At 65.3% G+C, this 56,542-nt stretch carries 55 protein-coding genes and 3 pseudogenes (2 of these 58 running past the window's edge); 27 read left to right on the top strand and 31 right to left on the bottom strand.

Annotation, left to right across the window (positions count from 1 at the left end; translation table 11 throughout):
* A protein-coding gene (locus BG28_RS13305; RefSeq protein WP_051501474.1) for a glycoside hydrolase family 9 protein crosses the window boundary here: on the bottom strand, positions 1-641 show its 5' end (the start). It extends 1,420 nt beyond the left edge of the window; only the first 641 of its 2,061 coding nucleotides appear in the window; the start codon lies at positions 639-641; the stop codon falls past the left edge of the window.
* A gap of 273 nt (positions 642-914) precedes the next feature.
* Here BG28_RS13305 and BG28_RS16530 point away from each other — a divergent pair, with 273 nt between their 5' ends.
* Both BG28_RS16530 and BG28_RS16525 read left to right on the top strand, forming a co-directional pair.
* On the top strand, positions 915-1,496 hold the full coding sequence (locus BG28_RS16530; RefSeq protein ID WP_200869355.1) for an aldo/keto reductase: 582 nt from the start codon (positions 915-917) through the stop codon (positions 1,494-1,496).
* Positions 1,466-1,903: an aldo/keto reductase gene (locus BG28_RS16525; RefSeq protein WP_200869354.1), complete on the top strand. Its 438-nt coding sequence runs from the start codon at positions 1,466-1,468 to the stop codon at positions 1,901-1,903. The genes BG28_RS16530 and BG28_RS16525 overlap by 31 nt, the downstream gene beginning before the upstream one ends.
* 75 nt (positions 1,904-1,978) lie before the next feature.
* On the opposite strand, the gene BG28_RS13295 is transcribed toward BG28_RS16525, so the two are convergent.
* Both BG28_RS13295 and BG28_RS14605 read right to left on the bottom strand, forming a co-directional pair.
* Positions 1,979-2,815: an SDR family NAD(P)-dependent oxidoreductase gene (locus BG28_RS13295; RefSeq protein ID WP_036477771.1), complete on the bottom strand. Its 837-nt coding sequence runs from the start codon at positions 2,813-2,815 to the stop codon at positions 1,979-1,981.
* A gap of 179 nt (positions 2,816-2,994) precedes the next feature.
* Entirely contained in the window at positions 2,995-3,723 is a 729-nt protein-coding gene (locus BG28_RS14605) for a hypothetical protein (protein ID WP_152539298.1), read from the bottom strand.
* 159 nt (positions 3,724-3,882) lie between these two features.
* Here BG28_RS14605 and BG28_RS13285 point away from each other — a divergent pair, with 159 nt between their 5' ends.
* Positions 3,883-4,239: a hypothetical protein gene (locus tag BG28_RS13285; RefSeq protein WP_036477768.1), complete on the top strand. Its 357-nt coding sequence runs from the start codon at positions 3,883-3,885 to the stop codon at positions 4,237-4,239.
* On the opposite strand, the gene BG28_RS13280 is transcribed toward BG28_RS13285, so the two are convergent.
* Positions 4,206-6,497, bottom strand: a complete 2,292-nt coding sequence (locus BG28_RS13280) for an efflux RND transporter permease subunit (protein WP_084479745.1) — start codon at positions 6,495-6,497, stop codon at positions 4,206-4,208. The genes BG28_RS13285 and BG28_RS13280 overlap by 34 nt on opposite strands.
* A gap of 118 nt (positions 6,498-6,615) precedes the next feature.
* Between BG28_RS13280 and BG28_RS13275 the strand changes: the two genes are divergently transcribed.
* The 3 genes from BG28_RS13275 to BG28_RS13265 all read left to right on the top strand — a co-directional run bounded on the left by BG28_RS13275 (position 6,616) and on the right by BG28_RS13265 (position 9,622).
* Positions 6,616-7,194 (top strand): MarR family winged helix-turn-helix transcriptional regulator, encoded by a 579-nt coding sequence (locus BG28_RS13275; protein ID WP_036477765.1) that lies wholly within the window; start codon positions 6,616-6,618, stop codon positions 7,192-7,194.
* A 93-nt stretch (positions 7,195-7,287) separates the two neighbouring features.
* Positions 7,288-7,863, top strand: a complete 576-nt coding sequence (locus tag BG28_RS13270; RefSeq protein ID WP_036477762.1) for a helix-turn-helix transcriptional regulator — start codon at positions 7,288-7,290, stop codon at positions 7,861-7,863.
* A gap of 199 nt (positions 7,864-8,062) precedes the next feature.
* The gene (locus BG28_RS13265) at positions 8,063-9,622 is read left to right on the top strand and encodes an AarF/ABC1/UbiB kinase family protein (RefSeq protein WP_235181121.1); all 1,560 of its coding nucleotides are present in this window, start codon (positions 8,063-8,065) and stop codon (positions 9,620-9,622) included.
* A 33-nt stretch (positions 9,623-9,655) separates the two neighbouring features.
* On the opposite strand, the gene BG28_RS13260 is transcribed toward BG28_RS13265, so the two are convergent.
* The 9 genes and pseudogenes from BG28_RS13260 to BG28_RS13215 form a co-directional block, all read right to left on the bottom strand.
* The gene (locus tag BG28_RS13260) at positions 9,656-11,035 is read right to left on the bottom strand and encodes a YfcC family protein (protein WP_084479744.1); all 1,380 of its coding nucleotides are present in this window, start codon (positions 11,033-11,035) and stop codon (positions 9,656-9,658) included.
* A 1,096-nt stretch (positions 11,036-12,131) separates the two neighbouring features.
* Positions 12,132-12,413, bottom strand: a complete 282-nt coding sequence (locus BG28_RS13250) for a hypothetical protein (RefSeq protein WP_133725879.1) — start codon at positions 12,411-12,413, stop codon at positions 12,132-12,134.
* Positions 12,410-12,906 (bottom strand): annotated as a pseudogene (locus tag BG28_RS16900) (sigma-70 family RNA polymerase sigma factor). The gene BG28_RS13250 and the pseudogene BG28_RS16900 overlap by 4 nt, the downstream one beginning before the upstream one ends.
* A 303-nt stretch (positions 12,907-13,209) precedes the next feature.
* Positions 13,210-14,217, bottom strand: a complete 1,008-nt coding sequence (locus tag BG28_RS13240) for a universal stress protein (RefSeq protein ID WP_051501469.1) — start codon at positions 14,215-14,217, stop codon at positions 13,210-13,212.
* A 148-nt stretch (positions 14,218-14,365) separates the two neighbouring features.
* Positions 14,366-15,520 (bottom strand): polymer-forming cytoskeletal protein, encoded by a 1,155-nt coding sequence (locus BG28_RS13235; protein WP_133725881.1) that lies wholly within the window; start codon positions 15,518-15,520, stop codon positions 14,366-14,368.
* A 211-nt stretch (positions 15,521-15,731) separates the two neighbouring features.
* A complete protein-coding gene (locus BG28_RS13230; protein WP_036477750.1) occupies positions 15,732-16,406 on the bottom strand; it encodes a response regulator transcription factor in 675 nt (224 codons plus the stop codon).
* Positions 16,403-17,959, bottom strand: coding sequence for a GAF domain-containing protein (locus BG28_RS13225; protein ID WP_161634848.1), 1,557 nt, complete (start codon positions 17,957-17,959; stop codon positions 16,403-16,405). Before BG28_RS13225 ends, BG28_RS13230 begins: the two co-directional genes overlap by 4 nt.
* Positions 17,960-18,299: 340 nt before the next feature.
* A complete protein-coding gene (locus BG28_RS13220) occupies positions 18,300-18,965 on the bottom strand; it encodes a response regulator transcription factor (RefSeq protein WP_036477744.1) in 666 nt (221 codons plus the stop codon).
* Positions 18,962-20,569, bottom strand: coding sequence for a GAF domain-containing protein (locus BG28_RS13215; protein ID WP_051501467.1), 1,608 nt, complete (start codon positions 20,567-20,569; stop codon positions 18,962-18,964). Before BG28_RS13215 ends, BG28_RS13220 begins: the two co-directional genes overlap by 4 nt.
* 281 nt (positions 20,570-20,850) lie before the next feature.
* On the opposite strand from BG28_RS13215, the gene BG28_RS14590 reads away from it, so the two are divergent.
* Both BG28_RS14590 and BG28_RS13205 read left to right on the top strand, forming a co-directional pair.
* Positions 20,851-22,020, top strand: coding sequence for a universal stress protein (locus BG28_RS14590; protein ID WP_084479740.1), 1,170 nt, complete (start codon positions 20,851-20,853; stop codon positions 22,018-22,020).
* A 108-nt stretch (positions 22,021-22,128) separates the two neighbouring features.
* Positions 22,129-22,587 carry a pyridoxamine 5'-phosphate oxidase family protein gene (locus tag BG28_RS13205; protein WP_036477741.1) on the top strand — a complete coding sequence of 153 codons (459 nt, stop codon included), beginning with the start codon at positions 22,129-22,131 and terminating at the stop codon, positions 22,585-22,587.
* Between the two features lie 139 nt (positions 22,588-22,726).
* Here the strand turns inward: BG28_RS13205 and BG28_RS13200 are convergent, their stop codons facing one another.
* Together BG28_RS13200 and BG28_RS16895 are read right to left on the bottom strand one after the other, a co-directional pair.
* Positions 22,727-23,887, bottom strand: a complete 1,161-nt coding sequence (locus tag BG28_RS13200; RefSeq protein WP_051501465.1) for a YbdK family carboxylate-amine ligase — start codon at positions 23,885-23,887, stop codon at positions 22,727-22,729.
* A gap of 154 nt (positions 23,888-24,041) precedes the next feature.
* Positions 24,042-24,266, bottom strand: coding sequence for a BON domain-containing protein (locus tag BG28_RS16895; RefSeq protein ID WP_133725883.1), 225 nt, complete (start codon positions 24,264-24,266; stop codon positions 24,042-24,044).
* A 374-nt stretch (positions 24,267-24,640) separates the two neighbouring features.
* Between BG28_RS16895 and BG28_RS15920 the strand changes: the two genes are divergently transcribed.
* Both BG28_RS15920 and BG28_RS15915 read left to right on the top strand, forming a co-directional pair.
* A complete protein-coding gene (locus BG28_RS15920; RefSeq protein WP_200869353.1) occupies positions 24,641-24,979 on the top strand; it encodes a hypothetical protein in 339 nt (112 codons plus the stop codon).
* Positions 24,937-25,305, top strand: coding sequence for an HAD-IA family hydrolase (locus tag BG28_RS15915; protein WP_200869360.1), 369 nt, complete (start codon positions 24,937-24,939; stop codon positions 25,303-25,305). Before BG28_RS15920 ends, BG28_RS15915 begins: the two co-directional genes overlap by 43 nt.
* Positions 25,306-25,390: 85 nt before the next feature.
* On the opposite strand, the gene BG28_RS14585 is transcribed toward BG28_RS15915, so the two are convergent.
* Positions 25,391-25,885, bottom strand: a complete 495-nt coding sequence (locus tag BG28_RS14585) for a MarR family winged helix-turn-helix transcriptional regulator (RefSeq protein WP_051501464.1) — start codon at positions 25,883-25,885, stop codon at positions 25,391-25,393.
* 174 nt (positions 25,886-26,059) lie between these two features.
* On the opposite strand from BG28_RS14585, the gene BG28_RS13185 reads away from it, so the two are divergent.
* Positions 26,060-26,878, top strand: coding sequence for a bacteriorhodopsin-like (locus BG28_RS13185; RefSeq protein ID WP_084479739.1), 819 nt, complete (start codon positions 26,060-26,062; stop codon positions 26,876-26,878).
* 135 nt (positions 26,879-27,013) lie between these two features.
* Here the strand turns inward: BG28_RS13185 and BG28_RS13180 are convergent, their stop codons facing one another.
* The 4 genes and pseudogenes from BG28_RS13180 to BG28_RS16885 all read right to left on the bottom strand — a co-directional run.
* Positions 27,014-28,183, bottom strand: coding sequence for an ABC transporter ATP-binding protein (locus BG28_RS13180; protein ID WP_235181125.1), 1,170 nt, complete (start codon positions 28,181-28,183; stop codon positions 27,014-27,016).
* Positions 28,183-28,608 (bottom strand): hypothetical protein, encoded by a 426-nt coding sequence (locus BG28_RS15910; RefSeq protein ID WP_200869351.1) that lies wholly within the window; start codon positions 28,606-28,608, stop codon positions 28,183-28,185. Before BG28_RS15910 ends, BG28_RS13180 begins: the two co-directional genes overlap by 1 nt.
* A gap of 65 nt (positions 28,609-28,673) precedes the next feature.
* Positions 28,674-29,210, bottom strand: coding sequence for an ATP-binding cassette domain-containing protein (locus BG28_RS16890; protein WP_369797263.1), 537 nt, complete (start codon positions 29,208-29,210; stop codon positions 28,674-28,676).
* A gap of 354 nt (positions 29,211-29,564) precedes the next feature.
* Positions 29,565-30,317: pseudogene (locus BG28_RS16885) on the bottom strand (ABC transporter transmembrane domain-containing protein); the annotation flags it as partial.
* 187 nt (positions 30,318-30,504) lie between these two features.
* On the opposite strand from BG28_RS16885, the gene BG28_RS13170 reads away from it, so the two are divergent.
* The 5 genes from BG28_RS13170 to BG28_RS13150 all read left to right on the top strand — a co-directional run bounded on the left by BG28_RS13170 (position 30,505) and on the right by BG28_RS13150 (position 35,161).
* Positions 30,505-31,596 carry an iron ABC transporter permease gene (locus BG28_RS13170; RefSeq protein WP_255342491.1) on the top strand — a complete coding sequence of 364 codons (1,092 nt, stop codon included), beginning with the start codon at positions 30,505-30,507 and terminating at the stop codon, positions 31,594-31,596.
* Positions 31,593-32,423 (top strand): ABC transporter ATP-binding protein, encoded by an 831-nt coding sequence (locus BG28_RS13165; RefSeq protein ID WP_036477736.1) that lies wholly within the window; start codon positions 31,593-31,595, stop codon positions 32,421-32,423. The genes BG28_RS13170 and BG28_RS13165 overlap by 4 nt, the downstream gene beginning before the upstream one ends.
* On the top strand, positions 32,420-33,469 hold the full coding sequence (locus BG28_RS13160) for an ABC transporter substrate-binding protein (RefSeq protein WP_036477733.1): 1,050 nt from the start codon (positions 32,420-32,422) through the stop codon (positions 33,467-33,469). The genes BG28_RS13165 and BG28_RS13160 overlap by 4 nt, the downstream gene beginning before the upstream one ends.
* 472 nt (positions 33,470-33,941) lie before the next feature.
* Positions 33,942-34,952 carry an iron-containing redox enzyme family protein gene (locus BG28_RS13155; protein WP_200869350.1) on the top strand — a complete coding sequence of 337 codons (1,011 nt, stop codon included), beginning with the start codon at positions 33,942-33,944 and terminating at the stop codon, positions 34,950-34,952.
* A complete protein-coding gene (locus BG28_RS13150; RefSeq protein WP_036477891.1) occupies positions 34,949-35,161 on the top strand; it encodes a CDGSH iron-sulfur domain-containing protein in 213 nt (70 codons plus the stop codon). Before BG28_RS13155 ends, BG28_RS13150 begins: the two co-directional genes overlap by 4 nt.
* 11 nt (positions 35,162-35,172) lie before the next feature.
* Here the strand turns inward: BG28_RS13150 and BG28_RS13145 are convergent, their stop codons facing one another.
* From BG28_RS13145 to BG28_RS16880, 3 genes are all read right to left on the bottom strand, one after another.
* A complete protein-coding gene (locus BG28_RS13145; RefSeq protein WP_235181118.1) occupies positions 35,173-35,787 on the bottom strand; it encodes a class I SAM-dependent methyltransferase in 615 nt (204 codons plus the stop codon).
* Positions 35,788-35,831: 44 nt separating this feature from the next.
* Positions 35,832-37,298, bottom strand: a complete 1,467-nt coding sequence (locus tag BG28_RS13140; RefSeq protein WP_036477729.1) for a YdiU family protein — start codon at positions 37,296-37,298, stop codon at positions 35,832-35,834.
* A gap of 139 nt (positions 37,299-37,437) precedes the next feature.
* Positions 37,438-37,839: an RES domain-containing protein gene (locus BG28_RS16880; protein WP_051501463.1), complete on the bottom strand. Its 402-nt coding sequence runs from the start codon at positions 37,837-37,839 to the stop codon at positions 37,438-37,440.
* A gap of 260 nt (positions 37,840-38,099) precedes the next feature.
* On the opposite strand from BG28_RS16880, the gene BG28_RS13130 reads away from it, so the two are divergent.
* The gene (locus BG28_RS13130; protein WP_036477727.1) at positions 38,100-38,942 is read left to right on the top strand and encodes an SDR family NAD(P)-dependent oxidoreductase; all 843 of its coding nucleotides are present in this window, start codon (positions 38,100-38,102) and stop codon (positions 38,940-38,942) included.
* 289 nt (positions 38,943-39,231) lie between these two features.
* A pseudogene (locus tag BG28_RS13125) lies at positions 39,232-39,690 on the top strand (transposase); the annotation flags it as partial.
* 217 nt (positions 39,691-39,907) lie between these two features.
* Here BG28_RS13125 and BG28_RS13120 read toward each other — a convergent pair.
* Both BG28_RS13120 and BG28_RS13115 read right to left on the bottom strand, forming a co-directional pair.
* A complete protein-coding gene (locus BG28_RS13120; protein WP_036477724.1) occupies positions 39,908-40,210 on the bottom strand; it encodes a hypothetical protein in 303 nt (100 codons plus the stop codon).
* A gap of 14 nt (positions 40,211-40,224) precedes the next feature.
* Entirely contained in the window at positions 40,225-41,157 is a 933-nt protein-coding gene (locus BG28_RS13115) for a sodium-dependent bicarbonate transport family permease (protein WP_036477722.1), read from the bottom strand.
* A 123-nt stretch (positions 41,158-41,280) separates the two neighbouring features.
* On the opposite strand from BG28_RS13115, the gene BG28_RS15120 reads away from it, so the two are divergent.
* On the top strand, positions 41,281-41,562 hold the full coding sequence (locus BG28_RS15120; protein ID WP_084479738.1) for a winged helix-turn-helix domain-containing protein: 282 nt from the start codon (positions 41,281-41,283) through the stop codon (positions 41,560-41,562).
* 491 nt (positions 41,563-42,053) lie between these two features.
* Positions 42,054-44,687 carry an ATP-dependent chaperone ClpB gene (gene clpB, locus BG28_RS13105; RefSeq protein WP_036477717.1) on the top strand — a complete coding sequence of 878 codons (2,634 nt, stop codon included), beginning with the start codon at positions 42,054-42,056 and terminating at the stop codon, positions 44,685-44,687.
* A 55-nt stretch (positions 44,688-44,742) separates the two neighbouring features.
* Here clpB and BG28_RS13100 read toward each other — a convergent pair whose 3' ends face one another.
* The 3 genes from BG28_RS13100 to BG28_RS13090 form a co-directional block, all read right to left on the bottom strand.
* A complete protein-coding gene (locus tag BG28_RS13100) occupies positions 44,743-45,318 on the bottom strand; it encodes a dihydrofolate reductase family protein (protein WP_036477715.1) in 576 nt (191 codons plus the stop codon).
* A 148-nt stretch (positions 45,319-45,466) separates the two neighbouring features.
* Entirely contained in the window at positions 45,467-46,072 is a 606-nt protein-coding gene (locus BG28_RS13095) for a methylated-DNA--[protein]-cysteine S-methyltransferase (RefSeq protein ID WP_235181117.1), read from the bottom strand.
* 79 nt (positions 46,073-46,151) lie between these two features.
* On the bottom strand, positions 46,152-47,372 hold the full coding sequence (locus tag BG28_RS13090) for an NADP-dependent malic enzyme (RefSeq protein WP_051501461.1): 1,221 nt from the start codon (positions 47,370-47,372) through the stop codon (positions 46,152-46,154).
* Positions 47,373-47,735: 363 nt separating this feature from the next.
* Here BG28_RS13090 and BG28_RS13085 point away from each other — a divergent pair, with 363 nt between their 5' ends.
* From BG28_RS13085 to BG28_RS13065, 6 genes are read left to right on the top strand one after another with little or no spacing between them, the layout of a single operon-like run.
* A complete protein-coding gene (locus tag BG28_RS13085) occupies positions 47,736-47,939 on the top strand; it encodes a DUF3073 domain-containing protein (RefSeq protein ID WP_036477710.1) in 204 nt (67 codons plus the stop codon).
* 3 nt (positions 47,940-47,942) lie between these two features.
* Entirely contained in the window at positions 47,943-48,902 is a 960-nt protein-coding gene (locus BG28_RS13080; RefSeq protein WP_036477708.1) for a Sir2 family NAD-dependent protein deacetylase, read from the top strand.
* Positions 48,903-48,935: 33 nt separating this feature from the next.
* Positions 48,936-49,139, top strand: a complete 204-nt coding sequence (locus tag BG28_RS16875; RefSeq protein ID WP_369797260.1) for a hypothetical protein — start codon at positions 48,936-48,938, stop codon at positions 49,137-49,139.
* Positions 49,136-50,473: an MFS transporter gene (locus BG28_RS13075; RefSeq protein ID WP_369797259.1), complete on the top strand. Its 1,338-nt coding sequence runs from the start codon at positions 49,136-49,138 to the stop codon at positions 50,471-50,473. The genes BG28_RS16875 and BG28_RS13075 overlap by 4 nt, the downstream gene beginning before the upstream one ends.
* A 16-nt stretch (positions 50,474-50,489) precedes the next feature.
* Positions 50,490-51,086: a TetR/AcrR family transcriptional regulator gene (locus tag BG28_RS13070; RefSeq protein WP_036477705.1), complete on the top strand. Its 597-nt coding sequence runs from the start codon at positions 50,490-50,492 to the stop codon at positions 51,084-51,086.
* Positions 51,087-51,095: 9 nt separating this feature from the next.
* Positions 51,096-51,707 carry a LysE family translocator gene (locus BG28_RS13065; RefSeq protein ID WP_084479737.1) on the top strand — a complete coding sequence of 204 codons (612 nt, stop codon included), beginning with the start codon at positions 51,096-51,098 and terminating at the stop codon, positions 51,705-51,707.
* Positions 51,708-51,731: 24 nt separating this feature from the next.
* Here the strand turns inward: BG28_RS13065 and BG28_RS13060 are convergent, their stop codons facing one another.
* From BG28_RS13060 to BG28_RS13050, 3 genes are read right to left on the bottom strand one after another with little or no spacing between them, the layout of a single operon-like run.
* Positions 51,732-52,190, bottom strand: coding sequence for an ATP-binding cassette domain-containing protein (locus BG28_RS13060; protein WP_255342493.1), 459 nt, complete (start codon positions 52,188-52,190; stop codon positions 51,732-51,734).
* A gap of 58 nt (positions 52,191-52,248) precedes the next feature.
* Entirely contained in the window at positions 52,249-54,369 is a 2,121-nt protein-coding gene (locus tag BG28_RS13055) for a TRAP transporter permease (RefSeq protein WP_200869348.1), read from the bottom strand.
* The gene (locus tag BG28_RS13050) at positions 54,366-55,370 is read right to left on the bottom strand and encodes a TAXI family TRAP transporter solute-binding subunit (protein WP_036477701.1); all 1,005 of its coding nucleotides are present in this window, start codon (positions 55,368-55,370) and stop codon (positions 54,366-54,368) included. The genes BG28_RS13055 and BG28_RS13050 overlap by 4 nt, the downstream gene beginning before the upstream one ends.
* Before the next feature lie 237 nt (positions 55,371-55,607).
* On the opposite strand from BG28_RS13050, the gene BG28_RS13045 reads away from it, so the two are divergent.
* Positions 55,608-56,542: the 5' portion of a DUF4031 domain-containing protein gene (locus BG28_RS13045; protein WP_036477699.1), read on the top strand. It continues 34 nt past the right edge of the window; the window shows 935 of its 969 coding nt (coding positions 1-935); the start codon lies at positions 55,608-55,610; the stop codon falls past the right edge of the window.

Here is a 56,542-nt window from a genome sequence, read left to right as displayed (position 1 = left end):
ACCTGCAGATCCCCTCGGTTAGGGGCGTCGGCGTCTGGCAGCTCCGCATCGGGTGGGAGGAACTCCGAGAGGTGCCCGGCGGGACGCTCGTACTCCTGCCGATGCAGCACGCCGTCGACCTCGATCGGTTCGATCGCAATCCCGGAGCGCTGGGTGTAATAGACGTTGAGCGCATCATGGCGCAGTGAGCTGTAGAGGTCCTCCGCGATGTCGAAGGGGTAGCTCGGCTCACCCTCGGCGCTCAGCGTGTAACCAGACCCGGAGTCGGTGTGCTCGGTGAAGTCGATGGTGTGCACGGTGAGCCCCGCGGAGGGGTCGAATCCTTCCGGGGAGGAGGTCCCCTCCGCGGCGAGCTCGCCGTCGTCGTCGCGCAGCTGCCAGCTCACGGCCTCGTGCTCCTCGGTCACCAGCGTGGCGCGTTTCGGACCGTCGGGCAGGTAGCCGAGCTGATTGACGCGCACGCGGGGCCCGAGCTCCTGCCCGAAATCCGCGGCTGTGGAGGTGGCTGAATCCTGGCCTGCGGGGCCTTCCCCGGCCTGGGAATTCTCGTCGGCGCAGCCCAACAGGGCGACGGTGACGAGGAACGTCGCTGCCCCCAGGACAGGGCGGGAGCCGTCGCCCGGTGTTGCGCTGGGGTGCATCGGAGATCCTTGGTTCGGCGGGGGACGGCCCGCATCGGTGAACACTCAGCAGCGGCACTGGTCCTGAGGCTCCTGAGAAGCAGTTTTGGGTACCGGCGGTTCAGAAGTCAAAGGGTCCGGGCCGAGACTGACGTGGCGGTCGGCGTCGGGGCGCACCGCAGCTGCCGCGCGCGACCCTGGAACGCAGCACGGGAACCTGCCGAGAAATAAACCTCGCCCCAGGTGGTGTTCCCCGGGACGAGAGCACCCACGATCTTGAGGATTTCTGATCTTATGCGCGACCTTCACCAGCTGTTGAACAACACCATCGGCTTCGGCACGGCACCTCTGGGCAACATGTTCCGTGAGATCCCCGAAGACGAGGCGCTGAACACCGTCGAAGCCGCCTGGGAGGCCGGCATTCGCTACTTCGACACCGCCCCCTTCTACGGCGCCGGTCTCGCCGAGAAGCGTCTCGGCACCGCCCTCGGGCAGAAGCCCCGGGACGAGTTCCTCCTGAGCACCAAGGTCGGGCGCTACATGTCCGATGAGACCGAGGAGAAGGAGGGACTCTTCGCCGACGGCCGCAGCAACAAGGTCATCACGGACTACACCGCCGAGGCCACGCGGAAGTCGCTGGCGCAGTCGATGCAGCGCCTGGGCACCGACCGGCTGGACTTCGTCTTCGTCCACGACATCTCCCGAGACTTCCACGGCGACGAATGGATCGCGAAGTTTGAAGAGGCCCGCACCGGAGCCTTCCGCGTCCTCAGCGAGATGCGCGAGCAAGGCCTGATCAAGGCTGGGGACTCGGCGTCAACACCACCGAGCCGATCGAGCTGGCCATGCAGCTGGACGAGACTCCGCCCGATCTGAGCCTCTCGGCCACCCAGTACACGATCCTGCAGCACGAGAAGGCGTTGGAGCGGATGATGCCGAACGCTGAGGCGCAGGGCGTGGGAATCATCGTCGGCGGGCCCTACAACTCCGGAGCACTCCTGGGTGGGGACTACTTCGACTACGCCGAAGCTCCGCAGTCGGTGAAGGATCAGGTGACGGCACTCTCTGCCGTGGCGGCCCGCCACGAGGTGGACCTCAAGGCGGCCGCGCTGCAGTTCTCCACCGCGCACCCGGCGACCGTCGCGGTGATCCCCGGTTCCAGCCGACCCGGCCGGATCTCGGAGGACCTCGCCGCACTCTCGGCGACGATCCCCGGCGCATTCTGGGACGAGCTGGTCCAGGAGGGTCTGATCTCTGCGAAGGCGCCGCTGCCGCAGGGCTGATCGCGGCGGCGGCACGCGTGATCCGGTAGTCCGAGGGGTCGCGGGAGGCAATGTCACATTGCCTCCCGCGGCCTGCTAGGTCTTCTCTGGAGCGCGCCCGCCGAACCGAGGGTCTCGTCCGTAGTCCTGGAGGCGAAGATCCAACGCCGCCTGGACCTGGTCGGGGGCATCGTCTCCGAGGAGCAGCCGCAGCCGAGCGTCGTCGGGATCCTTCACATGGGCCAGAAGTGCGGCGGCGATCTCGGAGGCGGGGGTGCCGTCGTCGGCATCGCTCACGGGCCACGGCACGGTCGGGCTGCCGAAGAGGGTCTCGCGCAGACCGTCGTAGGCGGCGACCGGGGTGCTGAAGCGCATGCTCGCTCCGGCCCAGTCGGTGGCGATCGCGCCAGGCTCCGCGAGCGTCACCCGGATGCCGAACTGCGCGACCTCGGCGGCCATCGCCTCGCTGAAGCCCTCGAGTCCCCACTTGGCAGCGTTGTAGAGCCCCAATGTGGGCATGGTCCCGACGGCGCCCACGGTCGAGATCTGGATGATGTGGCCGTGGCCTTGTTCACGCATCACCGGGATCGCGGCCTGGGACAGCCACAGCGGTCCCAGCAGATCTGTCTCAAGGATCTCGCGGGCCTCCTCCTCACTGACCTCTTCGATGGCGCCGATCAGCCCGTAGCCGGCGTTGTTCACGACGACGTCGAGGCTCCCGAACCGCGCGACGGCGTCCGTCACGACCTGGTAGGCGGCGGCGCGGTCCCGGACATCAAGTTCCCGCAGCAGGAGCCGATCCGAATCGGGGAGGTCGTGCGCGCCGCGGACGGTGGCGACGACGGCGTGCCCCGCATCCAGGGCAGCCATCGTGATAGCCCGGCCCAGGCCGCGGCCTGCGCCGGTGACGAGCCAGGTCTGTTGGGAGGTCATGGACCCAGGATAGTGAGCAGCTGCGCCGCGACCGACTGTTTCTCCTGCGCAGTTGAGTTTTCCGGCGGCTATGTTCCGACCGGAGAACTCAACCAGCCAGGAGGGGTGGGGGAGCTGGGGTTTAGTGACGGTTCACAACTGTGAGCCTCCCCGTCGGGCACCGCGCAGCGTGGCTGGCCTCAACCCATCGGAACACCCGCGCCAAGGAGCAGCACCCCGGCGGCGAGGAAGCCGAGCGTCGAGCCAGCGATGACTTCGCTCCGGGAGTGGCGGCCCAGATGCACCCGCGACCAGATCACCAGCGCCCAGACCGGAATCGTCGCGAGCAGAACCCACCAGGAGAACGCGCTGGCGATGACCACGGCGGTGAGCGCGGAGATCAGCGCGTGCAGGCTGATCTTGAAGACGGTGTTGATCACCGCGACCACCGCCACCAGGCCGACGGCGATGAAACAGGCCCAGCTGACCCAGGCGCTCTCGGTCACGAGCAGGGTTGCCGCTGCGCCCAACAGGGTGGAGGCCATGACGATGGCGTAGAACAGGTGGCGCTGCGCCCTGTTGACGATGAACTTATCCGTTGCCCGGCCGCGCAGGGTCATCGCAATCGCGACAGCCTGGGGGATCACGGCGAACGCGATCACCGAGATGACCGTGGTCACCACCCAGTTGGGGTCTGTGACCACTGCCAGCGAGACCAGCATCAACGCGATCAGCACCGGTGGAGAGAAGACCTCGGACCCGACCCAGGCCGCACGGCCCAGGATGTTCTGCGCGGCCGAGAGACTCGGGCGCTCGCGGGTGCCGGCACCGTCGCCGGCACCGTCGCCGGCACCGCCGTCGGGTCCCGCGTCCTGCGCACCGAGAGCGGAATCGTGGTCGGCCTCGGGACTCACGCGTGGCACAGTCAACGCCCTCCTGTTGCTCATCCGGTGCTGGTTCGTCAGCTGGTCCCCGAACCGGGTTCAGGGTCGACCGAGAGTCTGACACATCACGGTCGAGTTCACCCAGGTCAGCCGTGGCCCTGTGTGGCTGATCATCCGTACCCAGGAGCACCTTATGATCCGGTTATGGGACGACCCCTCACCGAGCGCGAACGAGACGTGCTGACCTTCATGATCGAGAGGGCAGTTCCCTTCGCAGATGACCGACCCGTGCCTGCCGGCTCACGGGAACGATGGCGCCAGTCGGTCCCCAGCACCACGGCGGGTCGGGGCTGCGCGTGCGGCACGTGCCCCTCGATCGACCTCGAGGATCAGCACGGTCAGACGCCGGACGGCGGAGACAGGATCGTGCTGAGCGCCCACCATCCGAAGGCCTCGCTGCTGCTGTTCATCGACGAGGACCGGCTCAGCTACCTCGAGCTGGCGCCACACGGCGATGAGGTGTGGGATCACTTCCCGCCGGTCGCGGAGCTGAGTCTTTGACTCGATGCTGCGCCGTCGTTCTTCGCCAACTTCGAGGGCCACCAGACCGCGGGCCCGATGTCGCGCACCAGTGCCGGCACGAGCAGCGCTCGCACCAGGAACGTGTCCAGCAGGACGCCGAAGGCCACGATGAAGGCGATCTGCGCCAGGAACAGGATCGGGATCACCGAGAGCGCCGCGAACGTCGCGGCGAGCACGATGCCGGCTGAGGTGATCACGCCTCCCGTGACGGTCAGCCCGCGGATGACGCCGCGTCGCGTCCCATGGGTCAACGACTCCTCTCTGACTCGGGTCATCAGGAAGATGTTGTAATCGATGCCCAGCGCGACCAGGAACACGAAGCCATAGAGCGGCACGGTCGGATCGGCCCCCGGGAACTCGAAGACGCCGTTGAAGACCAGCGCGGAGACGCCCAACGCGGTGGCGAAGGACAGCACGGTCGTGAGCACCAGCAGCACCGGCGCCAGGATCGAGCGCAGCAGCAGCATCAGGATAAGCAGGATGACGACCAGCACGATCGGGATGATCAGGTTTCGGTCGTCGATCGCGGCATCGTTGGTGTCGATCGCCGTGGCGGTCACGCCACCCACCAGCACCTCGGAGTCGGCCTCGGCATAGGTGGCTCGCAGCTCGCGGACGGTGTCCTGCGCGGGTGCAGAATCCGCGGGATCGGTCAGCGTGGCCTGAAGCATGATCGACCCGTCGATCACGAGCGGATCCGAAGCAGGCGTCCCCGGAGGGCCGTAGGCGCTGACCCCGTCGGAGTCGACCGGGGCGGAGCCGGCCTCGTCCTCGGTCATCACGGTGACTCCGTCGACCCCGCTGTTGCCCAGCAGGACATCAGCCGCGGTCTGGAGCGAGTCCTGATCGGTGACCACGTAGGCAGGGCTGCCGGAGCCGCCCGGGAAATGCTCGCCCAGGGCGACCTGGCCATCGCGCGCCTCGGACTCTCCCAGCACCAGCTCCGACTGCGGCACTCCCTGGGCATCCAGCTGCGTGACGCCCACGGCGCCCAGGAACAGCACCAGGGTCGTGGCGATCCAGATGCGGCGGGGCCTGCGCTCCACGAGTCGTCCGGTGCGCGCCCAGATCCCGCGGCTGGGGATCCCGTCCTCGGCGGCGACGACCTCGGGCTCGAACCGGGGGCGGCGAGGCCAGAAGGCGGCACGGCCGAAGACGAAGAGGATCGCCGGGAGGAAGGTGAGGGCGGAGGCCATCGCGAAGAGAATGCCGATCGAGGCGACCGGACCCAAGGTGCTGTTGGACTTCAGGTCGCTGAGCAACAGGCACAGCAGGCCCGCGATGACGGTGCCTCCGGAGGCCAGGATCGGTTCGAAGGATCCGCGCAGCCCCTTCCAGGTCGCGGTCCACTTGTCCTGGTGGGCCCGCAGCGCCTCCCGATAGCGCGCGACGTAGAGCAGCGAGTAATCGGTGGCCGCGCCGATCACCAGGATGAACAGGATGCCCTGGGTCTGCCCGCTGAGCAGCAGGATGTCCGCATACGCCAGCCACCAGATGGTCAGCAGTGAGACACTGAGCGCGAAGACGCTCGTCGCCAACACCGCGATGGGCAGCAGCAGCGACCGGTAGACCACGATCAGGATCAGAAAGACTGCGGCCAGCGAGACGGCGAGAAGGATCCCGTCGATGCCGGCGAATCCGGCGGCGAGGTCTGCGGTGAACCCGGCCGGCCCGGTGACGAAGACCTCGACGTCGGGAAGTTCGGCACGCAGACTCTCCGAGATCTGACCCACGACGTCTCCGAGCTCCTCCTCGGACCCGATCGGCACGAACGCCTGGACGGCCAGTCCGTCCTCGGACAGGATGATCGGGGAGAGGTCCTCCTGCACCCCGGCGATCGCGGGCAGCTCTCCGACGGCCTCGTCGATCGCGGTGACCTGTGAATCGCTGAGCTCCGTGTCAGAGGCGACGACGACGACGGCGGGGATGGTGTCTGAATCATTGAACTCACCCAGCAGCTCCTGCACCGCGGTCGCGTCCGCGGACTCTGGCAGGTAGGTGGTCTGATCATTGGAGGAGACCTCCGCGACCCTTCCGAAGAATGGCCCGCCGATGGCGGTGCCGGTGAGCCAGATGAGGATCAGCGCGGCGGGGAGGAACACCCTCAGCCAGCGCGGAACGCCGCCCCGGTGAGGGCGGCCGCCGCTGCCTCCGCGGACATCATCTCCGCCGCCGTCGCTCGGGATGCCCGCGCCGGGCGTGGGTGAGGTGCGGGTGTCCGTGACGGTGCGCGGCATGTTCTTGTCTCCTGACGAGTGATTTCCTTGGTGGAAGAATATACTGTCCTGAGGGATAAAGTACACCAATGGATAATAAACGCCGCAAGGTCCGGTTGCGCATCGTAAGGTGGTCAGCATGGCAGCAGGAGAGACCGAGCCGGATCCCGTATCAGAGAGCCTGTATGAGGTTGATGCCACGGATCCCCTTCAGCGACTCGTGGATCGATCCGAGGTGCCTTCCGAGGACGTTGCCCAGATCGGTCGGCTCATGCGAGCACTCTCCGACCTGCGGACGGCGGAGCAGCGCCTGTCCGAGGCCTCGCAGCAGTACATGAAGCTCAGCCAGCTGGACATGGGTGCGATCCACTACCTGATCGTGGCGGAGAACCGTGGGGCGACGGTGACGCCCGGGATGCTCGCAGCAAGTCTGGAGATCTCTGCGGCATCGACCACCAAGCTGTTGAACCGACTTGAGCAGGGTGGACATGTCACTCGCGAAGTGCATCCGACTGACCGTCGGGCCTTCGCCGTTCGGGTCACGCCGGAGACGGCGGAGGCCGCGATGGAGACCGTCGGGCGGCAGCAGGCCAAGCGGTTCCACTCTGCCGCCGCGCTGAGTGCCCGGGAGCGAGAGGTGGTCATCGGCTTTCTCCAAGACATGACACAGCAGCTCTCCTTAGACGACGTCGCCTGGGCGAAGGGTGAGGGTGCCTGAGCTTGCCGCGTCACATCTCCACGCCGTCACAGTGGGCGATATATCGTTAAGTCTGATCGGACCCATCGTGGGTGCGGCGCTTAGGAGGCTGTCATGACTGGATCATTTTCAGGCGACTCACACGCCCGGGGCATCTTCGGAGACCGCCGGCACGCTGCAGGGGGTCCGCCGGCGGACCTCTGGGACGCCATGGATCAGCTGCGCGGTGCTTTCAAGGACAAAGCGGCCCCGCGCGCGAACCGTGGAGATGTGCGCGCAGCGGTGCTCGCGCTTCTGGCCGAGCGCTCCATGCACGGATACCAGATCATCCATGAGATCGAACAGCGCAGCGGTGGCGCGTGGAAGCCCAGCCCCGGCTCGGTCTATCCCACTCTGCAGCTCCTGGCCGATGAAGGACTGATCCACGCCGAGTCAGAGGGTGGACGCAAGACGTATTCGCTCACCGAGGAAGGCCGAGAGGCCGCGGCCGCCGCTGAACAGTGGCCCGCGCAGTGGCAGGGTGCTGAGCATCGCGGCCATGCGGTCCGAACCCTCTCCAAGGCTGGCATGGAACTGGCGCAGGCAGCCGCGCAGGTGGGCCGTTCCGGAACACCCGAACAGATCCACCAGGCGGAGCAGGAGATCGACCAGGTGCGCCGGAAGCTCTACGCCATCCTCGCTCAGGACTGAACCGCGTGCTTGAGGCAGGTGACGCGTGGGGCCGCAGCCTTCAGGGCATCGAGTGAGCCCAACGGCTAAGTCGCTGCGCAATCGGTACCGCCGAATTCTGCGGTTCGCGGCTCTTCATCTGGTCCAGGTGTGGTGGTTCGAACTGTTCCTGCCACGAATCGGCCTGGCTCAACTCGCCGCGGTGGGCCGAGCTCGGCGCATGCGGCGGCTTGCTCAGCGCTTCCACCGCCTCGCGGTGGATCTCGGCGGGCTGATGATCAAGGTCGGCCAGTTCCTCTCCTCGCGACTCGACGTGCTGCCCCCCGAGATCACCAAGGAGCTGGAAGGGCTGCAGGACGAGGTCAGTCCTGTCGACTTCGCTGAGATTCGAGCCGCTGCCGAAGAGGAGCTTGAGGTCCCGCTGGAGCGTGCCTATGCGTCCGTGGACCCGGAGCCGCTCGCTGCCGCCTCGCTGGGCCAGGCGCACCGCGCGGTAGCTTCGGCCGAGGACGCTGAGGTCGCCGGTTTCGATGCAGCGGTCGTGAAGATCCAGCGCCCCGGGATCGGTGAGATCGTCGACGTCGATCTGGCGGCACTGCGCCGAGTGAGTCGATGGCTGTCCCGGATCAAGCTGGTGAGCAACCGGGTGGATGCGCCGGCCCTGGTGGAGGAGTTCGCCACCACCAGCATGGAAGAGATCGATTACCTCAACGAGGCTGCCAATGCTGAACGCTTCGTCGCGAACTTCGACGGGGATCCGCGCGTCTCTGCGCCTGAGGTGATGTGGGAACGCACCACCCGTCGAGTTCTGACCCTGCAGGACGTGACCGCGATCAAGATCAACGATGTGCCGCGGCTCAAGGCCGCGGGGATCGACCCGACGGCGGTCGCCACAGAATTCGCGAACGTGATGTTCGACCAGATCTTCGTGCACGGGTTCTTCCATGCCGACCCGCACCCCGGGAACATCTTCGTCACGCCGACTCCTTCTGGCCGTGAGCTGCCGGCAGAAGCCGGAGCATCGCCGGGCTGGCATCTGACCTTCATCGACTTCGGCATGATGGGCGAGATTCCGGACACGCTGCGCGACGGGCTGCGCCGGGTGTTCATCGCCGCTGCCTCTCGAGACGGAAAAGGCCTGGTCGACGCCATCCAAGAGGTGGGTGTGCTGCTCCCGTCCGCGGACACCGCGGAGCTTGAACGAGCCATGACCCAGCTCTTCGCCCGCTTCGGCGGCATGGGCTTCGCCGAGCTCAAGGAGGTCGACCCTAGGGAGTTCCGGGACTTCGCCAAGGAGTTCGGTGACCTGGTCCGTTCGCTGCCCTTCCAGCTGCCGGAGAACTTTCTGCTGATGCTGCGCACGGTGTCGCTGATCTCGGGCGTCTGCAGCACCCTGGATTCCCGGTTCAATCTCTGGGACGCCATCGAACCCTATGCCGAGCAGCTGATCCGCGACCAAGGCCGCCCTGCGGTCCAGGACGCCGCCCGTCAGGTGGCGACCACCGTGACGACGGCGCTGCGGCTCCCGGGCCGGCTCTCCGACGTCGTGGGTCGCATCGAGGAAGGCCGGATCGCGGTGCGCACCCCGGATCTCGATCGGCGCACCGCGGCTCTGGAGCGCGTGGGACGGAGGCTGGTCTCGGCGGTGCTGTTCACCGGGCTGCTGGTCACCGGGACCCTGCTGCGATCCGAGGACGACGTGATCGGATCGGTGATCATGGCGGCCTCCCTGATCCCGCTCCTGCATGCGGTCTTCCCGTCCCGGCGAGGCAGGATCTAGGTCTGCGCTGAGCGCGGACCCGAGCGCAGCTCGTCAGCTCCAACCGGTCACCTGCGCGAAGACCAGGAAGCTGATGGCGACCAGCGTCCAGAGTCCGAACAGCGGCAGATAGAACCGCAGCCACTTCTCCCAGCGGACACCGCCGATGGCCAAGGCGGCCATAAAGTACCCCGAGGTGGGATAGAGGATGTTGGTGAGTCCATCGCCGAGTTGGAAGGCCAGCACGGCGGTCTGCCGGGTGACCTCCAGCAGATCCGCGAGCGGAGCCATGATCGGCATCGTGACCACGGCTTGGCCGGAGCCTGAGGGCACCACGAAGTTGAAGCCGGTCTGTACGGCGAACATGCCGACGGCGGCGAGTTCGCCGGGCATCCCGCTGACGGCGCTCCCCAGAGAGTGCACGATCGTGTCAAGGATCTGGCCGTCCTCCAGGACCACCGCCACGGAACGGGCGACGCCGACGATGATGGCGGCCTCCAGCACGCTGCGCATGCCCTCGGAGAAGGAGGCGGAGATCGCCGAGGGGTTCAGCCCGCTGACCAGGCCTATGATCAGCATCATCAGCAGGAACATCCCCGCCATCTCGATCATGAACCACCCCTGCGAGGAGACGCCCCAGATCGTGACACCGAGGACTGGCGCCGAGAGCAGCAGCGACACCTTCTGCCGCCGATTCATCCGCTTCGCCTCACCATCCGCTCCGGAGGCATAGAGGCGCTGCTTCTCCAGCTCATCCTCCTCCCCGTACACCAGGCTCTTCGCGGGGTCCTGCTCCACGCGACGGGCATAGCGGATGACCCAGAATGAGCCGAGTGTGATCATCGCCAGGAAGAGCGCCCCGCGCAGGCCCGCACCGGAGAAGGTCTCGATGCCAGCGATCTGCTGGGCCAGGCCGGTGTTGATGGGATTGAGCACGCCAGAGGTGAAGCCCGCCGTGGTGCCCACGAGCGCAATGGCCACCGCCACCATCGAGTCGTACCCCAGAGCGATGATGACCGGAATGAGCACTGGAATGTAGACCAGTGCCAGTTCCTGAGTGCCGATGAGGGAGGCCAGGGCTGCGAAGACCGTGATCAAGACGGGAATCAGCAGAAGCCGGCGATTGGCGAAGGCTCGAAGCAGCCTGTCGAGCGCGTTCTCGATGATCCCGGTGCGCCGGATGACCATGAAGACGCCTCCGATGATGAACGTGAAGAACACCACCTCCCCGGCATCGACGAGGCCGCGGGGGACCGCGGTCGCGAAATCAAGGAACGACGTCGGCGTCGCCTCCACCGGTCCATAGGAGTCCGGGTTGATGACCTCTCGGCCGTCTGGACCTTCCACGCGCTCGAACTGGTTCGAGGGGATGACGTACGTCGCGAGGGCGGCCAGCGCGGAGAGGACGAAGAGGATGACATAGACGTGAGGCATCTGGAAACCGCGTCTGACGGTGCGTGCTGGCGTATCTGTTGCAACCATCCCCGAGACGTTACGGAGCCGGTGTTTCGCGCGTGTCACGACCGAGTGAACTCACTCTGGACCGGTCTGGCTGACCCATGGGCGACACGCGATCGGGTCGCGAGAGTGGCATTTCCTCGGGCCGCGGCCTCCCCGCTGGCACAGACGATCTATCGGGAATTCGCCCTTCCGCGCATCCCGGTCGGCTGCGTCCAGAGATGGTCTGCCGCCGCGGCCGGTTCCAGGGATTCTTGGGAACCGGCTGCTGGGGAGGATCCACCGAGTGCCTGCCAGTGTGCCTCTATCCTCCGGTCCCGTGGGTGACGCAGAACCAGCTCCACGGCGCGTCGAGCGCTCGAGAGAGCAGCATTCGTCGACTCGGTGAAACGCATCCCTGCGACGAACTGCGGCCCGTGTGCCCGATCAGACTCCAACGCATTGAAGTGCGCCGCGCGTGCATCCATATACCGCTGCAGGGGCAGCAGGGAACTTCTCGTGAGCAGCAGACCCTGCCGGCACGGAACGCCGCGCCTCAGAGCGAGTTCCAACAATCCTTCACTCATCTTCAGCTGATGCTCCTCGTACCACCGGAGGCCTTCTACGTCATCGGGGTCCTCGGTGCCCAGAAAGCGCTCAGGGAACTGATCGGTCCAGCGGATCCTGGCGAATGGGGTTATGAGTCGAATCATGAGTCAGCGTTCCTTACTATGATCCGTTGCGGATCAGGTCAGCGCGGCCCTCGTACGCGGGTTCCCGTGTGGGGCCGATGTGCCGGTCGGGGATCCGGTGTCCGCGTCTATGGAAGGCATCTGCTGTGATGCGGAGCTCACAGTGAAAGCCGTCCACGGTGCGGGTCACTCCTGCCGGGTGATGCTCATGACGGGCCGCCGTCGGTGGTGCAGCTGCCGCCGGTGGCCATGGGGTTGCTCCTGAAGCTGAGTGCCTCGGCATTGAGGTGTTGCTGGTGCAGTGCCGCTCGTTCCCGAGGCCTGATCGCAACACTCCTCTCCCGGGGAGAGCGAGTCAAGGGCAAGAACGCGGGAGGCGTCCCCACCGGTGTGGGGTGCAGCTATGGGGCAGGCTTCCCGTTCTCCTCCGAGCGAGTCAGTCGGTCGGCTTCGGAGGTCTCGGCAAGTATGCGCTCCTCAAGGCCCGGAGGTGGGGATTCCTCCCGCCAGGCCACCCCCGTCGCCTCCATGCGCGCGGCCGTAGCCCGCAGCTCTGCGAGCTCTGCATCGATCGAAGGGTCTGCTGCCCGGGTTCGGTCGAACTCGCGCCGCTCATCGTCACTGAGATCCCCCACCAGCGCACCGGCGATGAGCTCCTCGCGACGTGAAGGCGTTTCTGTCATCGTGCGCCACTACTTCCCAATGCTGTCCGCATAGATCTCAACCCGTAATACATGCGCGTCCGCAACGTCGCGACCGGGACACCCGTCTGTTCCGATAGGTCCTGGTAGCTTCCACCGAGCAGCTGTACGGCGGCGATCACCTGACGGTGCTCAAAGGTAAGCGTAGCGAGGGACTCATAGAGGGCCAACCGCTCGACTATCAGCAGGTCCTCCGTCACAGGCTCACTGGCCCACTCGATCTTCCCCGCATCAGAGGGCTCTGGGCGCCGGGCGCGAGATCTCAGCGCATCGATGACGAGGTTTCGCGCTATCGCGAACAGCCAGGTCCGAACTGAGCCACGCGAGCTGCTGTACCGCTCTCGCTGCGCCAGGCACGAATGAAGGTCTCCTGCACGCAGTCTTCGGCCTCGACTCGATCACCCAGTGCATTGAGTGCGAACGAGAACAGCACTCTGCCGTGTGCGGCGTAGGCTTCTTCAGCGTTGAACGTCATCTCAGCCTCTGCACGCATGGGGAGCACCCCCTCGAGGGGCCAGTGGATCCAGCGCACAGGCGGCATCCAAGCTTAAGTTGCGGTTCGCGGTGGGTGGAACAAGCATAGAAACGGATCCTCGCTGCTCTCAGGGTCGTGTCCGGTGCAAAGAGACTCTCTGAGGGCGACTTGGTGATTCAGCTTTGGATAGGCATTACTTGAACATTCAACTATCACTCCGTCAGTCCGTGAAGGGACCTTGGTCCCATACCGGCCTTGCCTGAGACCTCGCGGCGAAGGCCCTGGGACAGCGTCAGGGTGGTTCTAGCGGATAGGCCCTGGCTGATCACGGAGCCGGTCATCCTGGAGGTCTGGAACAACCATGACTGGACCGGTCGCCCGCAGGAGCACCCCGCGGGAGACCGATCCCAAAAGATTGCCGCTGAACGTTCCCCTACCTCGTGTGCCGACCACCGTCAGCTGTGCCTCCTGGGCGGACTTGCTCAGCTGCGTCACAGGATCCCCAGGCTTGACCGAGGCGGTCACGGCCAACGAGGGAAAATGCCTGTGCAGCCAGGCCGCCTCTGCCTGAAGCGAGCGCTCCAGCTGTGACTGTCTCCGGCTGATGATGTCTTGGTCGAGGGGGTCCAGATCCGGGTACCAGTCCCACCAGCCCTCCAGCGAGGGCAGCGTCATCAAGAGGTGCAGGGCGACACCACGGTCTTGAGCCGCTCGGGCCGCATGCAGGGCGGCGACGCGACTCTGCGCAGAGCCGTCGATGCCCACGATCACTGGACGTGAGTCTGCCTGAGGGGCGAAACGCGCAGCCCCTTCTGCGACGTTGATCGCATAGTGCCGGGGCACCACAATAGTGGGGCAGTGCGCGTGGGCCGGCAAAGCGGAGGCCACCGAGCCCAGGATTCTTCCGAGGAATCCGCCGCGTCCCCTTGCTCCGAGAATCGCAAGTTCTGCCACCGTGGAGAGCTCCGCCAGCACAGCAGCAGCCTCGCCTTGTTCGGTCCGGTAGGTGACCTTGCCTGGGTAGGCCTGAAGGTACCTCCGGGCATCATTGAGGACTATTCCTGCCGCATCGATGGCGGCCTGAGTTTCGAACTTCTCCGGCAAGGCGCCGAGGGTGGTGTAGACGGGAATGGGGCCGCTGACCGCGGTGATCACCGTCAGCACACGTCGGCTGCGTTGAGCCTCCAGCGCGCCGTAGTGCAGCGCCAGAAGAGACCGGGTAGAGCCGTCGAAGCCGACCAGCACACCTAGGCCCTGGGCCGCGAGGTTGAAGGCGCGGGGTCGGGGAGCTGAGTGAGTGTCGATGTTCATGTCTTGCCTCCGTGAGGGGGAGAGCGTTGGGAACGGGGAAGGGATTGTCCGTTGCGTGGTCGCCGAGTCTGGTGCCATGGCTCGACGCGAGCTCTGAACTGGTACTCAAGGATCCGCGCTGCGTGACGGACCTCGCGGTCCGGGCTGCTCAGGGAACCGTTGTTGCTAAAGCCGGTTCGGCATACGGCTCGGGAGGGACCCGCCGAGGCCGCCTGTCATAGAAGTCCAGGAGCTGCGCACCAAGGCCGAAGAGGACCATCGCCAGCCACACCGCAATGTTCAGCCACGGAACATGCAGCGCGACGATCAGGATCACCCCGCCCACCAGTGCCATGACCACAGGGCGCTGAGAGTCCCGGAACACAAGGCGTCCGATGGCGTAGGAGCCGGAGGCGAATGTCGCCAGAGTCATCAGCGCCCATACCAAGATCCCAGCCAGGGCCAGCGGGGCCCCGATGATGGTGATCATGAGAAGCAGGAGCGCCACGGGAACCGCGACCGCCGCCACGAACCCCACCAGGAGCGCCTTCCACGGAGAACGCTTCAGCTGGTTCGTCACCTCCGTGAGTCGGCGCGGGAACACCAACACGGCGACCAACGTGATGAGGCTCAACGCGACCAGAGCGTAGAGCAGCCCGAGAGCCCAACCGAGGAAGACGCCCCAGGGTGAGGGCTCTGCCTCAGGAGCCGGATCGGGGGCGATGCGCTCGACCGAACCAGCGACCGCACCGTCAGTGATCGAGGCGCTCTGGTCGCTGTAGTAGGTCACGTCTCCACCGACGGACCCATCGATGGAGAAGTCTTCGGCGCTGATCACCAAGTCTCGCTCGATGCTTCCGTCGATGCTGACTTCACCGGCAGCACCGACGAGATCGGCTCCGAGGGACCCCTCCTCGGTGAGATTCACACTGGCGGCGAACACCGTGCCGCTGCGTTCAACCTCACCGCTGATGACCACATCTTGGGCTGCAAGACGCACGTTGCCATCGACTGTGCCGGTGATATTGATCGTCTGGGCCGCCACGATGACGTCGCCGGTGACGTCGCCGCTGACGGTGACGTTCTGGCCGGCCACGTAGACATCACCCTGGATCGTGTCTGAGACGTCGATGACGGAACCGCTGTAGAACTGTGGTCCCTCACCGTCGCCGTCTGTCACCTCGCTGGTGGTTGAGCTGGGTGTGGAGGGTGAGTTGATCGGTGTTGACGCTGCACCGAAGGCCCCTGCCGCAGACCCGATGAGCAGGACCCCTGCCATCACGGTGCTGGCGATAAGGCGCCCGGGCTTTATAGGTGCGCTCATGATTGGTGCCTCTCTCAGGCCATTGGGGTGAGTCATTGCGCGGGCTTTGAGAGACCTCGCGCGCTTGAGACACCACGGTGCTGCGAGATGGCCACGGAACGGAGCATCCTCGTCGACCTTCTCCGACCTCATTCTGTGGTGGAGAGCGAAGCGTGTGTAGGGCCTTTAGTCTCATCAGCCGCGGGGCGGGGAAGAGCCCGAGGGCGGGGGTCTAACCTTCGGAGTCTCCGACGCTCATCGTGGCGCCATAGACGGCGACCTGGGTGCGGCGGTCCATCCCGAGCTTCGCCAGCAGCCCTGAGACGTAGTTCTTCACGGTCTTCTCCTTCAGGCCCAGGCGGTGTCCGATCTGCCGGTTGGTGAGTCCTTCGGTGATGAGCGCCAGAACCTGGTTCTCCCGCAGGGTCAGGTCAACCCACGGGACGCGCGTGGACTTCTCCTGAGCCGCCGCCTGTGCCTGCTTGGTCAGGGATGAGTGCACCCGTTGGGCCAGGTCGCGGGTCACCAGGTTCTCACCCTGAGAGACTCGAAGGATCGACTCGATCAGATGCCGGCCTCGGATGTTCTTGAGCACATAGCCCGAGGCGCCGGCGACCACAGCGGCGATGCTTGCCGCGTCGTCGTCGTAGGCGGTGAGGATCAGGCAGTGGATCTCCGGGTGCGCCGAGCGGATCCGGCGGCACAGCTCTATGCCGTTGCCGTCCGGCAGATGGACATCCAGCACGGCGACATCGGGCAGTGTGGCTTTGATTCGGGCGAGGGTCCCGCGTGCGGTGGCAGATTCACCTACGACTTCCAGGCCTGGTTCGGCGTCGATGAGTCCGGCGATGCCGCTGCGAACGATCTCGTGGTCATCGACGAGGAAGACACGCGTCGATCTGGTCATGTGAGTCTCGGAGAGTTGACGGGGGCGTGCCAGCGGCTCCGGGTTCCTCCGGAGCTGCGGGGACATAGTTGGAAATCCCCTCCGTGGGCATGCGCCCTGGCCCTGAGGTTCTTGGTGCCGCTGTTGAGCACCGAGTTCGGGGAGATCCCTACCCCGTCATCGTCGATGGTGATCGTGATGTCGGTCTCTGTGGCGCTGACCTCCACCCAGACGGTCTCGGCGTGGGCATGGCGTGCGACATTGCTCAGCGACTCACGAAGGACAGCGACGGCGTCATCGGCGAGGGAACCTTCCAGGATCAGGTCGACGGGTCCGGTGAACGTCAGACGCGGAACCGTTGACAGAGTGGGTGAGAGTTCGGAGACGACCTCGAGGAGCTGGTGTCTGACATTCATCTGCGGTGCTTGAGTCTGGAGAGCGAAGATCGCGGTGCGGATATCGGCGATCGCCGCGTCGATCTGCGCCACGTGGGGCTCCAGCCGGGCTGCCTGCTGCGGATGGGCTGATGCCAGCGCTTGCAGTCCCATCCCGGCTCCGAAGAGTCTCTGGATGACATTGTCGTGGAGATCTCGCGCGATGCGGGACCTCTCTTCGACCATTTCCAGGTGCTCTCGGTCTACCCGTGCCCACGCCAGGGCAACAGCGAGACCAGCCTGGGTGGCGAACTCTGTGAGCAGCTCGAGATCATCTGCGCTGAAGCGCGGCTCTGTCGCGGAGCGGGTGGCGCATAGGGCGGCCACCCGGTCGCCGGCGACGACGAGAGGTACCGCGATCATCGACGCGCTGGGGATATCCTCGGCGAACGGAACTGGTTCGTCTGCCTCCAGGGGAGTGATTCCGGGCTCTCCATTCATGGCTCGTGAGAGGACACAGTCCATCCAGGGAACTGAGGCGCCCTCAAGCCGTGCCGCGCGTGCCCCCCGAGCGGTATCGACGAAGAGCGCCTGGCCCACCGCTTCGGAGACCACGACACTGACCAGCTGCGCCCCGGTGAGTGAAACCACGCTCTCCGCGAGGACCCCGAACACCTCGTCGCCTTCCGCATTCAACAGCCTCGCCGCGACGTCCCCCAGCGCGGCACTGAGCTCCTGTGCCCGGCGGGTTCGTTCGTACAGGCGTGCATTGTTGATCGCGGTCGCTGCGGTGGCCGCCAGCGCCTGAACCAGAGCCTCATCATTGGCGGTGAACGACTTCTCGGAGGAATTGGTGAGATAGAGGGCACCATAGGTGCCGCCGCGGATCATGATGGGGACCCCGAGGAACGCCTGCATCTCCGGGTGAGCAAGCGGCAGGCCGACGGAGCGAGGATCATCAGACAGGTTCCTGATCCTGATGGGCTCGCTCCCGGTCAGGACGGCGCCTAGAACGCCGAGTCCCCGTGGCGGGGCACCCATCTGCTCGACGAGCTCTGGGGACATCCCCACGTGGATGAACCGCTCTAATGCCCCTTCGTCATCTACCACGCCGAGGGCAGCGAATCTGGCGTCCACGAGGGTTCGGGCCGACTCTGCGAGGTGGCGGAGGACCTGGTCGAGGTCTAGGTCCTCTGTCACAAGCTGACTCGCCTCGAGCAGGCTCAACAGACCGTGATGGTCCGTCAGGAAGCGGTCACTCCGGACCGCACTGGCGTGGTTCGTCTCGCCCGCGTCGTCAACATGGCGATCTGGGAGCTCCGGAACGGAAGGGTGATCGAGCATGGAGACGGACTCATTACTGCCATCAGGGCCTATCCGGTGCGAAGGCGCCCTGAGGGCGATTTTGCGATTCACGACTTTGCAGGACGGTGCCCCTCGACTACAACACTGAACTGCGGCTGAAGGGAAGCGTCCGGGGCCGACTGGGGCCCAGGCGCTCAACGGGGCCGCCGTTTTGGAGCTGGGGTGACTCAGCTCTTCAACGTGTGGGGTCTTCGGTGCTCAACCTGGCGCCATAGACGGCAACCTGGGTGCGGCATGTCATGCCCAGCTTCGCCAGCAGGCCTGAGACGTAGTTCTTCACGGTCTTTTCCCTCAGGTTCAGCCGCTGCCCGATCTGCCGGTTGGTGAGGCCTTCCGTGATCAGTGCCAGGACCTGGGTCTCACGCAGGGTCAGCCTCACCTGTGGGTCCCGACTCGACTTCTCCTGCGCTGCCGCTTGTGTCTGCCTGGTCAGGGAGGAACGAACCCGGTTGGACAGATCACGGGTGACCAGCGTCTGCCCTTGGGAGACCTGGAGTATCGACTCGACCAGATGTCTGCCCCGCACATTCTTCAGCACATAGCCCGAGGCGCCGGCGACGACGGCGGCGATGCTGGCCGCGTCATCGTCGTAGGCGGTGAGGATCAGACAGGGGATCTCCGGGTGCGCCGAGCGGATGTGCCGGCATAGCTCTATGCCGTTGCCGTCCGGCAGATGGACATCCAGCACCGCGACGTCGGGCCGTGTGGCCGTGATCCGCTCGAGGGCACCCCGTGCGGTGGCCGATTCTCCGACGACCTCCAGACCTGGTTCGGCGTTGATGAGCTGGGTGATGCCGCGACGCACGATCTCGTGGTCATCGACGAGGAAGACCCGGGTCATGTGGAGCTCGGGGCGTTCACCGGGGCGTACCAGTGGGCTCTGGTGCCTCCGGAGCTGCGCGAGGTCAGCTGGAATTCGCCGCCATGAGCGCTGGCCCTGGCGTGCAGGTTCTTGGTCCCGCTGCGGCGGGACAAGGAGGAGGAGAGCCCCAGGCCGTCGTCCTCGACGGTGATGGAGACCTGGGCTTCTGCGGCGTTGATCTCTACCGAGACGGTCTCAGCCTGGGCGTGGCGTGCGACATTGGTCAGTGACTCCCGAAGCACGGCGACGGCGTCATCGGCGAGGGTGCCTTCCAGGATCAGGTCGACGGGACCGATGAAGACCAGACGGGGAATCGTGGAAAGCCTGGGGGAGAGTTCGGACACCACCTCCAGGAGGCGATGTCTGGCATTCTGTGTAGGTGCCTGAGTCTGCAGCGCGAAGATCGCGGTGCGGATGTCAGCGATCGCGGCGTCGATCTGAGTGACGTGTGTTTCGAGGGTGGCTGCCTGGGCAGGCCGCGATGATGCCAGGGCCTGCAGCCCCAGTCCCGTGCCGAAGAGCCGCTGGATGACGTTGTCGTGAAGGTCTCGGGCGATGCGGGCGCGTTCTTCGACCATATCCAGTCGCTGCCGCTCCACTCGGGACCAGGCAAGTGCCACAGCGAGACCGGCCTGGGTGGCGAACTCTGTGAGCAGTTCAAGGTGACCTTCGGTGAAGGGGGATTCCTCTGCGAAGCGGGTGGCGCACAGGGCGGCGACCCGGTCTCCGGAGATGACCAGAGGCACTGCCATGATGGAGGCGCTTGGGACATCACCGATGAAGGGAGCCGGCGCGTCCCCGTCCCTCGGCGTGATGCCGGGCTGTCCCTTCATTGCGCGGGAGACGACGGAGTCGGTCCACGGCATGGTGGTGCCTTCGATCGAGAATGCGCCCTCTCCTCGAGCCGTCTCGACACGGAGCTTGCTGCCGACGGCTTCGGAGACCACGACGCTGACCAGTTGTGCCCCGGTCAGTGACGCAACGCTCTGGGCAAGCACGCCGAAGGCGTCGGTATCGGGTGATGCCAGCAGCGCGGAGCTGACCTCACCCAGTGCGGCGCTGAGTTGCTGTGCCCGTTGCGCCTCGCCGTAGAGTCGTGCGTTGTTGATCGCAGTAGCCGCTGCCGTCGCGAGCTCCTTGACCAGTTCCTCGTCCTCTTGGGTGAAGGGACCGCCGGATCGGTTCGTGAGATAGAGATTCCCGAAGGTCACTCCGCGGATCTTGATGGGCACGCCCAGGAAGGTGTCCATCGGTGGGTGATGCTCGGGAGAGCCGACTGCTCGAGGGTCTTTGTTGAGGTCCGTGAGTCTGATCGGGCATGAGGTGTCGATGACGGCGCCAAGGACCCCGTGGCCCTCGGGAAGATGACCGATCTTCGCCACCAGCTCTTTTGGCATTCCGACGTGAATGAACTGCTCCAGCTGACCTTCCGGGTCAATGACGCCCAGTGCGCCGTATTGCGCATCCACCAGGGTGAGTGCGGATTCGGCTATCTGACGCAGCACATTCGAGAGGTCCAGTTCGCCGGTGACCAGGAGGCTTGCCTCCCAGAGGCCGCGCAGGCCCGGCTGCGCACCCATCATCCGGTGATCTTGCGCATCGACCTGCGGATTCGAGTTTCGGCGTTCGGTTTCCGGCCGGGGTGCTGAATCTGAGCGTGGAATGAACACGATTAAACCCATCATTATACCAAATAGCCATACAGTGTATTTTGATATTTAAAGAAGAATTATGAAATTATGATGCGGGCGGTTCCAGGGATCGCCCCGGAGTCCAGGTGTCTGGTTCGAGATTTCAACCGGGGCTGCCATCTCGATCGTGGTCCCATTATGTCTGGAGGACCCTCCGGAGAGTCTTCGAAATCATGCGTTGTATTGATCGAAAAGACTTCACTAGGGTCCTAAGACTCTACTTCGAATGGTGCGCAAGCGCATACGGTCCGCTTATGACTCCTCCACGTGACGCAAGTGAGCCCCGCACGCCGGCTGTTCTGGTCGGGATCGATGGTTCGGAAGACAGCGAGCGAGCCTTTCGAGCAGGGCTCAGGATGGCTGAGCGCCGTGGATTGCCGCTGAGGTTGGTGGGCACCTTCGCTCGCCCGGTGGTGAGCGACGCCTACGCCATCCCGCTGATGGGTGAGTTCGTCGAGACGGCGCTCAAAGAGACCCAGAAGATGCTCGACGGCTACGCGGCACAGGCAGAACAGTCGGGGATCGAGGTCACCACCCACGCGGTCGAAGGCGACCCGGGCGCGACACTGGTCGATGAGAGTCGCTTCGCCGAGCTGGCAGTCGTGGGAAAGCGTGGACGGAACAGATTCGCAGGTCGAGTCTTGGGCAGCGTCTCGGCCAAGCTGTCCGCGCACGGAGGCTGCCCGACCCTGGTCATTCCGGCCAAGTGGGAGAGCGAGTCCGCCGAGGAGCTGCTTGCCCCATCGCAGGAGCATCCGCTCGGGGATGGGATGGCGGCCGAGCCCCTGACTCAGATGGAGGAGTCCGCCCCGAGAGAGCATTCCCGTCGTGAGTTCGCCAACGTGGCGCAGGAGCTCAACTTCGACTCCGAGGTCGTCGTCGGCGTGGACAGCTCCTCAGGCCAGGTCGTGGACCTGGCGGCGCAGACCGCGCAGCTGCTGGAGCGGCCTCTGACCCTGGTGTCGGCGGCTCCATTGAATGCCAAGGGTCATTGGTACCCCAACACGGTCGAACACAATCTTGAGCTCCCGAATCTGCGTCGGCCCTATATCGAGAACCTCCAGAAGCTGGTCCTTGAAGTTGGGGAGAAGTTCCCGGCGCTCAGCGTGCGGTGGCAGTTCTTCGATGGCTCACCAGCAGGCGTGCTCTCCGAGGCGTCCAGGACCGCCGAGCTCGTGGTGATCGGCACCCGAGGTCATGGCGGGTTCGCGGGCCTGCTGCTGGGCTCGGTGAGTCAGGCAGTCCTGAACCGTTCGGCCTGTCCCGTCCTGGTCGTTCCGACCTCAAAGGTTGAAGGTTCCCGGGCGAAGCTGCGAGTCGGGACCACCCGGTCAGATGCATGAGCGGATCGCCCCACACGGTGGAGCCCTCCTTGGCGATGGGCTCCAGAGCAGAAGCCGCCCGCTCCGCGGTCCTGGAGATTTGGAAGCTGCAGAAAGAGAGATCGGCTGATGCTGTTTGAACACGCAGAGAATGAGCCAGTGCTCATCCTCGATGCTGACCAGATCTGGAATCTTCTGGAGACCGCCAGTCACGGGAGACTCGTCCTCGTGGTGGGATGGAGGCCAGACATCTTCCCGATCAACTATGCGGTGGCCCCCGACCGCACCCTCATCTTCCGAACTGCGCCGGGAACCAAGCTGGCCGAGCTTGCGATCAACGAAAAGGTGCTGTTCGAAGCGGATCAGATCTCCTCAGACGACGCTTGGTCCGTGACGGTCCGCGGAGAAGCGCATTGGCTGCAGAACTCGGCGAGTATCGAACAGGCAGAGGCGTTGGGTCTGCGACCGTGGGTTCCCACCGTGAAGGACCACTACGTGAGCATCACCCCCACGGAGGTCAGCGGCCGACACTTCCAGTTCGGCCCGCATCCGGAGCGCGAGCTGGGAGAGGGCTCCGAGGGCGGCTGATCCACCATCGCTGGACCCCGGGTATCCGGATCTCCGATCGCGGCTGACGCTTTTCGGATGTGGGTGCATACGGGGTGAGCGGGCTCGCCTGGCGCTCAGCTGGGCGGGTGCCCCGCTGGGTGGGCATCATCCAGCTGATTCAGTACCGCACGGGGTCAGGTCGATGGCTGCTCGCCAGAGGTGGGCGTTCGGTGTCGGCGATCGCCCCTCCCGAGTGATTGATGACACCGGTGAGACCTGAGAGCTGCGCCATCTTGCGTTGCCGGGTGGCTCCGGTTCCCTGGGCCAGGAACAGCTCCAGCCCGGAGCGGACCAGTTCTTCGTCGCCGAACTCGACCAGGTAGGGCCATGCCTGATTGAACGCCTGCCACACCACCACGTCGGCGAGGACCGGAGCCCCGGTGAACGGGTCGAGCAACCGACTGCTGAGGCCGAATTTCGCGGCCTGCCAATGAGCGACGTCCAGGAGCTCAGGTTCAGGTTGAACCCGCGAGGGTTGGTCGATCGCGGCGCAGACCAGCGCTCGGATCAACGTTGCAAGAACCACGGCGTCGAGCACCTGGAGCTGAACGTCGCAGGCTCGAATCTCGATCGTCGGGTGAAGCTGCGAGAGCCGGGCCAACCAGCTGATGCCACCGCGGTCGGCCACCACATCGGAGTTCACCAGAGCATCGATCCGATTCTCATAGTCGGTGAAATCACGGAAGGCAGGTGGCACCCCGTTGACCATCCAGCGCCGGTAATGGATGGATCGCCAGCTGGCGAAGCCAGAGTCGAGACCTCGCCAGAAGGGCGAGTTGGCGCCCAGCGCGGTCAGCAGTGGAAGCCACCGGCGAATCCCGTTCAGTGCTCGGATTCCGGTCTCGGGATCTGGGACGCTGACATGGACGTGCATCCCGTTGATGTATTGATCAGCAGCAATCCCTGGTGCCAGATCTGTCATCTGCCGGTACCGGGGGTCGTTGCTGACCGCGGCGCCGAACTCCGCAATGGTGGGAGCGGTCCCGATGGGCGCGGCAATCAGTCCGAACCCTTCCGCCACGGATGCGAGGTTCTGTCTAAATCTCAGCAGAGCCGTGGTGGCAGCTGGCGCGTCCTGCAGCACTGCAGATGCGTGCTCGACCTGACAGGAGAGCCATTCCTGAGAGGTTGCGCCCTGGCCCGGCCTGATGTCCTGCAACGCGTTGGATTGGTGCACGGTCGGGGTGGCGGGCAGCATCAGCTCCCGGTCGATGAGCAAGAACTCTTCCTCGATCCCCATCGACACCGCGGGGGAGAGACGAGCGAAACTCTCAGACATCACTCGGGACCGCTGGTTCGGGGGATCGGGATGACTCTTTATGAGGGCAGGCGAGTGTCGGGCCTCTCGAGATCCTCCCCAGGGCGGGGCATGCGAGGAGGTGCAAGGGTGGAGATGTCACCGTGATGTCCTATCCATGTGATGTCGGAGTGGTTCAGCGCCGGCGGATCTTGAGGCGATTGTCGACGTGGGTCACGGCCGGGGAAGCCGCCACCGCGAGCCCGGCCTGTTTCCTCTCGTCTCGAGACTTCACGAATCCTCGGAGGACGGCGGTGCTTTGGACCCGGGTGACGAAGACTCGGCTTGCAGGGGGTGAAAGTGCGCGGCTCAACGGACTCCCAGGTCCGACGCTGAGGATGGCGGGGACCGATGGGGGCACCGCGTCGCAGAAATCTGAACCAGAGCCCCCGGCGCTTCGAGCTCGACGGGCGAACGTATCTCATGGTCGGTGACGGGCGTCGCGCCCGGCCCGGTAGTCCTCATAGTTGTAGCCCTTCAATCATTGCCCGCGTCTTGTCTTGTGGCTCCACCGTCGTATTGTTTGCGCGATCTGTGCAGGGCCATTGGTCCCGCACGCTCGACCCACACCCCCATCCGCACCCGCACCTGCACCCGCACCGTGCACTGCAGGGTCCATTCGCTCTCTGCTTCCTGGCCCGGAGGCGAAGTCCCGGGCGTGTGCCCTGCACGCTGCGCTGGGGATAGCATGTGGACACCAGACGGGTCTGACACCCCATGGAAAAGGAGTCCCGCATGACTGGTCGTGTTGAAGCGGTTGTTTTCGATGTTCTGGAGACTCTCCTGGACCTGGACCCTCTCGGTGCCAGGCTTGAGGAGGTCGGGCAGCCTGCCTCGGTGCTGGGTCCGTTCTTCATGCGGTTCCAGCGGGACGCTATGGCGTTGACGCTTGCCGGTGATGTCGCAGACTTCACCCGGACGGCTCGTCAGTCGCTGCGCACCGAGACTAAACAGGCGCTGTCGGATACGGATATCGACTACGTCATGGGAGCTTCGCCAGCGTTCAAGCCTTCCCCGATGCACTCCCCGCGCTGCGCAAGCTCTCCGAGGCCGGGATCACGGTCGGCTGTCTGACTGTCGGTGATCCGGAGAACACCCGTTCGTTCTTGGCCGGAGCGGGACTCGAGTCCTATGTGGACGAGGTGGTGACCTCAGATTCAGTGGGAGTGTGGAAGCCTGCACCAGAGGTCTACCACCACAGCGCGAAGGCGCTGAATTGCGAGATCGATCGCATGGCGCTGGTGGCGGTGCACGCATGGGACTGCCACGGCGCCAAGAAGGCCGGGGCCCTTGCAGGCTGGTGCTCGCGGCTCGAGGGTGAGCCCGGTGAGGTCTTTCTCCCGGCCGACGTCCGCGGCGAAGACCTGATCGACGTCGTCGACGGGCTGCTGGCCCTCTAGCTCCTGAGGTGAGCGGGTCGCTACGCCCCGCGTGCGATCGAGTCTCGCCCCATGGCGAGTCAGGAGCCGCAGCGAACAGCGCGCCTCAGGGGATATCTGCCGGGAGGGAGCGCCCGGGGGCGCGGATCGCGGACTGTCGTTCCCATAATGCGCCGGTGACCCGCCACAGGACATCGGTCGCCGTCGTCACATCCTCCTGTGGGAGTCCGTGGGTGGCTCGTGCCACCATAGCGATGAAGTCGGCGTGGATCGCAGAGATGGTCCGGTGTCCCTCGCTGGTCAGCTGCAGTCGCACGCTGCGCCGGTCCTCCGGCTGGGCGACGCGTTGAAGAAGCCCCGCGTCGACGAGGCGTCTTGAGATGCCGGTGACCGCTCCGCTGCTCAAAGCGAGATGGCCAGCCAGCTCCTTGGGGGTCAGGTCTCCCGACTCGGCAACGCGGAAGAGGCCTCGGAGGTCCGTGGGGGAGAGGGAGTGCTCCTCTGCGAGGCGCTGCCGCTCTTCCTCCAAGCCCCTCAGGAGGTGGATGGCAGCGTTGGGAAAGCCTGTCAGCGCATGCCTGTCTTGCTGGTCCTGGGCCACCTGCTCCTCCTATCGAGACTATGACATGTTCGCTACGCGTTCGGACATCGTGTTTCGCCTGATCCTACGACAGCAGGATGGCCGAGAGTCGATATATAGTTTAGTATCTAAGATACCCACTGAAGTATCGCCGCGGCCTGCAAAGTGGAGCGCGGCCTGTCCGATGGAGGACCCGTGATACCCGAATCCCTGACACAAGGACAGTTCGACACCGTCTACAACTTCCTGTCCCTGGTCATCGCCTCGCAGCTCTTCACTGCCCTGTTCCTGCTCATCTGCTTGCCCCGGATCCTGCCCCGCTACCGGCAGGCCATCACCGTGGCCATCGTGGTCTGCGGCATCGCGGCATACCACTACCTCCGCATCTTCGACTCCTTCAAGGATGCCTTCGTCACTGACGCCGTCGGTGGCGACGGCATCTACACCCAGGCGGCAGGTGCCTCGTTCAACGAGGGCTACCGGTACGTGGACTGGCTCTTGACGGTGCCACTGCTGCTGGTCGAGCTGATCGCGGTGCTCGCATTGGCCCGAGCCTTGCAGTCCAAGTTGCTGTGGCGGCTGGTTCCTGCCGCGGTCCTGATGATCGCTCTCGGGTATCCGGGTGAAATCAGCGACGACAACATGGTGCGGGGGATCTTCTTCGGGCTCTCGATGATCCCGTTCCTGTATATCCTCTACGTGCTGTTCGTCCAGCTGACCGCCTCGCTCGACCTGCAACCGGCGGGTGTCCGTCGTTCGCTGAGCAATCTGCGCTGGCTTCTGCTGGGCAGCTGGGCGGTCTACCCCATCGCCTACCTGCTGCCGATGCTCAATGTCTCTGGGGCGGATGCCTGGGTTGGCATGCAGATCGGGTACTCGGTGGCTGATATCACTGCCAAGGCTGTATATGCGCTGATCATCTACCGGGTGGCCCGGATCAAGTCATTCGCGGAAGACCCCGCCTTCGCGGAGCGTGAGATGTCCCACGGCGCCTTCGCGAGGGAAACCGTCTGACGCCGGCATGATTGACCGCGTGGTGGCCCTCCAGCAAGTCGGGCAGCAAGGCACGACATGCTGGGGGCGACTGCCTCTCGGGGGTTGCCCGCAGGTCAAGATGCCACCTCTTCATGCGGCAACCCCGAATGGCATTCAGCGGCTTGGGGGGAGATGTAGGACCCGGTCGAGCCTTTGCAGGGTCTCGCTTCGGTGTGAGGCCACGAGTACTGTGCCTTCATAATCCGCGATGACGTTAGAAATGATGCGTTCGGTCTCCGAGTCCAAGCTGGCAGTCACCTCGTCAATGAGAAGGATCTTTGGTCTCCGGATGAGGGCGCGGGCAAGGCAGAGCCGGGCTTGTTGTCCCCCTGAGAGCCGCAGGCCGTTTTGACCGATATGGTCCTCGAGGGTGACCCACTCCAAGGCCTTCACCCTGTCCAGTACAGCCAGGAGTTCGGCGTCGCGTATCGGATCGGCACCTCGCAACAGGTTCTCCCGCACCGTTCCGTGGAACAGGGTGGCATCCTGGTCGACAACGGCGATGGCTTTTCGAAGGCAGGGATCTTCGATGTTTCTCAGAGAGATCTCTGCGCCGGATCTGGGGACGAGCTCGATGCTGCCATGGGTGGGGTCCCAGAGACGAGCAGCCAAGGTGATGACGGTGCTCTTCCCCGACCCGGAGGGACCGGCGATGCCGACATGTTCCCCGGCCGTGACTTCTGCAGACCAGGAGGAGAGCACGTCGGTCTGGTCGTCATAGCTGAAGGACACGTGCTTGAAGCGCAGTCCCAATGGCCCTGACGGGAGACTCTTGGACCCCGGGGAGCGGTCAACGGCTGGGGGCCGCTGGATGCCGTGTGCGACTCGGTCGGCGCTTGCTGTGAGCGGATGCAGCTGAGTCACCGTGGTGGTCGCCTCAGTGACGGCAGTGACGCCGGCCAACGACAGAGCGATCAAGGCCGGAAGAGCGGCTGCGGTGAATCGAGGTTCGTTCGGATCGCTGAAGAGGCCCGCGGCCGAGGCGCTGGTCGCGATGACTCCCATCATGACGGCAGTCACGGTGAGATCGCGGATCGCTGTGATGAGTTCAGCGAGAAGTGCGCGTCTGCGGCTGATAGCCGTGGCTCGGTCGGTGGTGGCGAGAGCTTCAGCGGTGATGGGGCGGATGAGTCCGAAACTGAGGACTTCTCGCAACGCTCCGAGCGCGTCGACGAGCTCGGTGGAGAGCTGGTTGCGGAAGAGCTGTTCCTTAGCTCCGAGATCGCGCATGCTGCGTCTGCCGAGCAGGACGCTTGCCGCGATCGTGATCGCTCCTATGGTCATCACCAGTCCGGCTTCGGGGAGAAGGGAGGCGGTTGGTGAAAGGGTGGTGAGGAAGACGGTGAGGGAGGTCGCGATTTGAGCGAGGTGTGGGCGTAGAAGAATTCCAGCTTCTCGATGTCGTCCATGACCACGCTCGCGGTCTCTCCGGAGTGTTCTCGGCGTCGGGCGGGAACACTGTGCGAGTAGGAGTCGAAGAGCGCCATGCGCAGACGCGCCAGAACCCGGTAAGCCAGGGCATGGGAGATGTCCATTTCTCTCCACGTCAGGATCGTCCTGGCCAAGACCAGTCCGATGAGTGTCACCCACATGGTTGGACCGGGAGGGCTCGCCTCGACGATGGCGTGGCCTACGGCCCAGGCGGTGAGCACTACGATCGCGGTCAGCGTGAGCGCACTGGCGGTGCCGATGAGGTAGCTGGTGATCATGCCCCGTCTTTCAGCGCGCAGCACGGGGAGCAGCGAGAAGAAAGCGTTGGGTGAGGAAGGGTGTATCACGGGACGATGCGATCCACATGGTCATTGTCCAAGTGCAGGACGGATTCGACGTCGAGAAGACTTTCGGGACGGTGGCTGATCATCAGGACGATCCGGTCGGCTGCGACCCGGTGCAGGGTGTGGATCACTTCAGCGGCCCGGACAGCATCCAGGGCACTGGTGGGCTCGTCCACCAGCAGAACGGGTCGTCGGGCAAGCAGCGCCCTGGCGAGTGCAAGCCTCTGACGCTGTCCGCCGGAGAGGCTCAGCCCTGCTTCGGTGACCTCCGTGTCGAAACCCCGCGAGAACGAGAGGATCTCGTCGAGGATTCCGGATGCCGCGCAGGCGGTTTCGAGTTCGGTGTCGGAACGCGCACCAGTGACAGTGAGATTCTGGCGGATGGTGCCGGTGAAGAGGACCGGACGTTGAGACACCACGGCGAGGTCGTTGCTGTGCAACGTTTGGCCATCGAGCAGGATCTCACCGCTCTCAGGGGTCAGGAACCCCAAGAGGAGATCAAACAATGTCGACTTGCCGGCCCCGGATGTGCCCACCACAGCGCTGAGGGTTCCCCGGCTGACTGTATGTGTGATGTCTTCGAGCACCGGGAGGTCTGTGCCTGGGTAGCGGTAGGTCAACGCCTGGATGCGGAGTTCTCGGGCTGTAGCTGGAGATTCTGACCCGATCGGAGTCTCCGGCCGGGCATGTTCTTCGGATCCGTTGAAGGCGCCCAGCCGAATGAGTTCGGGCACGGCTGTCAGGCCCATGAAGCCGGCGTGCCAGTGCCGGGAGAGATCGCGGATCGGACGAAACGCCTCAGAAGCCAGGAGGAGGACCAGATACGTCTCCAGTGCTGGAGGCTGTCCGGTGGTTGCGTGGAGGGCCGCTGTGGTTCCGGCCGCGACTACTCCGGCCTGAATGGCGAAGTCCGTCACGCCGGTTTCTGCCAGAGATACTCTCATCACCCGTTCTGTCGCGGAACGGAGCGCTTCTGATCGGTCGTGGAGACGATGCCGAGTCTCTGGCACGGCACCAAGGACGCGAAGGGTGGCCATGCCGCGCAGGGATTCCAGGAGGTCTGCGCTCAGATCCTCGTAGGAATCCCAATGGTTGAGTCCCCGCCGGGCTGCGACCTTCTTCCACAGCAATGGTCCCGTGAGCGCCAGTACAACCGCGAGTCCTACCCATACCCCAGCCCACGGGTTCAGGATTGCCACGGTGATCACGACCAGTGGGCAGGCGAGGACCACTTGGGCGGTGGCCGGGATGTACTTCGACACGTAGGCGTCGGTGCCATCGATCCCATCTCCGAGGCTGGCTCTGATGGCACCGTCTCGGGCAGTGGTGTCATGGAGGCGCGGGGCCACGAGGGCAGCGGGGATCGCTTGTTCTCGGAGGCGACGCCGGACGAGTCCTCCGAGTCTGGCCGCGGAAGAGGCTTGCACAAGAGACAGCAGCAGGCGGAGCACAGCGATTCCGAGAATCATGCCGAGTGCGAGCCACACCTCGTCGGTCTGCCCGCTGATCACACTTGCGAGGGTCCAGGCGATGGCGAGGGCTTGAGCCGCGTGTGTCGCGAACACCAGGACGAGCCAGATGATGCTCCAGGCAAGAGGAGCGGGGAACTTCGCGGCCTCGCGCCAGAGTTCAGGGACGATCATCATGAGCTGGCACTCACTGTAGAGTAATTGCTAACGAGAAGCATTTGCAATACGGTAGCCGAGTGCTTCTTCGCTTCCCAACTCGTGTGGCCTGTGGCTCCCTTGAGGCGTCTCTTGGACCTTGCACTCTGTGAAGACTTCCCTGAGTCTCAAGTTCATCCGGAGTCGCAACGGAGCTCGATCCGATGTGCCCTTGGAAGACCAAAATCCCGACGCGAATCGACCACCTCGGCGAGGTCAGCTGGCGACGAGAATCCTCGTCCCGACCCTCTCCGTCCTCCTGGTTGCAGTCGTGGTGGTCTCCACCAGTGTCGGAACAATCCCCGTAGCCCCCCTCGAAGCGATGAAGATCATCGTGGGGCACATGGTTCCAGGTATGCCCTGGATGAGCGATGGGACCCTGACCCCCTTGCAGGACAGCGCCGTGTGGCAGTTCCGGCTGCCACGGATCCTCTTAGCTGCCCTGACTGGTGCCGCCCTGGCCCTGGCGGGGGCACTGCTGCAAGCCGTAGTGCACAACTCCCTGGCGGAGCCCTACATTCTGGGAGTCTCCGCGGGGGCAGGAGTTGGGGCGGTGTCGTTCATCGTCCTCGGCGTCGGTGTCAGCTCCTTAGGCATCGGGGCCTCAGCCTTCGTGGGGGCGCTCATCGCGACAGCAGCCGTATACCTGTTGGCGCGGAAGAACGGCCGGATCGCTCCGCAGCGCCTGATCCTGGCCGGGGTCGCGCTGGGGTCGCTGTTCAGCGCCATCACGAGTTATCTGACGATCTCCACCGACGCCCAGAACGTCTTCAGCATCATGTTCTTCCTTCTGGGATCCGTCTCGGCCGCCACGATGCAGAGTCTCGCCCTGCCTGTCGTGGCCCTGGTCGGAGTAGGGATCTTCACGGCGTTGCGCGCCCGGGCGCTGAACGCGTTGCTCGTCGGGGATGACGCGGCCAGCTCCTTGGGCATCAACGTCAACAGGCTCCGCACCACAGTGCTCATCGCAGCGGCCCTGCTCACCGGCGCCGTCGTCGCGGTATCGGGCGGCATCGGATTTGTCGGGCTGATCATTCCTCACATCGCACGCATCATCGTGGGCTCGGACCACCGCAGGATGCTCCCCGTGGCAGTCCTCTCCGGGGCCGTGTTCCTCACCACCTGTGACCTGCTGGCCCGGACACTGGCAGCTCCGTCAGAAATCCCACTGGGAGTGCTCACCGCCCTGGTCGGCGCACCCTTCTTCCTCTGGCTGCTGCGCCGCGACCGTGCCGACAGCGTTGGGGGCGGACGATGAAGATCACGGTTGAGCACCTCGACGCCCACCGCGGCGGGCGCAGGGTCATCAAGGACGTCTGCCTGGAAGTTCCCACTGGCGCGGTCCTTGGCCTGATCGGCCCCAATGGCAGCGGAAAATCCACGCTGCTGCGTGCCCTCTGCGGCATCGACACCCCCTCCGGGGGCACCGTCCGTTACGACGGCATTCCGATCGCCAGTCTTGGCCGGCGGCAGCTGGCCCAACGGGTGGCCTTCATGACCCAGGAGCACAACGAAGAGTTCGACATGCCCGTTTTGGAACTCGTGCTTCTGGGTCGCATCCCTCACGGCAAGGGCTTCGGACGGGACTCGGATGCCGATATCGCCCACGCGCAGCGGGCCTTGGATCAGGTTGGAGCGCGGCATCTAGCCCAGCGGTCGTTCTCGGCCCTCTCCGGGGGAGAGCGACAACGGGTCCTATTCGCCCGGGCCTTGACGCAGGACACTCCGGTGTTGGTGCTGGATGAACCCACGAATCACCTGGACATCGCGCACCAGCTTGAGCTCCTCGATCTCATCCGCGCCACAAACCGGACGGTGATGATCGCTCTCCACGACCTCAATCTCGCCGCCCGCAGCTGCGACGAGATCGCGGTTCTGGCAGACGGATCGCTGGTCAGTCACGGTTCTCCCGAGGACGTGCTCGGCACTGAGCTCATCCGCCGTGTCTTCACCGTGGAGTCCACCGCCGTGACCCACCCCGCGACGGGTCAGCCTCACTTCCTCTTCGACGTCCGCACACCGCGAGATGAACCCCAGCAGAGCAACGCTCTGACCACCACTCCGAAAGGACTCTCCACACCATGAACACCGTCCCCGCCACCGCTTCACGATCACCACGGTCCAGGGCTCTCACCGCCTCCGCCGCGCTGGCGGCGCTGCTGCCGCTGACCCTCGCCGGGTGTGGGGGAGGCGTCTCCTCAGACGGCGCTGAGACCTCTGAGACCACGGCGGCCGATGAGACCGTCGCCGTCGAGAACTGCGGACGAGAGCTGTCCTTCGACGCCGCGCCCACCAGTGTGGTCGGGATGATGCCCTCCCAGACCGAGCTCCTTCTGCGTCTCGGAGTCACTGCAGAGTCGCTCGTGGGGCAAGCCCAGACCGAGACCTCACCACTGCCCGAGGATGTTGCCGACCAAGCCAGTGATATCCCGGTGCTCAGCACAGACATGCCACCCGCCCGAGAGGATCTGCTGGCGACCAGCCCGGACTTCGTCGTCTCGCCGACTGAATATGAGTTCACCGCAGAGCAAGGCTTCGCGAGTCTCGACCAGTTGGCCGATAACGGTGCACAGGCTTACGTCGCGACCGGAGGTTGTGCTGATCGGCGCAACACCGCAGAGGTCACCGACGTCATGACCGACATCACCAACCTGGGCGAGATCATGGGTGTCCCGCAGGAGGCCGCGGCACTGAACGACGACGCCGAGGCTCGTCTGGCTGCCGTCGAGGACGCGATCGCGGAGCAGGACCGGCTGTCGGTCGCACAGGTCTACGTCGAAGGCAACTCCTTGGGCGCCATCGGGGCGGGGGTTGAGGCAGACATCATTCTCCAAGCCGGAGGGGAGAACGTCTTCGATCCCGACGCCCCCGAATTTGAAGCGTTCTTCGCCACCGAGGTCAACCCCGAAGAGATCATCGAACGAGACCCGGAAGCGATCGTCTTCGGCACTTCGGGGCCCGAGAATGAGGAACAGACCCGGGAGTACCTGACCACTACATTCCCCGGTACCCCCGCGGTGGAGAATGATCGGCTGATCGCGGTAGACCAAAGTGATCTCTACCCGGGAACGCTGGGCAACATCGATGCCGTGGAGACCATCGCCGTCGAGCTCTACCCCGAGGCGTTCTAGGAGGTCCCGGTCGCGACGCTGGCCGCCTCGATCACGGGGTGCTTGTTGCCGTCGATCGAGGCGGTCTTCTTCTGCGGTGACGGGCCCCGCGGATCTTGTCACAGGGGTCAGGCGCTGACATGGGAGTGACATTTCGCTGAGACGTGGTCTGTCTCACGAACTTGTCACAATCCTCAGAAGAAGTCGTTCCTGAGGGTCTACATCAACGGATTCGCAACCTTCTGCCTCGACCGCAGCTGATTGGTCGTGCCGGACGCGACCGCCGATAGCAGCAGTCAAAGTGCTCTGACTGTCTTCCATAGAAGCAATACAGTGCACTGATCGGGATCGTGTGCAACGGAGGAGCTTCGATTCCGATGAGGCCTCTTGAATGTGAAGTAAATGCCCGGCGTCGTCATGATTCTCCTATGGTTTGAGTCTCTCTGGAAGTAGGGTTCAGTGCATGGTTCACTCGTGATCATGGGATGAGGATTTGGATGCGAAGCTCTACCTGCCGATCTTTTGTTGCCTGGCCGATGTCACCCGCAAGGGGAGCGAGCCCATGTTGAGTCCGCAGGGTCGAGGCGCCCTGAGTGAAGCGGTCCTGGAGTCGATGCGTTCGGGGAAGACGTCTCACCTGGTTGACGCGCCAGAACCGGATGGTGCCGAGGATGCTCAGCTAGCGCTGTGGGTCCTCTACGAGCAGCATTACCGAGGCTTCGAGGACGTCTCGGGGGAACTGGAGTGGGATCCGCACCTCATCAGCGTCCGACGTGGCCTCGAGCAAGACTTTGAGCGGACCCTGCGCGCCCGAATGCCCGAGGTGCCGAGAGAGGGTGACTTCGCTGAGACGTTCTTCGCGTTCGTGGCTGAGCACGACGGCCCGTCGCTGGCGACTCACGTGCAACGGAAGGCGACCGAGGATCAAGTGCGCGAGCTGCTGCGGCACCGTTCGATCTACCATCTGAAGGAGTCGGATCACACCACATGGGTGATTCCGCGGCTGTCTGATCGGGTCAAGGCCGCCGTCATGGAGCTGCAGTTCGATGAATACGGCGATGGTGACCCGAATCGTCTCCACGCCCACCTGTTTCGCCGCGGCCTGGCGGACAGCGGCCTGGATTCTGGTTACGGGGCATACATCGACGAGGCGCCGCTGGAGGTCCTCGAGGAGAACAACGCGATGTCCCTGTTCGGCCTCAACCGTCGGCTGCGTGCCGCGTCCCTAGGCTTCCTGGCAGCGTTCGAAGCCACCAGTTCCGGCCCGTCGCGCCGGATGGCAGGCGGTCTGGAGCGGCTTGGCTTCCCTGCGTCCATGATCGGGTACTACACCGAACATGTGGAGGCTGACGCGGTGCATGAGCAGCTGGCTGTGCGCACGATCTGCGGAGCCCTCCTGGAGGAGGAGCCGGAGCTGCACGATGACGTCTATCTCGGCGCCTGGACCTCGCTGGACCTAGAAGACCGCTACGCCGCGAGGATGCTGAAGCAGTGGGCGGCATGAGCGAGAATCCCGAACCTGGCCGCCCGGATGTGATCTTCTGTCCCAATGGACCGATGCTGCTGCGAGGTGATCATGTGGTTCGGGACGAGGACGGCGACGATCACCGGACAACGCGTCCGGTCAGCGCCGTCTGCCGGTGCGGCGGATCGAAGATCAAGCCCTGGTGTGATGGCACGCACAAGGCCATGCGCAAGCCTTCACGTGACTGAGCAGGCTGGTATCAGCGGGTGATCCGCACCAGCACGCCACGTTCGTAGACGCGGGTCTCGACCACTCGCACGGAGCCTGACAGAGACTCTGCGGCATAGGTCGCGATCGTCTCCGACTGTGCGGTGTTCCCGAGCTGGAGCAGCCCGGAACCGCCTGCGGAGAGATGGCGGTCGATGAGATCGACACAGGTGCGCGCGAGGTCGAGGCCGTCGTCCCCGCCGTCAATGGCGAGGATCGGGTCCTCGGGGAACATTGAGGTGTCCGCTGAACGAACCCACGGTGGATCAGCCACGATCAGACTGAACCGCTCTTCCGGAGTCAGGGCTGTGTCAATCCCGTTGAGCCGAAACTCGACCCTGGACTCCAGGCCGTTCGCAGCGGCGTTCTCCTGGGCGAACTGTTCTGCGACCGGGTTGACGTCGACCATGACGAGGTGGCGGTTCGAGCTGAGCACGGAACCGAGCCCGATGTGCCCGACGCCGGCGCAGAGCTCCAGAACCGGGCCGGGCGGTGCGTCGAGCAGCAACTCAGCGGCCCACCCAGACTGGGCCTCGGTCCAGGGCCTAGGTTCCAGCACTCGGTCATCGAACGAGATGGCGAGGCCGCGGAAGGTCAGGTGTCTCATGATCTCCATTGTCTCCCAATCGGGTCCTGGTCAGTGTCGGATCCTCAGGTTCCACAGAAGGTTCGGTAGGGACCGAAGCTCGCCGGTGGCGGGGACGCATAGCGAGAGTAGCCTTCGCGCTCGCGGTAGGGATCCGTCACGACCTCCAGCAGCTGGTGGAAAGGTGAGAAGTTGCCGTCGGTTGCCGCGTCGAGGGCTTCCTCGACCAGGTGGTTTCGCGGGATGTAGACAGGGTTGACCCTGGCCATCTGATCAGCATCCGGGGAGAGCTCGCGCCAGCCCTCCAGCCAGGCATCGAGCGCCTCGAGATTGAGGGCCTGCTCTCGAACAGGTTGTACGTCACCGGAGGTAGCGTGGTTGAGTGCCCGGAAGAACGAGGTGTAGTCGAGCGACTGCTCCTTCAACAGGGTCATGACGTCATTGATCACCGGTGAGCTGACCTCATCATCCAGGTCCTGCGGCAGCCCGAGCTTGGATTTCATGCCGTGCGACCAGGCAGCACTGTACTCATCGCGGAAGCCGCCCAGGGCTTCCTGTGCCAGGGCAATGGCTTGATCGTCGTCGTCGTCGAACAGGGACAGCAGGGTCTCGGCGAAACGGGCGAGGTTCCATTCAGCGATCGCCGGCTGGTTCCGGTAGGCGTAGCGGCCGTTCTGGTCGATGGAGCTGTACACCGCGGCGGGGTCAAAGGCGTCCATGAATGCGCAGGGGCCGTAGTCGATGGATTCCCCGGAGATCGTCATGTTGTCGGTGTTCATCACGCCGTGGACGAATCCGACCAGCATCCATTGGGCCATCAGTTCGGCCTGGGCCGAGACCACCGATGCGAACAGTGCGAGATAGGGGTTCTCAGCGTTCGTCGCCTCAGGGGCATGCCGGGCGATCGCATGGTCGGCCAGACGGCGGACCAGTTCGGTGCCACCGGCGGCTCGGGCGTACTGGAAACTGCCTACGCGCAGGTGGCTCTCAGCCACCCGGGTGAGAACCGCACCGGGCAGCGGTCTCTCGCGCTGCACGAGGTCACCGGTGGTGAGGACCGCTAGCGCCCGAGTGGTAGGAATTCCCAGGGCGTGCATCGCCTCGCTGATGACGTATTCGCGCAGCATCGGACCCAGCGCAGCCTGACCGTCGGCGCCGCCGCGCGCGAAGGGGGTCCGTCCCGATCCTTTGAGGTGGATATCGCGCAGCTGGCCACCGCTGTCGGTGAGCTCGCCCAACAACAGGGCCCGTCCGTCGCCCAGACGCGGGGAGTAGGAACCGAACTGGTGGCCAGCGTATCCCTGGGCTACTGGCGTAGCGCCGCGGGGCACTCGGTTGCCGACCAGCAGACGGACACCATCTGGGCTCTGCAGGTCTGCGGGGTCGAGCCCCAGGTGATGAGCCAACGGCTCGTTGAGCACGATCATGCGCGGAGCGGTGGCGTCTTGAGCCGACCAAGGGATCGACAGCTCCGGGAGCTCCTGCGCGAAGCGGCGATCCAGTGGGATCTCGAATTCTGCTGGGGTACTCATCGGGCGAAACCTCGCGCCTTCCGCATCAGCGAACAGGTCTTCTCAGGACACTATTACTATCCCAGATCGACAAGCCGAGTCGTTCGAATCGTTGCGGTGCAAGGCACTGACGCTGATTCAGCAGCACAGCTGAGGGACCTCAGCGGGGGAGGACGGACGGGGTGCCCGGTCGATTCGATGTGAAGAGGGTCAGGTGCCAGAGTCCTGGTCGCTTTCGAGAGGGGTCGATCAGCCCCTGTGCTCGGCGCTCGAGCAGCGTCTCTCGGACTCTCCAGGAGACCGGTGTCCTGCCTGCTGCCACATCGTCTTGCCAGGGCGCCGCCGCGGCGTCGACATCGACGCCGATCGAGGCCATCGTCGCTCTGTCCCGGAGGTCCGCGATGTGTGAGGCCGCAACCTCGAAGGAGAGCACCTTCCGATCAGGCGACGCGGAATTGGTATGGGCGAGCATCGCGACCGCAACACCCTCTCGCGACGAGCTGAGGTAGAGGGTGGCTGTCTCTCTCGAGGCTTTGCGCCTTCCATCCGAAGTACACAGCACTCCTGCTGTGTCGGAGCGGTCTGGATGGTGAGTGTGAGATCACTGTGCTGTGCGTCGTCTCGGCCAGAGTGCGCGACGAGCCTCGTGCAGCCATCATCGGGCTGCGCGCCGTCGCCGGACAACGAAAAATCGGCCATCCGTTGCTGACATCATCATGTTGAGGATCGCCGTCTCCTCAGCGGTGTTCCGCGCTTTCCCCACCTGACTCACCACACGGTGCTGCCAGCGCCATCAAAGGTTCGTCCACAAGGAGACATCACATGACCGGAAAGACCATCGTCCTCACAGGTGCCAGTGACGGGATCGGAGCAGCTGCGGCCCGCCAGCTCGTCGCTGACGGGCACACGGTCGCCCTTGTGGGGCGCTCGAAACAGAAGACTGAAGCTTTGGCTCATGAGCTCAACGCCGACTTCTTTGTCGCGGACTTCATCAGGTTCTCCGAGGTCAGGGCACTCGCGGAGCGTCTGAAGGACAGCTACCCCCGGATAGACGTTCTGATCAACAACGCCGGGGGCATCTTCGGGGACCGGTCCCGCACGGTCGATGGGTTCGAAAAGACGCTGCAGGTGAACCACCTCGCACCGTTCCTGCTCACCAACCTCCTGATGGAGACTCTGACGGCGAGCAATGCCTCCATCATCAACACCTCAAGTGTGGCAGCGCGCGTCTTCGGGAAGATTAACCTCGATGACCTCAACAATGAGCGGAAGTACTCCGCGAACAAGGCCTACGGGGACGCGAAGCTGGCCAACATCCTCTTCACCAAGGAACTCGACCGGAGGTTCTCCGACCAGGGAATCTCTGCAGTCACCTTCCATCCCGGAAATGTCCAGACGAGCTTCGCCTCAGACACCACCAGCGTGATGCGCTTCATCTACCAGACGCCGCTTGGCCGTCTGGCCGGTCTCATCAGCCCGGAACAGAGCGCGGTCCACCTCGTATGGCTCGCCGATGGCGCCCCGGGCCGAGAGTGGGTCTCGGGTGAGTACTACGAGAAGCAGAAGATCGCCAAGACCAACCCTCAGGCCGCAGACGGGCAGCTGGCAGTTGGACTGTGGGACAAGAGCGCTGAACTTGTGGGGATCTCCACGACTGCGCTATAGCTCCTGGTCGGGCAGCAATTTCGTCTTGAACCGCATGTGAGTCTTGAGGGGTCTGCTGACGGTGCGGTTGACTTCCTGACTACTAAGAAAGCAGAGATGATAGTCCCATGCTGGCGCGTATCGGAACCTCGCGAACGTCGAGTACGCAACTGCAGGCTGGGTCGACTGGGATAACAACCGGCAACTCCACGGGACTCTTGGGATGCTCACCCCGATAGAGTTCGAGAAGCTCCACAATCAGGCCCTGACCCGCGAGCCCGAACCCGCAAAGTAGCGGCATCGAACCTGGGCCGGTTCATTACGACACATTTACACCGCGCCGACGGTGGAAGCGGCGTTGGCGGCCCGCGAGGACTTCGCGGCCGGCCAGTGGGGTCAGAAATACCCTGCCGCGGTGAGGGTTTGGGAGAACGCGTGGGAGCGCTTCATCCCCTTCCTAGCCTTCCCACCGGCCATCCGGCGGGTCATCTACACCACCAACGCGATCGAGTCGCTGAACTACCAACTGCGCAAAATCATCAAGAACCGCGGCCATTTCCCCAACGACCAGGCCGCCGTGAAACTGCTCTGGCTCTCGATCTGCAACATCGAAGACAAACGAGCCAGGGAACGCCGTAAAAGCCGGAAAACCAACAAGGAGTCCACCGGCACCCACCTCGTCGAAGGCGCCTCCACCGCCGGCTGGAACCAAGCCCTCGGCCACCTCGCCATCACCTACCCCGAACGCCTCGACTACTACCTCAACTAAAAAATGGCCCGCTCACTTACACAAACAACTTGACAGGCCCTTCGATGAGACGCGGTCCGTGTCACTAACTTGCCGTAACCCTCGGGGGGTCGCACGAAGCACGCGCTTCACGGGCAGCGGTTCGTCGGCACCAATACCTAATCGTCATCGATCGCTCTCATTCGGCGGTGTCTCGCACCGGTGCGCAATCAGACTTGTGCAGCGCCGTCGCCTCGAGTCAGAACTTCTCAGGCCGCAAGACCTCGACCTCGCTGAGGTAAAGGATCATCGCGTAGTTCCTGTAGTAGTGCTCTCGCAGATGTGTGGCCAGTGTCCGAGCGGTGTCGGCGTCGCAGACGACCTCGATCCTGATATTCGCACTGGCTTCCCACCCGGCGTCGCGCACGCCATGGTCCCCTTTTCCGCGCGCGTCGGTGATGGTGTATCCATGTGCGCCGAGACTTTCAATCTCACGTACCAGCGTCCCCTCAAGGGCAGCTTCGGTGACGACGGTCAGTAATTTTCGCTTATGCGGATTCACGGGTCATCTCCTTGTCAACCATGCATCAGGGTGGCCATGGCGTGATAGATGGGTATGCCAAGCAGGACGTTGAAGGGGAAAGTGATTCCTAGTGCAGCCGCCAAGGACAGTGTGGGGTTGGCCTCCGGGACCGAGATCCGCATCGCTGCCGGCACCGCGATGTATGAAGCACTGGCTGCCAATGTTGCCAGAATCACCGTGCCTCCGATGGAGAGCCCCAGCAGATAGGCGGTGATGGTTCCCACGACGGCGGAGAACAACGGCATGGCGACTCCGAAGCCCACCAGGAAGAGTCCGTAACGGCGCAAGCCCGTCAGCTGAGTGGCGGTGATGATGCCCATCTCCAGCAGGAACAGGGCCAGTATGCCCTTGAATAGATCCACGAAGAGCGGTTCAAGTGGAGTCACTCCCTCTGGGCCGGCCGCCCATCCAATGAGTAGCCCACCCAGCAGGAGCACGATTCCTTTGCCGAGGAACACCTCGTGCAGCACGGAACCCCACTTCGTGGAACGGGAGACGCCCCGCGCCAGGATGATGCCGACGAGGATCGCAGGCACCTCCATGAGGACCAGCAGCAGGGGCATGTGCTCTTCAAAAGGCACCTGGCGACTGCCAAGGTAGGCCACAGCCACGGCATAGGTGCCCACACTGACTGACCCGTAGTGTGCGGCGATAGATGCCGCATCCGCCCGCTGCAGGCGGCCCAACTTTCGTAGGACTGGAAAAGCGATCAGTGCCAGGAAAAAGCCCAGTGTCACGACTGCCACCATCTGGGGCAGCAACTGGCCCAGTGGCTGTTTGGCCAGCTCGATGCCGCCCTTGAGCCCGATAGCCAACAGCAGGACAATCGTGACGAGTTCATAGACTGCGGCTGGTAGGCGGAGCTCCGATCGCAACAGTCCAGCAGTGATGCCCAGCACGAAGAAGAGGATGACAGGATCAAGCACGCCGGGGGGTCCTTCCAGGAGCGTCCAACACAACGGGGCTTTGACAGGGAAACCCAACCAGGGACATAGAATACACGACTTTAGTGTCGTGTATTGAATGTCGCGTATGCGTTAGGCTGGAGCATGCCCGAATGGACTTTTCTCAGCAATCACGCTCACGTCTTGATATGCGTGGCGCGAGACCCTGAGTTGCTGGTCCGAGAGATCGCCCAGAAGGTGGGGATCACCGAACGCGCGGCGCAACGGATCCTGGCAGAACTTATTGGTGCGGGGTACCTGGACAGGGAGCGTGATGGCCGCCGCAATCGGTATCGGGTGCATCCTGAACTGCCCCTGCGGCATCCGCTAGAGCGCCATCATCGAGTCGGGGAGCTGCTTACTGCTTTGAACGACGACGGCGAGTAGGTCTAGGACGAAGCGTCCCAGGTTCACCGCCGCTCTTGTGCGGGCCGGGGCGCACTGACATCGGCTGCGTAACGAGCTCGTTCGCGCTCCGGGCTGAGATTTCCCACGGCCCCTGGCGGCGGCGTTTGTTCCACCAATGAACCCAACCAGCAGGGGTGAGATCAACGTCTGCTCGCTGCCGGTAGGTGCCTTCGCGAAAGGCGTGGGTGTCAACGCACTCGGTCTTTGACGGCCCCATGAAGGACTCCGTGAGGTTGTTGTCATAGGCGTTGTCGACGGTCCCGATCGAGGGGCTACTGCCCTCGATGTCCTGAGGTTCGGTGAAGCGCATGGAGGTGTAGGGAGATCCTGCATCCCAGTGATGGGTCTGCCGCACGAACAGGTGACATCTCCAGGAATACTTCCCACCTCGTCAAAGTTGAGTAGGATGGACTCAAGTTTATATGGCGCTGTCGCACAACCGGCGCCACTACGCAGTGGGAGGAGCAGACGTGGACGTCAAACTCACGACCAAATCGCAGGAGGTCGTCTCCGCGGCCGCAATGAACGCCAACACCGCGAGCAACCCGCAGGTGGAACCGGCACACATCCTCAAGGCGCTCATGGATCAGCGCGAATCCATGGCCGTGGCGCTGCTGAAGGCGGCCGGTGCTGATCCCGATGCCGTGAGCACCCGGGCCTCCGCGATCATCAAGTCGCTGCCGGCCACCAGCGGGGACTCCGTGGCCGCTCCGCAGTTCTCGCCCGCCGGACTCAGCGTGATCAAGGCCGCCCAGGCCCAGGCAGAGGACTATGGGGACGACTTCGTCTCCACCGAGCACCTGCTGATCGGAGCCGCCACCGATCACGGTCCGGTGGGCAAGGCACTCGCCGATGCCGGGGCCACCCTGCAGGCGCTCAAGGCCGAGCTGCCCGGGCTGCGCGGGGACCGCAAGGTCACCACTCCGGATCCGGAGAACACCTTTCAGGCGCTGGAGAAGTACGGCACCGACATGACCGAGATCGCGCGCTCGGGCAAGCTGGACCCGGTCATCGGGCGCGATTCCGAGATTCGCCGCGTTGTCCAGGTGCTCTCCCGCCGGACCAAGAACAACCCGGTTCTGATCGGTGAGCCCGGGGTCGGCAAGACCGCCGTCGTCGAGGGCCTGGCTCAGCGCATGGTGGCCGGTGACGTCCCCGAGTCACTCCGGGAGAAGACGCTGATCTCGCTGGACCTTGGCGCGATGATCGCCGGTGCGAAGTACCGCGGCGAGTTCGAGGAGCGGCTGAAGGCCGTGCTCGAAGAGATCAAGGCCGCCGAAGGCCGGATTGTCACGTTCATCGACGAGATCCACACCGTGGTCGGCGCCGGCGCCTCACAGGGCTCCATGGACGCTTCCAACATGCTCAAGCCGATGCTTGCCCGCGGGGAGCTGCGCCTGATCGGCGCCACCACGCTAAACGAGTACCGCGAGAACATTGAGGCCGACGCCGCCCTGGAGCGCCGCTTCCAGCAGGTCTACGTCGGCGAGCCCTCGGTGCCCGACGCGATCGCGATCCTGCGCGGGATCAAGGAGCGCTACGAGGCTCATCACAAGGTGGGCATCGCTGATAACGCCCTCGTCGCCGCCGTCACGCTCTCCGACCGCTACATCAGCGGCCGCCAGCTGCCCGACAAGGCCATCGACCTCATCGATGAGGCCGCCTCGCGGCTGCGCATGGAGATCGACTCCGCCCCGGTGGAGATCGACGAGCTGCGCCGCGTGGTGGACCGGCTGACCATGGAGGAGCTCGCGCTGCAGAACGAGACCGACGCCGGCTCCGCCGAGCGCCTGATCACCCTGCGCGAGGACCTGGCCGACCGCAAGGAGGAGCTTGCCGAGCTCACCGCCCGCTGGGAGGCCGAGAAGGGCGAGCTCAACCGTGCCGGTGAACTGCGCGTCAAGCTCGATGAGCTGAAGTCAGCCGCCGAGCGCTCCCAGCGCGACGGCGATCTGGCCGAGGCCTCCCGGCTGCTCTACGGCGAGATCCCGCAGGTGGAGAAGGACCTGGCCGCCGCCGAGGAGGAGGACGCCTCCACCCCGGCTCCGGAGAAGAAGATGGTGGCCGACGAGGTCGACGCCGACGGCATCGCCGGGGTGATCTCGGCCTGGACCGGGATCCCCGCCGGGCGGCTGCTCCAAGGCGAGACCGCGAAGCTGCTCCAGATGGAGGAGCTCATCGGTTCCCGGCTGATCGGGCAGACCAAGGCGGTAGGCGCCGTCTCCGATGCGGTCCGCCGCGCCCGCACCGGCGTCTCCGACCCGGACCGGCCCACCGGATCCTTCCTCTTCCTGGGCCCCACAGGCGTGGGCAAGACCGAACTGGCCAAGGCGCTCGCGGAGTTCCTCTTCGACGACGAGCGCTCCATGATCCGGATCGACATGTCGGAGTACTCCGAGAAGCACTCGGTGGCTCGCCTGGTCGGCGCGCCCCCAGGCTACGTGGGCTACGACCAGGGCGGTCAGCTCACCGAGGCGGTCCGGCGTCGTCCCTATTCGGTGGTGCTGCTCGACGAGGTGGAGAAGGCCCACCCGGAGGTCTTCGACATCCTGCTCCAGGTCCTCGACGACGGCCGGCTCACCGACGGCCAGGGCCGCACCGTGGATTTCCGCAACACGGTGCTGATCCTGACCTCCAACATGGGGTCGCAGTTCCTGGTGGACCAGACTCTCGAGGCGAAGGTCAAGCAGCAGCGGGTGATGGACATCGTCCATGCCTCGTTCAAGCCGGAGTTCCTCAACCGGCTCGACGACATCGTGATGTTCGATCCGCTGAGCATGGACCAGCTCGCCGGAATAGTGGAGCTGCAGATCGGACTGCTCCAGGAGCGGATGACCGCGCGCCGGCTGACCCTGGAGGTCACCGAAGCGGCGCGCGACTGGCTGGCGTTCACCGGTTATGACCCCGCCTACGGCGCCCGGCCGCTGCGCCGCCTGGTCCAGCGTGAGATCGGCGATCAGCTGGCCCGCGCGCTGCTCTCCGGTGAGGTCGAGGACGGTGACACCGTCCTGGTGGACCGTGAGGAGCTGACGCTGGAGGGTGAGTCCGCGCATGGCCTGACCGTGACCAAGAAGCCGAAGTCCCCCCTTCTCTTGGGCGAATGAGTTCACCGGTCGGTACGTCACCGCGGAGAACTCAACCAGCCAGGAGGAGGGGGCGTCAGCGCCGGACGTCGTAGACCGCTTTGATGACTCCGTTGGCGTAGTGGGCAGATTCGCGCAGGGCCAGCTTCGTCGCGTCGTGGTCTTCCGCCGTGAAGAGCCGCTTCCCGGTGCCGAGCAGCACCGGGAAGATCAACAGGTTATATCTGTCGATCAGGCCCGCGTCCATCAGGCTCCGGGCCAGCTCGGCGCTGCCGTGGATGAAGATCGCGCCGCCGTCGCCCTGCTTCAGCGCAGTGATGTCCTCGGTCGAGCGCAACAGGGTGATGGGTCCCCAATTCTGGACCAGGGCGCCCTCCTGCAGGCTCGTCGAGACCACATACTTCGGCAGTTCCTTGTAGTCCGCGTGGTCCTCCGACTCGGCCCAGATCGGGGCGAAGGCCTCGTAGCTGCGTCGGCCGAACATCAGCGCCGTGGTCTCTTGAAGTTCCTCGCCCTTGAGCGCGAACGCCTCCGGGAGGAACTCCGTGTTGAGCACCCAGCCGCCGCTGCGGTGCCCCTCGCTGCTGCCGCCGGGGGAGTCCACGACCCCGTCGAGCGTCATGAACCCGGTCCACACCAATTCCCTGGCCACGCGTCCTCCTCCGCCGAAAAGGCCGAGTCTGCATCAGTGATCCACGGGCTGTCACGTCTCGAGGGCCAGGGCCCCACGCCTGTCCTCCAGGTCAGTTGAGTTCACTGGTCGACACGTAGCCGCCGGAGAACTCAAACAGCCAATAGGGTCAGCGGGTGAGGTGGAGGCCTTCGCGGGCCAGCAGGGCGCGCTTGGTCTCGACGCCGCCGAAGCCGTAGCCGCCGAGGCCGCCGTCGGCGCGGATCACGCGGTGACAGGGCACCGCGAAGGCGACCAGGTTGTTCGCACACGCGCTGGCCGCGGCGCGGTGTGCCAGCGGCCGGCCGGCCATCTGGGCGAGTTCCGCGTAGGAGACCGTCTCGCCGGCGGGGACCTCACGCATCGCCGCCCAGACCTCCTGGCGATAGGCCGAACCGGGCTGCACCACGGGCAGCTCATCCAGCGCAGTATGGTCGCCCGCGGCATAGGACGCCACGGCGTCCGGGACCCTGCCGCGGCCCGCGGGAAGCGGTTTCATCTCGCGGGCCGCGGTGGTGGGGGCCAGCGCCTCGAGCTGGTCCATCAGCTGCTCCAAGACCCGCCCGATGGCGGCGACCTCCGGCTCGTCACCGGCGGCCTGGGCCAAGGACGCAGCCCGGACCGTGTCATCTTCGGGGGAGTAGATCACCACGATGGCGCCGAGTCCGTCGAGGGAGGCGGAGCACCAGCGCAGCTCAGGCAGGTGGTACTCCGGCATAGGCGCTGCATCAGTCATAGATCGAATTCTCCACCGCCCGCCGACTGAGGTCCACCTGGCTGCGCCCGGGACGGCCGCCAGGCCCGGGCATCCGCGACTAAGCCGGCGCCGCCGCTTGAACCTCCGGCGCCGCCGCTGGAACCTCGGCCGCCGCGGCGTCCATCACTGCTCGAGCCACGGCCGGTGCCACGCGCTCATCCAGCGGAGAGGGCACGATGTACTCCGGGCTGAGCTCGTCGCCCACGATGTCCGCCAGCGCCGTCGCCGCCGCGATCTTCATCTGCTGGGTGATCCTTCGCGCACCGGCATCCAGCGCACCGCGGAAGATCCCCGGGAAGGCCAACACGTTGTTGATCTGGTTGGGGAAGTCCGAGCGGCCGGTGGCGACCACGGCGGCGTGGCGCTGGGCGACCTCGGGGAGCACTTCAGGATCCGGGTTGGAGAGCGCGAAGACGATCGCACCGTCATTCATCCGCGCCAGCTCCTCCTCGGGGACCTTGGAGGAGGAGACGCCGATGAACACGTCGGCCCCCGCCAGCGCCTCGGCGAGCCCACCGCTGACCTGGCTCCGGTTGGTGCGCTTGGCATAGTGCGCCTTGATCTCGCTGAGCCCCTCGCGGCCTTCATGGATCACCCCGCGGGAGTCGGTCAGAATCACCTCGCCCACTCCGGCGCCGAGCAGGATCTCAGTCACCGCGATCCCCGCGGCCCCGGCCCCGGCGATCACCACCCGCATCGATGCGAACTCGCGCTGCGTGACGCGTGCGGCGTTGGTCAGGGCGGCCAGGACCACGACGGCGGTGCCGTGCTGGTCATCATGCATCACCGGACAGTCCAAGGCCTCGATCAGGCGAGCTTCCAGCTCAAAGCAGCGCGGGGCCGCCACATCCTCGAGATTCACCGCCCCGAAGCTGTGGCGCAGCGCCACCATGGTCGCCACGATCTCGTCCACATCGTGGGTGTTGATCACCAGGGGGATCGAGTTGAGGCCACCGAAGGTCTTGAACAGCGCAGACTTGCCCTCCATCACCGGCAGCGCCGCGGCCGGGCCGATATCGCCCAGCCCGAGGACGGCGGTGCCGTCGGAGAGCACCACGACGAGGCGGTCTGCCCAGGTGTGTGTGGCCCGCATCCGAGGCGACTCGTGGATGGCGCGGGAGACCTGCGCCACGCCCGGGGTGTATGCGATGGAGAGTGCGCGCGTGGAATCCAGCGGCATGGTGGTCTCGACGCTGAGCTTGCCACCCTCGTGGGCAGCGAAGATCTCGTCGGTGGTGGGAGCCGTGGGCGCCGTTGCCCTGCGGTCGGTGATGGACATGGAGGTGTCTCCTGGAAGAAGTGTGATGGGGCTGCACGTGCAGGGTCGGCCCACAGCGGCCACATCCACGGTTCACCGCGGGGGCCAGGGGGTCAGCTGAGGGCGCATCTTCTGCCGCGCCACCGAGATCGTCGGACGGCGTTGTCGCAGCGGTCGGTACTTTCTTTGGACCGTGCGGAACAGAGTACGTCATCTTGGCGTTGAACGGTGTGATCGTGCTCGCTCAGCGAAGACATCGGGCGACGTCGCAGCGCCAGTCATGTTAACCTAGGGATCACGAACTACTTCATATACAGCTAATCCCGCGATAGCCTCTGCCCGGCATCGTCAATGGGACACGAGAAGACAGAGGGGGTCTCGCTTATGGGGCGTGGCCGTCAGAAGGCGAAAGCTACGAAGCAGGCTCGGGAGATCAAGTACTACACTCCGGACACCGACCTGACTGCGCTCGAGAGAGAGCTCGCCAAAACCCGTGGTGACCGGGAGTCGTCCAGCCGACCAGCTCGGCCGGAGCCCGAAGAGCGCAGCAGCGGCTTTGACCCGTACGAGGACAAGTACGGGCGCTGACCCGTGGAAGAGTCCACTCCCACGGCCTTCACCAAGCCCGTCGAGAACGCCCATAAGGCGGCGCTGCGCTCGATAGCCCGGGTCGTGAAGGACACCGCCGAGCCGCAGTCCGAGGAGATCGCCCGCGAGGGCATCCGGCGGATGCTTCAGAGCGGGGACGTGCTGTGCGTCACCGGGGCCGGCGTCTCCACCGACTCCGGGATCCCCGACTACCGCGGCCCTCAGGGCTCGCTGCATCGGCACCGGCCGATGACCTACCAGGAGTTCCAGCACGACGCCGCCTCGCGCCGTCGCTACTGGGCCCGCGGCTTCGTCGGGTGGCGCCAGATGCACCAGGCGGAGCCCAACCATGCCCACCGGCTGCTCGCCGACTGGCAGTCCGAAGGACTGCTCAGCGGATTGATCACGCAGAACGTGGATGGGCTGCACCGCGCCGCCGGCGCCGACCCGGTGATCCACCTGCATGGCGACATGGACTCCGTGATCTGCCTGAGGTGTGACAACCGTGAGGCGCGCTCCTCCCTGGACACCCGGCTCCAGGAGGCGAACCCCGGATACGCCGAGGCTGCCTTCGCCGCCGCGGAGAACGTGAACCCCGACGGCGACGTCACTCTGGACCAGTCCTGGGTGGAGCGGTTCCACATGGTCACCTGTCTGGTCTGTGGCTCCGAGAAGCTCAAGCCCGACGTCGTCTACTTCGGCGAATCGGTGCCCGCCGAGCGCAAGGCCGCGGTCGAGGGCCTCGTCGCCGCCTCCTCGGCGCTGCTGGTGGTGGGCAGCTCGATGGCGGTGATGAGTGGATTCAAGATTGCGCTGACCATGCACCAGTCGGGTCGGCCGATCGGTGTGATCAACGGCGGTCCCTCCCGCGCGGACACCAAAGCGGACTGGCGCTGGCGGACTCGGATCGCCCCGGCGCTGCAGACGCTGGACGCTCTGCTAGGTGAGGAAGCTCACCAGTAACTATACCGGACGTATAGTATAGTTACTCGGGTGATGACCCTTCCGACTGTGCACGCCGATACCCGCCCTGCCCTGAGCGCGTGGCAGCGCTGGACCATGCTCGCCATCGTGTCCTCGGCGCTGTTCCTGATCGCGCTGGACAATACGATCCTCTACACCGCCCTGCCCACGCTGACCGCCGAGCTCGCGCCTCCTCCTCGCAGCAGCTCTGGATCATCAACGCCTACCCGCTGGTGATCGCCGGGCTGCTGCCCGGCTCCGGGGCGCTGGGGGACCGGTTCGGGCATAAGCGGATCTTCCAGATCGGCTTGGGGATCTTCGGGGTGGCCTCGATCCTGGCCGCCTTCTCCGGCAGCTCGGAGATGCTCATCGCCTCCCGCGCGCTGCTCGCCGTGGGTGCCGCCGCGATGATGCCCGCCACGCTCGCGCTGATCCGACTGACCTTCTCCGTGGAGCGGGAGCGCAATATGGCCATCGCCGTCTGGGCTGCCGTGGCCACCGTGGGCATGGCGCTGGGTCCGATCGTCTCCGGGGTGCTCCTGGAGTTCTTCTGGTGGGGCTCGGTCTTCCTGGTCAACGTGCCCATCGTCGCCGCCGCGCTGGTGCTGATGCTTGTGGTCGGCCCCGTGAACATCGCCAACCCCGGACGTCACTGGGACTGGCTCTCCTCGGCCCAGGTGATGCTCGGCCTCACCGCCGCGGTGCTGGCCATCAAGACCATCGCCGAGACCCCGGTGGACTGGCTGCGCTTCGTGGCCTCAACCGTGGTCGCCGTCGTCATGCTCACCGTCTTCGCCCGCCGTCAGATGCGGCTCAACCGCACCTCCGAGCCTCTGGTGGACTTCACGATCTTCCGCAACCGCGGGTTCAGCGGCGGCGTGATCGCCGCAGGAGCCAGCATCTTCGCCATCGTCGGAGTTCAGCTGGGCACCACCCAGCGCTTCCAGCTGGTCGAGGGCTTCTCCCCGCTGGAGGCCGGACTGATCGTGTCCGCGCTGGCGCTGGGCTCGCTGCCCTTCGCGCTCTTCGGCGGCGCGATCCTGCACCGCGTCGGCCTGCTCACGCTGATCGGCGGCGGCATGGTCCTGGCCGCGATGGGCGCGCTGGTCTCGATCTACGCCGTGCTGGATGACTCGCTGGTGCTGCTGGTGATCAGCTTCGCCGTGCTCGGCGCCGGTCTGGGCGCCTCGATGTCAGTGGCCTCCACCGCGATCATGGGCAACGTCCCCCCGCGTCGGGCCGGCATGGCGGCATCCATCGAGGAGGTCGCCTACGAGTTCGGCGGACTCGTCGGCGTGGCCACCCTGGGCAGCCTGCTGACCCTTGTCTACACCCGGGTGCTGGTGCTTCCCGCCGGTTCCGAGGAATACGCCGGCCAGGCCCCGGCCGCGGTGCTCGAATCCGGGGACGCCCCCGCGATGGCAGCCGCCGCGGAGGCCTTCGACGTCGCCTACCTGGGCGTGCTGATCGGGGTGGCCGTGGTGATGGTGCTTGCCGCCGTCGCCTCCTCCTGGATGCTGCGCCGCTACACCCCGGGCACCGAATCCCAGGCCTACCCCGAGAACCACTGAGCGGAGATCCAACCCTGTGCGACCCTCCAAACGTCACGAGATCCTCGACGCCGCCACCCGGGTGGTCCAGCGCGAGGGCGTGACCACGCTGACCTACGAATCCGTGGCCGCCGAGGCCGGGATGACCAAGGGCGGGCTGCTCTACCACTTCCCCTCCAGGGAGGAGCTGCTGCTCGGGCTGCACCGGCATGTGGCGCAGAACTGGGAGCTCGCGCTGGAGGCCCAGGCCGGGGGCACCGCGCAGGAGCTCAGCCGGGACGAGCGCTTCCGGGCCTTCGTGCGGCTCTCGCAGAACCCCGAGCGCGCGGAGCTGCTGCTGATGCTCGAGGCCTCCGAGGACCCGGTGGCCAACGCCGCCTGGGATGAGATCTTCGCCCGGTGGGCGCCGCAGCCCCCTGAGGTCCCCGAGCCTGCCGTCACCGGAGACACCGAGAAGGCCGACGACGACGCCGCGGAGTCCGCCGCGGTACAGCGCTTCATCGCGCGGCTCGCCGCCGACGGGCTGTGGTTCTACGAGGCGCTCTCCACCGAGCGGCTGGATCCCCGCCTGCGCGAGCGGGTCACCGAGGAGATCATCGCGCTGGCGCAGAGCGCGCAGGTGCCGGCAGAGTAGTCTCATCCGGTGGCGATTCTCTCTCTGATGCTCTTCGTGGTGGCCGGCGCCGGCACCCCGGGGCCGAACAACACCATCGTGATGGCCTCCGGAGCCGCCTACGGTTTCAAACGGACGCTGCCGGCGATCCTAGGCGTGAACCTCGGCTTCCCCTCGATGGTGCTGATCGTGGGTATAGGGCTGGGCCAGGTGCTGGAACAGTGGCCGGTGATCCTCGACATCCTGCGCCCGATCGGGATCCTCTACCTGCTCTGGCTCGCCTACAAGATCGCCACCGGCCCCACCACGCTGACCCCGAAGCCCGGGGCGAAGCCGCCGGGGTTCGTGCAGATGGCGCTGTTCCAGTTCGTGAACCCCAAGGCCTGGACCCTCTCGGTGGCGGCGCTGAGCACCTTCACCGGATTCTGGGACTCCTTCATGCTCGAGGTCGCGGTGATCGCGCTCGTGGCCTGCAGCTTCGGGGCGCCCTTCACGGTGGCCTGGACGCTGCTCGGCGTGGGAGCCGGTCGGATCATCTCGCAGCCGAAGCACATGCTGATCTTCAACCTGGTCATGGCCGGGCTGCTGGTCGCCTCGGTGGTGCCCGCCATGGCGGACACCTGGGAGTCGCTGCCGCTCTAGACGCGGCGTTCCAGGCGCGGCGTTCTAGGCATGCCCAGACGAGGGCCGATGCTCGCCCAGGCGCAGCTGCCGATCGCCGATCTCCGCCGCCCAACGCCGATCGTGGGTGGCCACCAGCACCGCACCACCGGCGGTGGTGAAGCTGCGCACCAGAGCGCTCAATCGGCGCATCCCCGCGGCATCACGGCCCAGCGTCGGCTCGTCGAGCAGCAGCACCGCGGGTCGCAGCAGCAGTGCCGAGGCGATCACGCAGTCCTTGCGCTGGGCCGGCACCAGGTCATATGGATGCTCCTGCCCCAACCCGCTGAGCCCGGCGGTCTGCATCACCTGCTCCACCTGGTGCTCACGCTGCGCCGATGCACGCACTCGATCGGCGCGCCGCAGCCGCCGTCCTCCCGGGCCCAGCGGGACCGCGCGCACCAGCTCCGCACGCACCGTGGAAGCCGACAGCTGATCTCCCGGATCCTGACCCACCCACCCCAGATGGCGGGCGGGCCCTCGGTGTTGCAGGGTCCAGCGTGTTCAGCAGGGGCGTTCCGGCTCAGGCCATCCCCGGTGCGGGGTTCTCCACAGAACCGCCACCGCGCGCGCTGACCTGGGCGCCGTCGTCCTCGGATGCGGACTTCTCCGCAGATCCGTCCCCACGTCCGCGGCGTATGAACTGCAGCGCCACAGCCACGGCGAGGGCGACCATGCCGCCCACCGAGAAGGTCAGATCCGGGTAGATCAGCAGCAGACCGCCGACGATCAACAGCGTCCGCTCGATGACCGTGGCGCGCAGGAACAGATACCCGGCAAGGCCCGAGGACAATGCGATCAACCCCACGATCACGGTGACAAGGGCAATCGTGAGCTCGTCCCAGGTTCCCTGCAGCAGCAGCGCCGGCTGCAGGATGAACACATACGGGATCAGGAACCCGGCCAGCGCGATCTTCACCGCCGCCACACCGGCGGCCATCGGGTTGGCCCCGGCGATGCCCGCGCCGGCGTAGGCCGCCAGACAGACCGGTGGCGTGATGTCGGCGAGGATGCCGAAGAAGAACACGAACATGTGCGCCGCGATCAGCGGGACGTCGAAGTTGTTGTACAAGATCGGCGCCGCGACCGAGGCGGTCACCACGTAGTTCGCAGTGGTCGGCAGGCCCATGCCGAGGATGATGCAGGCGATCATCACGAAGAAGAGCACCAGCAGGAAGCTGCCGCCGGCCAGGGACACCAGTCCGCGGCCGAGCTGGCCGCCCAGCCCCGTTGCAGTCACGGTTCCTGCCACGATGCCGGCCGTGGCACAGGCCGCGATCACCGGCAGAGCGGTGCGCGCGGCGGCGATGAACAGCTCCACGAATCCGCGCACGTTCAGCCGGGTGGAGGACCGGAAGAAGCTCAGCACGATCGCCGTCGCGATGCCCAGCAGCGCCGCCCGGGTGGGCGTCAGTCCGGCGATCAGCGTGCTGATGATCACGACCAGCGGCAGGAGCAGGTCGGCGCGGGTGACCAGCGACCGGATGCTGGGCAGCTCTTCGACCGGCAGACCCTTGATCTCCCGGCGCTTCGCCTCGAAGTGCACCGAGAGGAACGCACCCAGGAAGTAGAGCAGCGCCGGGATGATCGCGATGACGATCAGCTCGTTGTACTCCAGGTTCGGCACGTTCTGCGCCATGATGAACGCCGCAGCACCCATGATCGGGGGCATCAGCTGTCCACCGGTGGAGGCCGTGGCCTCGGTGGCGGCGGCGAAGTGCGGCTTGAACCCGGCCTTCTTCATGATCGGGATCGTGAACGAGCCGGAGGCCACGGTGTTGGCCACCGAGGACCCGGAGACCATGCCCTGGAGGCCCGAGGCGGCGACGGCGGCCTTGGCCGGGCCACCGGTGTACTTGCCTGCCGCGCGGAAGGCCAGGTCGTTGAAGAACTGTCCGATGTTGGTCCGAAGCAGGACCACCGCGAAGAGCAGGAAGAGGAAGATGAAGTTCGCCGAGACCTGCAGCGGGGTGCCGAAGATCGAGCGCGTGGAGAGGAAGGTCTCCGTGGCGAAGGCGTCCCAGGATCGTCCGCGGTGCGGGAAGATCGGGCTCATATTGCCGAAGATGGCGTAGGCGATGGCGCAGGCGGCGATGATCACGATGGGCAGGCCGACGCAGCGACGGGTGGCTTCCAGGACCAGCAGGGTGCCGGCCACGGCCACGGTGTAGTCCAGCGCGCTGAAGCCGAGGATCTGCACGGCGTTGCCGACCAGGTACTCGTAGCGGAAGACGATGTAGAGGTTGACCGCCATGCCTGCCGCGGCCAGCAGTGCGTCGTACCAGGGAACTCCCCGGCCACGGCCTAGCAGCAGGTCTTTCCAGAGCACACCGCTGGGCGTGGCGTTGAGCAGCCTCTTGCTCGCCGGGTAGAGCAGGAAGATCAGGGAGGTGGCGCCTGCGAGGTGCAGCGCGCCGTGGATCCAGCCGGTGAAGGGTCGCTCGAGTGCGTAATAGAGGTGGTAGAGCGTGAAGGCCACCGAAAGGCCGCCCACGATCCATGTCCACCAGCCCAGATCCGTCCGGAAGCGGCTCGAGGTGTCGACCTTCCGAAGGATCTCGGCTGCGCGCTCCTCACCACCGACCCCCGGCTCCTGCACATCAGCAGGAGCCGGGGAACGATTCTCAGCAGTGCTGCGTGTCACGGCAGGTCAATGCCCTGCTCTTCGAAGTAACGCTCCGCGCCGGGGTGCAGCGGGATGCTCCCGATGCCGGTCAGGGCGTTCTCCTCACTGATGTTCTCGCCGATCTCAAGGGTCACGTCCTCGGCGTTCTCCAGGGTGGCGGCGGTGATCTCGTAGCCGAGGTCCTCGCTGACCTGGGTGGTGGAGGCGACCAGGGCCGCGAACACCGAGACCGTGGTGACGTCCTCGTCGAGGAAGTCGTAGGCGTCGGCGGAGATGTCATAGGACTCAGCGCCGGACTCACCGGAGATGGACTCGGTCATGTCATCCTCGATGCCGAGCAGCGCGACATCGGTGGAGGCTGCCAGCTGGGTCAGACCAGCCACGGGAACGCCGACCACGAAGATCGACGCATCGATCTGGCCGTCGGCGAGCATCTCGGTGGAGGTGCCGAAGTCGGCGACTTCAGCGGTGTAGTCGCCTTCCTCGATGCCGTGGGTGGAGAGGATAGCGTCGGAGATCGCGCGGGTGCCGGAGCCGACGTCGCCCACGGCGATGGTCTGGCCCTCGAGGTCCTCGATGGATTCGATGCCGGAGTCTTCGCGGACGATGATGTGCGCGGCCTCGGGGTAGAGGTTCGCGATCCAGCCGAAGTTGTCCAGCTCCATGCCGTCGAGGTCATCGATCTCGCCGTTGACGCCCATCTCTGCGGTGTCGTTCTGGGTCAGGCCGAGCTGCATCTCTTCCTGGAAGATGCCGCCCAGGTTGTCTGCGGAGCCGCCGGTCTCGATCGCGGTGACCGAGACATCTTCGATGTTGTCCTCGAAGATCGAGGCGAGCTCATCGCCCAGCGGGAAGTAGGTGCCGGCGACGCCACCGGTGCCGAACGTCAGCTCATTGGTGAAGCTGTCCTCGTCTCCGGTCTGGACGTCTTCGTCTCCACCGTTGTCGTCTCCGCCACAGGCGGACAGGGCAAGAGCGGCTGCAGCAGTGACTGCAATTGTTGTGCGACGCATTTTCATGAGTCTTCTCCTCAGTCAAGTGATTCAAAGGTGCGGTGGGTCGTCAGAGGTTCGTTGAGTGCCCAGCGGGTTGAGTACACGGTGCGATGTGTAGTCAGCCACCCTACCGTGGTGTAAGACACTTTACCGGCTCCCTGGATACCCTCCATAGACTGTCCTATACGGATGAGCAGGGTGTTTCGTGTTTTCCGCAGAATGAAACCGTGACGACGGCCGCGATGGCCGGGAGGAGTCGAGATGACGATCTACATCGACCCGCCCAGCTGGCCAGCCCACGGCACCGTGTTCTCCCATCTGATCTCGGATCATTCCCTCGAGGAGCTGCACCGTATCGCCGGTGCCGCTGGAATCAGCATCCGCGCCTTCGACCAGGACCATTACGATGTCCCGGCCCACCGTTTCGAGGACCTCACGGCGCTGGGCGCGGTGCCGGTCTCGGGGCGTGAGCTGACCCGGATCCTGCTCGGTTGCGGGCTGCGCATCCCGGCCGAGCAGCGACCCGAGAAGCTGCGCCGGAATCTCCTGCGCGCCTGGGTTCGATTGGGGACGCAGTGGGCCTTGGCCGAATCTGCCGGTGAGACCGAGGACGGCACTGCGCTGACCCGCTCGCTCGCCGCGGACGGGGCGTGGTTGGCGCTGGGCGAGGAGCTGCTCACCCGCTGGTCCGAGCCGCACCGGAGCTATCATGCGCCGACCCACCTCAGCGCGGTGCTGCGCGGTGTGGGCACGCTGCAGCGGGCGGGAGAGCTCGAGACGGGACAGCGTCCGGTCGTGGCCCTGGCCGCCTGGTTCCACGACGCCGTCTACACCGGCGTCGCCGGAACCGATGAGCAGGAGTCAGCGACGCTGGCGGAAACCCGGCTCGAGGCGCTGCTTCCCGAGCACGCGGTGGAAGAGACCGCGCGGCTGGTTCGACTCACGGCGAGTCACGATCCTCACCCTGCCGATCGCAGGGGGGCCGTGTTGGTGGACGCCGACCTCCAGGTGCTCGCTCAGGCGCCGGATGACTATGCGCGCTACACCGCGGCCGTGCGGGTGGACTACAGCCATGTGGCTGAGGAAGATTTCCGCCACGGCAGGGCACAGGTGCTCCGGCAGCTGCTCGGCTCTCCCTCGCTGTTTCGCACTGCCACGGGAATCCAGCGCTGGGAGCCTCAGGCCCGGGACAATCT

The sequence above is a fragment of the Nesterenkonia sp. AN1 genome (assembly GCF_000582475.1).
Lineage (GTDB): Bacteria > Actinomycetota > Actinomycetes > Actinomycetales > Micrococcaceae > Nesterenkonia > Nesterenkonia aurantiaca.
The sequence above is the reverse complement of the archived record's forward strand: the minus strand, read 5'-3'. Positions and strand labels throughout refer to the sequence as shown.

Excerpts from the sequence above, each read along its gene's own strand:
- BG28_RS13145 (WP_235181118.1), bottom strand. The coding sequence starts at position 35,787 with ATGAGACACCTGACCTTCCGCGGCCTCGCCATCTCGTTCGATGACCGA.
- BG28_RS13270 (WP_036477762.1), top strand. The coding sequence starts at position 7,288 with ATGACTGGATCATTTTCAGGCGACTCACACGCCCGGGGCATCTTCGGA.
- BG28_RS13205 (WP_036477741.1), top strand. The coding sequence starts at position 22,129 with ATGCTGTTTGAACACGCAGAGAATGAGCCAGTGCTCATCCTCGATGCT.
- BG28_RS13220 (WP_036477744.1), bottom strand. The coding sequence starts at position 18,965 with ATGACCCGGGTCTTCCTCGTCGATGACCACGAGATCGTGCGTCGCGGC.
- BG28_RS13165 (WP_036477736.1), top strand. The coding sequence starts at position 31,593 with ATGAAGATCACGGTTGAGCACCTCGACGCCCACCGCGGCGGGCGCAGG.
- BG28_RS13280 (WP_084479745.1), bottom strand. The coding sequence starts at position 6,497 with ATGCCGCGCACCGTCACGGACACCCGCACCTCACCCACGCCCGGCGCG.
- BG28_RS13295 (WP_036477771.1), bottom strand. The coding sequence starts at position 2,815 with ATGACCTCCCAACAGACCTGGCTCGTCACCGGCGCAGGCCGCGGCCTG.
- BG28_RS13260 (WP_084479744.1), bottom strand. The coding sequence starts at position 11,035 with ATGCCTCACGTCTATGTCATCCTCTTCGTCCTCTCCGCGCTGGCCGCC.
- BG28_RS13050 (WP_036477701.1), bottom strand. The coding sequence starts at position 55,370 with ATGAAAATGCGTCGCACAACAATTGCAGTCACTGCTGCAGCCGCTCTT.
- BG28_RS13235 (WP_133725881.1), bottom strand. The coding sequence starts at position 15,520 with ATGAGCGCACCTATAAAGCCCGGGCGCCTTATCGCCAGCACCGTGATG.
- BG28_RS14590 (WP_084479740.1), top strand. The coding sequence starts at position 20,851 with ATGCGTTGTATTGATCGAAAAGACTTCACTAGGGTCCTAAGACTCTAC.
- BG28_RS13275 (WP_036477765.1), top strand. The coding sequence starts at position 6,616 with ATGGCAGCAGGAGAGACCGAGCCGGATCCCGTATCAGAGAGCCTGTAT.
- BG28_RS13095 (WP_235181117.1), bottom strand. The coding sequence starts at position 46,072 with ATGACTGATGCAGCGCCTATGCCGGAGTACCACCTGCCTGAGCTGCGC.
- BG28_RS13200 (WP_051501465.1), bottom strand. The coding sequence starts at position 23,887 with ATGTCTGAGAGTTTCGCTCGTCTCTCCCCCGCGGTGTCGATGGGGATC.
- BG28_RS13285 (WP_036477768.1), top strand. The coding sequence starts at position 3,883 with ATGGGACGACCCCTCACCGAGCGCGAACGAGACGTGCTGACCTTCATG.
- BG28_RS13250 (WP_133725879.1), bottom strand. The coding sequence starts at position 12,413 with ATGACAGAAACGCCTTCACGTCGCGAGGAGCTCATCGCCGGTGCGCTG.
- BG28_RS13240 (WP_051501469.1), bottom strand. The coding sequence starts at position 14,217 with ATGAACATCGACACTCACTCAGCTCCCCGACCCCGCGCCTTCAACCTC.
- BG28_RS15920 (WP_200869353.1), top strand. The coding sequence starts at position 24,641 with ATGACTGGTCGTGTTGAAGCGGTTGTTTTCGATGTTCTGGAGACTCTC.
- BG28_RS13140 (WP_036477729.1), bottom strand. The coding sequence starts at position 37,298 with ATGAGTACCCCAGCAGAATTCGAGATCCCACTGGATCGCCGCTTCGCG.
- BG28_RS13085 (WP_036477710.1), top strand. The coding sequence starts at position 47,736 with ATGGGGCGTGGCCGTCAGAAGGCGAAAGCTACGAAGCAGGCTCGGGAG.
- BG28_RS16525 (WP_200869354.1), top strand. The coding sequence starts at position 1,466 with ATGCAGCTGGACGAGACTCCGCCCGATCTGAGCCTCTCGGCCACCCAG.
- BG28_RS16875 (WP_369797260.1), top strand. The coding sequence starts at position 48,936 with ATGACCCTTCCGACTGTGCACGCCGATACCCGCCCTGCCCTGAGCGCG.
- BG28_RS15910 (WP_200869351.1), bottom strand. The coding sequence starts at position 28,608 with ATGATCACCAGCTACCTCATCGGCACCGCCAGTGCGCTCACGCTGACC.
- BG28_RS13090 (WP_051501461.1), bottom strand. The coding sequence starts at position 47,372 with ATGTCCATCACCGACCGCAGGGCAACGGCGCCCACGGCTCCCACCACC.
- BG28_RS13150 (WP_036477891.1), top strand. The coding sequence starts at position 34,949 with ATGAGCGAGAATCCCGAACCTGGCCGCCCGGATGTGATCTTCTGTCCC.
- BG28_RS13180 (WP_235181125.1), bottom strand. The coding sequence starts at position 28,183 with ATGACCATAGGAGCGATCACGATCGCGGCAAGCGTCCTGCTCGGCAGA.
- BG28_RS16530 (WP_200869355.1), top strand. The coding sequence starts at position 915 with ATGCGCGACCTTCACCAGCTGTTGAACAACACCATCGGCTTCGGCACG.
- BG28_RS13230 (WP_036477750.1), bottom strand. The coding sequence starts at position 16,406 with ATGACCAGATCGACGCGTGTCTTCCTCGTCGATGACCACGAGATCGTT.
- BG28_RS13265 (WP_235181121.1), top strand. The coding sequence starts at position 8,063 with ATGCGGCGGCTTGCTCAGCGCTTCCACCGCCTCGCGGTGGATCTCGGC.
- BG28_RS13130 (WP_036477727.1), top strand. The coding sequence starts at position 38,100 with ATGACCGGAAAGACCATCGTCCTCACAGGTGCCAGTGACGGGATCGGA.
- BG28_RS13160 (WP_036477733.1), top strand. The coding sequence starts at position 32,420 with ATGAACACCGTCCCCGCCACCGCTTCACGATCACCACGGTCCAGGGCT.
- BG28_RS15120 (WP_084479738.1), top strand. The coding sequence starts at position 41,281 with ATGCCCGAATGGACTTTTCTCAGCAATCACGCTCACGTCTTGATATGC.
- BG28_RS13215 (WP_051501467.1), bottom strand. The coding sequence starts at position 20,569 with ATGATGGGTGCGCAGCCGGGCCTGCGCGGCCTCTGGGAGGCAAGCCTC.